This window comes from Streptomyces sp. NPDC015144, from assembly GCF_043079735.1.
GTDB lineage: Bacteria > Actinomycetota > Actinomycetes > Streptomycetales > Streptomycetaceae > Streptomyces.
The window spans coordinates 183181-240851 of record NZ_JBIBUU010000013.1 but is presented as its reverse complement, the minus strand read 5'-3'; the positions used below and the strand labels follow the sequence as shown (position 1 = coordinate 240851).

The 57671-nt window shown below is 72.8% G+C and carries 46 protein-coding genes (1 of these 46 running past the window's edge); 17 read left to right on the top strand and 29 right to left on the bottom strand.

Annotated elements, in window-relative coordinates; genetic code table 11:
• Nucleotides 1-100: 100 nt before the first annotated feature.
• Both ACF08W_RS22925 and ACF08W_RS22920 read left to right on the top strand, forming a co-directional pair.
• The gene (locus ACF08W_RS22925) at nucleotides 101-340 is read left to right on the top strand and encodes a hypothetical protein (protein ID WP_392280359.1); all 240 of its coding nucleotides are present in this window, start codon (nucleotides 101-103) and stop codon (nucleotides 338-340) included.
• Between the two features lie 93 nt (nucleotides 341-433).
• A complete protein-coding gene (locus ACF08W_RS22920) occupies nucleotides 434-985 on the top strand; it encodes a hypothetical protein (RefSeq protein WP_352276455.1) in 552 nt (183 codons plus the stop codon).
• 39 nt (nucleotides 986-1024) lie between these two features.
• On the opposite strand, the gene ACF08W_RS22915 is transcribed toward ACF08W_RS22920, so the two are convergent.
• From ACF08W_RS22915 to eccD, 6 genes are all read right to left on the bottom strand, one after another.
• Nucleotides 1025-1486, bottom strand: coding sequence for a hypothetical protein (locus ACF08W_RS22915; RefSeq protein WP_392280358.1), 462 nt, complete (start codon nucleotides 1484-1486; stop codon nucleotides 1025-1027).
• Between the two features lie 12 nt (nucleotides 1487-1498).
• Nucleotides 1499-2251 carry a 4-hydroxy-tetrahydrodipicolinate reductase gene (gene dapB / locus ACF08W_RS22910; protein WP_385212131.1) on the bottom strand — a complete coding sequence of 251 codons (753 nt, stop codon included), beginning with the start codon at nucleotides 2249-2251 and terminating at the stop codon, nucleotides 1499-1501.
• Between the two features lie 54 nt (nucleotides 2252-2305).
• Nucleotides 2306-3685 carry a pitrilysin family protein gene (locus tag ACF08W_RS22905; protein WP_352276452.1) on the bottom strand — a complete coding sequence of 460 codons (1380 nt, stop codon included), beginning with the start codon at nucleotides 3683-3685 and terminating at the stop codon, nucleotides 2306-2308.
• On the bottom strand, nucleotides 3682-5895 hold the full coding sequence (locus ACF08W_RS22900) for a polyribonucleotide nucleotidyltransferase (RefSeq protein WP_352276450.1): 2214 nt from the start codon (nucleotides 5893-5895) through the stop codon (nucleotides 3682-3684). The genes ACF08W_RS22905 and ACF08W_RS22900 overlap by 4 nt, the downstream gene beginning before the upstream one ends.
• Before the next feature lie 332 nt (nucleotides 5896-6227).
• Nucleotides 6228-6515 (bottom strand): 30S ribosomal protein S15, encoded by a 288-nt coding sequence (gene rpsO, locus ACF08W_RS22895; protein WP_352276449.1) that lies wholly within the window; start codon nucleotides 6513-6515, stop codon nucleotides 6228-6230.
• 203 nt (nucleotides 6516-6718) lie between these two features.
• Nucleotides 6719-8227, bottom strand: coding sequence for a type VII secretion integral membrane protein EccD (gene eccD / locus ACF08W_RS22890; RefSeq protein WP_392280357.1), 1509 nt, complete (start codon nucleotides 8225-8227; stop codon nucleotides 6719-6721).
• 284 nt (nucleotides 8228-8511) lie between these two features.
• Here eccD and eccCa point away from each other — a divergent pair, with 284 nt between their 5' ends.
• Nucleotides 8512-12489 carry a type VII secretion protein EccCa gene (gene eccCa / locus ACF08W_RS22885; protein ID WP_392280356.1) on the top strand — a complete coding sequence of 1326 codons (3978 nt, stop codon included), beginning with the start codon at nucleotides 8512-8514 and terminating at the stop codon, nucleotides 12487-12489.
• A gap of 63 nt (nucleotides 12490-12552) precedes the next feature.
• On the opposite strand, the gene ACF08W_RS22880 is transcribed toward eccCa, so the two are convergent.
• The 5 genes from ACF08W_RS22880 to eccB all read right to left on the bottom strand — a co-directional run bounded on the left by ACF08W_RS22880 (nucleotide 12553) and on the right by eccB (nucleotide 16775).
• Nucleotides 12553-12852, bottom strand: a complete 300-nt coding sequence (locus ACF08W_RS22880; RefSeq protein WP_352276445.1) for a WXG100 family type VII secretion target — start codon at nucleotides 12850-12852, stop codon at nucleotides 12553-12555.
• Nucleotides 12853-12916: 64 nt separating this feature from the next.
• Nucleotides 12917-13276, bottom strand: coding sequence for a WXG100 family type VII secretion target (locus ACF08W_RS22875; RefSeq protein ID WP_385212124.1), 360 nt, complete (start codon nucleotides 13274-13276; stop codon nucleotides 12917-12919).
• An 80-nt stretch (nucleotides 13277-13356) separates the two neighbouring features.
• Nucleotides 13357-13830, bottom strand: a complete 474-nt coding sequence (locus tag ACF08W_RS22870) for a hypothetical protein (protein ID WP_392280355.1) — start codon at nucleotides 13828-13830, stop codon at nucleotides 13357-13359.
• A 130-nt stretch (nucleotides 13831-13960) separates the two neighbouring features.
• Nucleotides 13961-15229 carry a type VII secretion-associated serine protease mycosin gene (mycP, locus tag ACF08W_RS22865; RefSeq protein ID WP_392280354.1) on the bottom strand — a complete coding sequence of 423 codons (1269 nt, stop codon included), beginning with the start codon at nucleotides 15227-15229 and terminating at the stop codon, nucleotides 13961-13963.
• 13 nt (nucleotides 15230-15242) lie between these two features.
• Nucleotides 15243-16775: a type VII secretion protein EccB gene (gene eccB / locus ACF08W_RS22860; RefSeq protein ID WP_392280353.1), complete on the bottom strand. Its 1533-nt coding sequence runs from the start codon at nucleotides 16773-16775 to the stop codon at nucleotides 15243-15245.
• Nucleotides 16776-16958: 183 nt separating this feature from the next.
• On the opposite strand from eccB, the gene eccE reads away from it, so the two are divergent.
• The 9 genes from eccE to ACF08W_RS22815 all read left to right on the top strand — a co-directional run bounded on the left by eccE (nucleotide 16959) and on the right by ACF08W_RS22815 (nucleotide 28351).
• Nucleotides 16959-18296, top strand: a complete 1338-nt coding sequence (eccE, locus tag ACF08W_RS22855; protein ID WP_392280352.1) for a type VII secretion protein EccE — start codon at nucleotides 16959-16961, stop codon at nucleotides 18294-18296.
• The gene (locus tag ACF08W_RS22850; RefSeq protein ID WP_392280351.1) at nucleotides 18293-19000 is read left to right on the top strand and encodes a hypothetical protein; all 708 of its coding nucleotides are present in this window, start codon (nucleotides 18293-18295) and stop codon (nucleotides 18998-19000) included. The genes eccE and ACF08W_RS22850 overlap by 4 nt, the downstream gene beginning before the upstream one ends.
• A gap of 85 nt (nucleotides 19001-19085) precedes the next feature.
• Complete coding sequence (locus ACF08W_RS22845; RefSeq protein ID WP_352276432.1) at nucleotides 19086-19319, top strand: DUF397 domain-containing protein; 234 nt, start codon at nucleotides 19086-19088, stop codon at nucleotides 19317-19319.
• Between the two features lie 362 nt (nucleotides 19320-19681).
• A complete protein-coding gene (locus tag ACF08W_RS22840; protein ID WP_392280350.1) occupies nucleotides 19682-22141 on the top strand; it encodes an SCO5717 family growth-regulating ATPase in 2460 nt (819 codons plus the stop codon).
• A 198-nt stretch (nucleotides 22142-22339) separates the two neighbouring features.
• A complete protein-coding gene (locus tag ACF08W_RS22835) occupies nucleotides 22340-24211 on the top strand; it encodes an ABC transporter substrate-binding protein (RefSeq protein ID WP_392280349.1) in 1872 nt (623 codons plus the stop codon).
• A gap of 90 nt (nucleotides 24212-24301) precedes the next feature.
• Nucleotides 24302-25387, top strand: coding sequence for an ABC transporter permease (locus ACF08W_RS22830; RefSeq protein WP_385212110.1), 1086 nt, complete (start codon nucleotides 24302-24304; stop codon nucleotides 25385-25387).
• On the top strand, nucleotides 25384-26337 hold the full coding sequence (locus tag ACF08W_RS22825; protein WP_392280348.1) for an ABC transporter permease: 954 nt from the start codon (nucleotides 25384-25386) through the stop codon (nucleotides 26335-26337). Before ACF08W_RS22830 ends, ACF08W_RS22825 begins: the two co-directional genes overlap by 4 nt.
• The gene (locus tag ACF08W_RS22820; RefSeq protein ID WP_392280347.1) at nucleotides 26334-27362 is read left to right on the top strand and encodes an ABC transporter ATP-binding protein; all 1029 of its coding nucleotides are present in this window, start codon (nucleotides 26334-26336) and stop codon (nucleotides 27360-27362) included. The genes ACF08W_RS22825 and ACF08W_RS22820 overlap by 4 nt, the downstream gene beginning before the upstream one ends.
• Entirely contained in the window at nucleotides 27359-28351 is a 993-nt protein-coding gene (locus ACF08W_RS22815; RefSeq protein ID WP_392280346.1) for an oligopeptide/dipeptide ABC transporter ATP-binding protein, read from the top strand. The genes ACF08W_RS22820 and ACF08W_RS22815 overlap by 4 nt, the downstream gene beginning before the upstream one ends.
• Nucleotides 28352-28400: 49 nt before the next feature.
• Here the strand turns inward: ACF08W_RS22815 and ACF08W_RS22810 are convergent, their stop codons facing one another.
• The 9 genes from ACF08W_RS22810 to rimP form a co-directional block, all read right to left on the bottom strand.
• Nucleotides 28401-29354 carry a bifunctional riboflavin kinase/FAD synthetase gene (locus ACF08W_RS22810; RefSeq protein ID WP_385212102.1) on the bottom strand — a complete coding sequence of 318 codons (954 nt, stop codon included), beginning with the start codon at nucleotides 29352-29354 and terminating at the stop codon, nucleotides 28401-28403.
• A 41-nt stretch (nucleotides 29355-29395) separates the two neighbouring features.
• Entirely contained in the window at nucleotides 29396-33040 is a 3645-nt protein-coding gene (locus tag ACF08W_RS22805) for a trypsin-like peptidase domain-containing protein (RefSeq protein WP_392280345.1), read from the bottom strand.
• A 198-nt stretch (nucleotides 33041-33238) separates the two neighbouring features.
• Complete coding sequence (gene truB / locus ACF08W_RS22800) at nucleotides 33239-34135, bottom strand: tRNA pseudouridine(55) synthase TruB (protein WP_352276420.1); 897 nt, start codon at nucleotides 34133-34135, stop codon at nucleotides 33239-33241.
• Nucleotides 34132-34584: a 30S ribosome-binding factor RbfA gene (rbfA, locus tag ACF08W_RS22795; RefSeq protein WP_352276418.1), complete on the bottom strand. Its 453-nt coding sequence runs from the start codon at nucleotides 34582-34584 to the stop codon at nucleotides 34132-34134. The genes truB and rbfA overlap by 4 nt, the downstream gene beginning before the upstream one ends.
• A 25-nt stretch (nucleotides 34585-34609) precedes the next feature.
• On the bottom strand, nucleotides 34610-34906 hold the full coding sequence (locus ACF08W_RS22790) for a DUF503 domain-containing protein (RefSeq protein WP_352276416.1): 297 nt from the start codon (nucleotides 34904-34906) through the stop codon (nucleotides 34610-34612).
• A 168-nt stretch (nucleotides 34907-35074) separates the two neighbouring features.
• Nucleotides 35075-38119, bottom strand: coding sequence for a translation initiation factor IF-2 (gene infB / locus ACF08W_RS22785; RefSeq protein ID WP_385212095.1), 3045 nt, complete (start codon nucleotides 38117-38119; stop codon nucleotides 35075-35077).
• Between the two features lie 148 nt (nucleotides 38120-38267).
• Entirely contained in the window at nucleotides 38268-38546 is a 279-nt protein-coding gene (locus tag ACF08W_RS22780) for a YlxR family protein (protein WP_352276412.1), read from the bottom strand.
• 114 nt (nucleotides 38547-38660) lie between these two features.
• Nucleotides 38661-39701: a transcription termination factor NusA gene (gene nusA / locus ACF08W_RS22775; protein ID WP_352276410.1), complete on the bottom strand. Its 1041-nt coding sequence runs from the start codon at nucleotides 39699-39701 to the stop codon at nucleotides 38661-38663.
• Between the two features lie 2 nt (nucleotides 39702-39703).
• On the bottom strand, nucleotides 39704-40201 hold the full coding sequence (gene rimP / locus ACF08W_RS22770) for a ribosome maturation factor RimP (RefSeq protein ID WP_392280344.1): 498 nt from the start codon (nucleotides 40199-40201) through the stop codon (nucleotides 39704-39706).
• Between the two features lie 176 nt (nucleotides 40202-40377).
• On the opposite strand from rimP, the gene ACF08W_RS22765 reads away from it, so the two are divergent.
• From ACF08W_RS22765 to ACF08W_RS22755, 3 genes are read left to right on the top strand one after another with little or no spacing between them, the layout of a single operon-like run.
• Entirely contained in the window at nucleotides 40378-40908 is a 531-nt protein-coding gene (locus tag ACF08W_RS22765; protein ID WP_392280343.1) for a hypothetical protein, read from the top strand.
• Entirely contained in the window at nucleotides 40905-41420 is a 516-nt protein-coding gene (locus ACF08W_RS22760; RefSeq protein ID WP_392280342.1) for a ferritin-like domain-containing protein, read from the top strand. Before ACF08W_RS22765 ends, ACF08W_RS22760 begins: the two co-directional genes overlap by 4 nt.
• Nucleotides 41421-41448: 28 nt before the next feature.
• Nucleotides 41449-42354 carry an aminoglycoside phosphotransferase family protein gene (locus ACF08W_RS22755; protein WP_392280341.1) on the top strand — a complete coding sequence of 302 codons (906 nt, stop codon included), beginning with the start codon at nucleotides 41449-41451 and terminating at the stop codon, nucleotides 42352-42354.
• Between the two features lie 60 nt (nucleotides 42355-42414).
• Here ACF08W_RS22755 and ACF08W_RS22750 read toward each other — a convergent pair whose 3' ends face one another.
• The 9 genes from ACF08W_RS22750 to ACF08W_RS22710 form a co-directional block, all read right to left on the bottom strand.
• Complete coding sequence (locus ACF08W_RS22750; protein ID WP_392280340.1) at nucleotides 42415-44109, bottom strand: proline--tRNA ligase; 1695 nt, start codon at nucleotides 44107-44109, stop codon at nucleotides 42415-42417.
• Nucleotides 44110-44189: 80 nt separating this feature from the next.
• Nucleotides 44190-44759: a GNAT family N-acetyltransferase gene (locus ACF08W_RS22745; RefSeq protein ID WP_392280339.1), complete on the bottom strand. Its 570-nt coding sequence runs from the start codon at nucleotides 44757-44759 to the stop codon at nucleotides 44190-44192.
• A gap of 63 nt (nucleotides 44760-44822) precedes the next feature.
• The gene (locus ACF08W_RS22740; RefSeq protein WP_385212081.1) at nucleotides 44823-45668 is read right to left on the bottom strand and encodes a GNAT family N-acetyltransferase; all 846 of its coding nucleotides are present in this window, start codon (nucleotides 45666-45668) and stop codon (nucleotides 44823-44825) included.
• A 155-nt stretch (nucleotides 45669-45823) separates the two neighbouring features.
• The gene (ispG, locus tag ACF08W_RS22735; protein WP_352276401.1) at nucleotides 45824-46978 is read right to left on the bottom strand and encodes a flavodoxin-dependent (E)-4-hydroxy-3-methylbut-2-enyl-diphosphate synthase; all 1155 of its coding nucleotides are present in this window, start codon (nucleotides 46976-46978) and stop codon (nucleotides 45824-45826) included.
• 181 nt (nucleotides 46979-47159) lie between these two features.
• A complete protein-coding gene (locus ACF08W_RS22730) occupies nucleotides 47160-48470 on the bottom strand; it encodes a site-2 protease family protein (RefSeq protein ID WP_352276400.1) in 1311 nt (436 codons plus the stop codon).
• Entirely contained in the window at nucleotides 48467-49729 is a 1263-nt protein-coding gene (gene dxr / locus ACF08W_RS22725; RefSeq protein ID WP_352276399.1) for a 1-deoxy-D-xylulose-5-phosphate reductoisomerase, read from the bottom strand. Before dxr ends, ACF08W_RS22730 begins: the two co-directional genes overlap by 4 nt.
• A 237-nt stretch (nucleotides 49730-49966) precedes the next feature.
• Nucleotides 49967-51412, bottom strand: a complete 1446-nt coding sequence (locus ACF08W_RS22720; protein ID WP_392280338.1) for an aldehyde dehydrogenase family protein — start codon at nucleotides 51410-51412, stop codon at nucleotides 49967-49969.
• A gap of 141 nt (nucleotides 51413-51553) precedes the next feature.
• Entirely contained in the window at nucleotides 51554-53122 is a 1569-nt protein-coding gene (locus ACF08W_RS22715) for a PucR family transcriptional regulator (RefSeq protein ID WP_392280337.1), read from the bottom strand.
• A gap of 108 nt (nucleotides 53123-53230) precedes the next feature.
• Complete coding sequence (locus ACF08W_RS22710) at nucleotides 53231-55576, bottom strand: ATP/GTP-binding protein (RefSeq protein ID WP_392280336.1); 2346 nt, start codon at nucleotides 55574-55576, stop codon at nucleotides 53231-53233.
• A 262-nt stretch (nucleotides 55577-55838) separates the two neighbouring features.
• Here ACF08W_RS22710 and gabT point away from each other — a divergent pair, with 262 nt between their 5' ends.
• Together gabT and ACF08W_RS22700 are read left to right on the top strand one after the other, a co-directional pair.
• Nucleotides 55839-57179, top strand: a complete 1341-nt coding sequence (gene gabT / locus ACF08W_RS22705) for a 4-aminobutyrate--2-oxoglutarate transaminase (RefSeq protein ID WP_366295955.1) — start codon at nucleotides 55839-55841, stop codon at nucleotides 57177-57179.
• Nucleotides 57180-57316: 137 nt separating this feature from the next.
• Nucleotides 57317-57671, top strand: the 5' portion of a protein-coding gene (locus ACF08W_RS22700) for a phosphatase PAP2 family protein (RefSeq protein ID WP_392280335.1). The gene runs 452 nt beyond the window's last position; only the first 355 of its 807 coding nucleotides appear in the window; its start codon is at nucleotides 57317-57319; its stop codon lies off the right edge, out of view.

The following is a 57671-nucleotide window of genomic DNA, read 5'->3' as shown; positions in this document are numbered from 1 at the left end:
GATTTCTTCCACGAAATCGGCGATTCGGGGCACCGATCGGCCCGTTCGCTCGTCTGACCCAATAGCAGCATCCACCGCACAGTTCAAGGAGATCCTCCTCATGTTCCGCCGGCGTGAATCCGTTCCGTTCTCGTTCGTGGCCGAGAGCGACCGATTCCGCAGTAATGTGTCCCCGCCGCCGCGCGAGCGGCCCAGTGTCTCCCAGCTCACCGCCCGTTCCCTCGTGGGGTTGACGGTGATAGCCGGTCTGGTCGGGGCGGTGGTCCTCGGTCTGCCCGCACTCAGCCCCGCCCAAGGGCCGACGCACACGGAACAGACCGAGGCCGCCCAGGGGCGGTGACGCGTACGGGCCCCCTGGGGTGGTCCGGCCGTGATCGTCTCGGTAGCCTCACCGGGCACAGCAATCGAGTGTGCTTGTGAGTGAGGATCAGACGTGCCCCTGCCCTTCCTGACGGCCGACCGCGCGTTTGACGCGCAGGCCGAGGACATCGCGCTGCCGTTCGACGACCACGACAGCTGGCGGCGTCCCTACCGTCCCGGTCCCTGGCGGGTCGCGGCCGCGGCCGGTGCGCTGCTGCTGGCGTCCTTCGTACTGCTGGCAGGCATGATCATCGCCTTCGCCGCGGAGCTTCCGGGCGCGGCGGTGTGCCTGGTGCTGGCTCTGGTGATCATCGCCTGTGCGCTGCGGCTGCTGCGGATGGGTGCCTGGGTCAGCCGCCACGGCGTGCGCCGGGTCGGCTTCCTCAGCACGGTGACCGTGCCGTGGAACCGGGTCACCGCCGTCCGCACGGTGCAGCAGCCGGTCAAGTGGCTCGGCTTCCCGCGGACGGTCCAGGGGCAGGCGCTGGTCCTCGTGCGCCAGGGGGGCGAGCCGGTGCCGCCGCTGCTCACCGACAGCAACGCCGACTTCCTGACCCGGTCCGAGGCCTTCGACCGGGCGGCGGACACGGTCGAGGCCTGGGCGGACGAGTACCGGCCGGCCTGAGGCCCGTACGACCGGAAGGCCCGGCCCCGCGCCGCCCGATCAGGGCGTGCCGGGCCGGGCCTTCTCCGTGCCGTGCAGAGCGATGGCCCGCTGCATGGCCTTGCGGGCCCTCGGGGTGTCCCTGGCGTCCTGGTAGGCGACGGCCAGGCGGAACCAGCAGCGCCAGTCGTCCGGGGAGTCCTCGGTCTCCTCGCGGCGACGGGCGAAGACCGCGTCGGCCGAATCGCGGTCGATCCGGCCGGACGCGGTGCGGACCAGTTCGTCGACGGGCAGGCCGCCCTCCGCGTCGAGCTGCACGGCCAGCGCGTTGGCCCGGGAGACGAACTGGGTGTTCTTCCAGAGGAACCAGACCCCGATCACCGGCAGGATCAGCACCGCGACCCCGAAGGTGACCGTCAGCGGGGTGCCGTGCTCGATGAGCAGGAACCCGCGACTGCCGACCAGGACGAAGTAGAAGACCAGGACGGCGGCGGTGACGAAGTAGGTGATCTTTGCGCGCATGGCAGGGCTCAGTCAGTTCAGGTCGAGGAAGTGTTCCAGGCCGAACGTGAGGCCGGGAGTGGTCACCACGCGGCGGGTACCGAGCAGGATGCCCGGCATGAAGCTGCTGTGGTGCAGGGAGTCGTGGCGGATGGTGAGGGTCTCGCCCTCCCCGCCGAGCAGCACCTCCTGGTGGGCGAGCAGGCCCCGGAGCCGGACCGCGTGGACCGGTACGCCGTCGACGTCGGCGCCGCGGGCACCGTCCAGGGCGGTGGCGGTGGCGTCCGGCTGGTCGCCGAGGCCGGCCGCGCGGCGGGCCCCGGCGATCAGCTGGGCGGTGCGGGTGGCGGTGCCCGAGGGGGCGTCGACCTTGTTGGGGTGGTGCAGCTCGATGACCTCGACGGACTCGAAGTAGCGGGCGGCCTGCTCCGCGAACTTCATGGTGAGGACGGCGCCGATGGAGAAGTTCGGCGCGATGAGCACACCGGTCGCCGGGGAGGCGGCGAGCCATCCGTTCAGCCGCGCGAGCCGTTCGTCGGTCCAGCCCGTGGTGCCGACGACGGCGTGGATGCCGTGCCGGACACAGAATTCGAGGTTGTCCATCACCGACGCGGGGGTGGTGAGCTCGACGACGGCCTGGGCCCCGGATTCCGTGAGGGTCTCCAGCGAGTCGCCCCGGCCGAGGGCGGCCACCAGCTCCATGTCGTCGGCGGCCTCGACGGCTCGTACCGCCTCGGAGCCGATCCGGCCCCTGGCGCCGAGAACGGCCACGCGCAGCTTGCTCATGTGCTCTGCTTCCTTAACGGGAGTCGACGGGTGGTGGGCGGTCCGCCCCGGCGGTCAGGAGACCGCTTCTTCGAGGCGGGCGACCTGCTTGTCCTTGAGCGGGCCGATGACGGAGAGGGAGGGGCGGCGCCCCAGCACCTCCGCCGCGACGGCGCGGACGTCGTCGGGGGTGACCCGTGCTATCCGGGCCAGCATGTCGTCGACCGACATCTGGTCCCCCCAGCACAGCTCGCTCTTGCCGATGCGGTTCATCAGCGCGCCGGTGTCCTCCAGGCCGAGCACCGTGGAGCCGGAGAGCTGGCCGACCGCGCGGCCGATCTCCTCGTCGCTGAGCCCCTCGGAGACCACCCGGTCGAGCTCGTCCCGGCAGATGCGCAGGACGTCGTGGACCTGGCTGGGGCGGCAGCCCGCGTACACGCCGAAGAGGCCGCAGTCGGCGAAGCCCGAGGTGTACGAGTACACGCTGTAGGCGAGGCCGCGCTTCTCCCGTACCTCCTGGAACAGGCGGGAGCTCATGCCGCCGCCGAGGGCCGTGTTGAGCACGCCGAGGGCCCAGCGGCGGTCGTCGGTCCGGGCCAGGCCGGGGACACCGAGGACGACGTGGGCCTGTTCCGTCTTGCGGTTCAGCACCTCCATCCGGCCCGCGGTGCGCAGGGTGCGGGAGCCCTGGCGCGGAGCGACCGGGACGGCGTCGGTGCGGGAGAGCGCGCCCGCCCGTTCGAAGGCCCGGCGGACCTGGCGTACGACCGTGGCGTGGTCGATGTTGCCGGCGGCGGCGACGACCAGGTGCGTGGGGTCGTAGTGCTTCCGGTAGAAGCGGGCGATGCGGTCGCGGTCGAGCGCGTTGACGGTGTCGACGGTGCCGAGGACCGGGCGGCCGAGGGGGGTGTCGCCGAGCATGGTGTGCGCGAACAGGTCGTGCACGCAGTCGCCCGGGTCGTCCTCGGTCATCGCGATCTCCTCGAGGATGACGCCGCGCTCCGCGTCGACGTCCTCGGCGGTGATCAGCGAGCCGGTCAGCATGTCGCAGACGACGTCGATGGCCAGCGGCAGGTCGGTGTCGAGGACCCGCGCGTAGTAGCAGGTGTACTCCTTCGCCGTGAAGGCGTTCATCTCGCCGCCGACCGCGTCGATCGCGGCGGAGATGTCGAGGGCGCTGCGCTTGGCGGTGCCCTTGAAGAGGAGGTGTTCGAGGTAGTGCGTCGCGCCGTTCAGCGAGGGGGTCTCGTCGCGGGAACCGACGTTGGCCCAGATGCCGAAGGTGGCGGAGCGTACGGAGGGCAGGGTCTCGGTGACGACCCGGAGGCCGCCGGGGAGCACGGTACGGCGGACCGTTCCGGCGCCGTTGCTGCCCTTGAGAAGCGTTTGGGTACGGGCGACGGCCCGCGCCCCAGAGGAGGCGCGGGCCGTCGTCACGGAACTACGGGACGTCACTTGGCGGCGTCGTCCTTCTTCTCGTCGTCCTCGCCCTCGATGACCGGGACGAGGGAGAGCTTGCCGCGCGAGTCGATCTCGGCGATCTCGACCTGGACCTTGGTCCCGACACCGAGCACGTCCTCGACGTTCTCCACGCGCTTGCCACCGGCGAGCTTGCGGATCTGCGAGATGTGCAGCAGGCCGTCCTTGCCCGGCATGAGGGAGACGAAGGCACCGAAGGTGGTGGTCTTGACGACCGTACCCAGGTAGCGCTCGCCGACCTCCGGCATGGTCGGGTTGGCGATCGAGTTGATCGTGGCGCGGGCGGCCTCGGCGGCCGGGCCGTCGGAGGCACCGATGTAGATGGTGCCGTCGTCCTCGATCGTGATGTCGGCGCCGGTGTCCTCCTGGATCTGGTTGATCATCTTGCCCTTGGGGCCGATGACCTCACCGATCTTGTCCACCGGGATCTTGACGGTGATGATCCGCGGGGCGTTCGGGGACATCTCGTCCGGAACGTCGATCGCCTCGTTCATCACGTCGAGGATGTGCAGACGCGCGTCGCGGGCCTGCTTCAGCGCGGCGGCCAGGACCGAGGCGGGGATGCCGTCGAGCTTGGTGTCGAGCTGGAGCGCGGTCACGAACTGCTTGGTGCCGGCGACCTTGAAGTCCATGTCGCCGAAGGCGTCCTCCGCACCGAGGATGTCGGTGAGGGCGACGTAGTGGGTCTTGCCGTCGATCTCCTGGGAGATCAGGCCCATGGCGATACCGGCGACGGCGGCCTTGAGCGGCACACCGGCGTTCAGCAGCGACATGGTGGAGGCGCAGACCGAGCCCATGGACGTCGAGCCGTTGGAGCCCAGCGCCTCGGAGACCTGGCGGATCGCGTAGGGGAACTCCTCGCGCGACGGCAGCACCGGCACGATGGCGCGCTCGGCGAGCGCGCCGTGGCCGATCTCGCGGCGCTTGGGCGAGCCCACGCGGCCGGTCTCACCGACGGAGTACGGCGGGAAGTTGTAGTTGTGCATGTAGCGCTTGCGGGTCACCGGGGAGAGGGTGTCCAGCTGCTGCTCCATGCGGAGCATGTTGAGGGTGGTGACGCCCAGGATCTGGGTCTCGCCACGCTCGAACAGCGCGGAACCGTGCACCCGCGGGATGGCCTCGACCTCGGCGGCGAGCGTACGGATGTCCGTGACGCCACGGCCGTCGATGCGGACCTTGTCCTTGATGACGCGCTCGCGGACCAGCTTCTTGGTCAGCGCGCGATAGGCGGCGGAGATCTCCTTCTCGCGGCCCTCGAAGGCCGGGAGGAGCTTCTCGGCGGCGATCTCCTTGACGCGGTCCAGCTCGGCCTCGCGGTCCTGCTTGCCCGCGATGGTGAGCGCCTGGGCCAGCTCGGACGTCACGGCGGCGGCGAGCGCCTCGAAGACGTCGTCCTGGTAGTCCAGGAAGACCGGGAAGTCGCCGGTGGGCTTGGCGGCCTTGGCGGCGAGGTCCGACTGGGCCTTGCAGAGGACCTTGATGAAGGGCTTCGCGGCTTCCAGACCGGCGGCGACGACCTCCTCGGTCGGGGCCTCGGCGCCGTCCTTGACGAGCTGGATGGTCTTCTCGGTGGCCTCGGCCTCGACCATCATGATCGCGACGTCGCCGTCCTCCAGGACGCGACCGGCGACGACCATGTCGAAGACGGCGTCCTCGAGCTCGGTGTGCGTCGGGAAGGCGACCCACTGGCCCTTGATCAGGGCGACACGGGTGCCGCCGACCGGGCCGGAGAAGGGCAGGCCGGCCAGCTGAGTGGAGCAGGAGGCGGCGTTGATCGCGACCACGTCGTACAGGTGGTCGGGGTTGAGCGCCATGATCGTCTCGACGATCTGGATCTCGTTGCGCAGGCCCTTCTTGAAGGACGGGCGCAGCGGGCGGTCGATCAGGCGGCAGGTGAGGATCGCGTCCTCGGAGGGGCGGCCCTCCCGGCGGAAGAAGGAGCCGGGGATCTTGCCGGCGGCGTACTGCCGCTCCTCGACGTCCACCGTGAGGGGGAAGAAGTCGAGCTGGTCCTTGGGCCGCTTCGAAGCGGTCGTGGCCGACAGCACCATCGTGTCGTCGTCCAGGTACGCGACGGCGGAGCCGGCGGCCTGCTTGGCCAGGCGGCCCGTCTCGAAGCGGATGGTGCGGGTGCCGAAGGTGCCGTTGTCGATGACGGCCTCGGCGTAGTGGGTCTCGTTCTCCACTAGCGTTTTCTCCGTTACATATCGTCTTCGCGTCCCCGAGCCCGTGTGGCGGGGGGACGGTTGCGGAGAAGCCCTCCATCGGCGGGCCGGTCTTCGATCGAAGCACCCGGGTCGATTCAGTCCGGGGGCCACTACCGAGGACCGGCGGCGGGGAGGTCTGCTTCTCGCTCGTCTGTCGGTCGTTCTCCGACCAGATTACTGAGAATCGGTTCCGCTTGGCATCACGGCCGGGCGGACACGTCCGTCACGTGCCGTGCGGTGCACGCACAAGCGTGCGTACGGCAAAGGGAGCGGCCCCCCTCAGTGGTGGGAACCGCTCCCTTCACGGCGACTTACTTGGCGCCGGCCGCACCGCGGCGGATGCCGAGGCGCTCGACCAGGGCGCGGAAGCGCTGGATGTCCTTCTTGGCCAGGTACTGCAGGAGGCGGCGGCGCTGGCCGACCAGGATCAGCAGACCACGGCGGGAGTGGTGGTCGTGCTTGTGGACCTTCAGGTGCTCCGTCAGGTCCGAGATGCGACGGGAGAGCATCGCGACCTGGACCTCGGGGGAACCGGTGTCACCCTCCTTGGTGGCGAACTCGGCCATGATCTGCTTCTTCGTAGCGGCGTCGAGCGACACGCGGTACTCCTCTTTTGGTGTTCGATGCGCCCGCGAGTGCCCCTGGTCCGTTCTCAGGGGGGCTTCCATGACTCGGGAGCGAAGGTCCGATGAGCGCAGCTCCCAGGAAGATCCGGGAGGGCGTACACAAACGGCCGTCACACAGCGTACCAGTCCGGCGGAGCCGGTACGGCCGGTGCAGGTGCGGCGGGTGGTGGGGCCGGTCAGCCGGTGAGGGCCCGGACGGCGTGGTAGAGGTCGAGGACGGCGAGGCAGAGCGGGATCAGGGTCAGGAGCACCGCCGCCTCCGCGATCTCCAGGAAGCGGCCCCAGAACGGGGTGACCCCCTTGCGCGGGACGATCAGTCCGATGGCGGTGACCAGCGCGGCGGCGCCCGCGACGGCGGCGGCGAGCCAGACCGTCCGGATGTCGAGCGCGGAGCCGTCCCCCGCGGCGGCGTCCCGCACGATTCCGACCGGCGGGTGGAGGGACAGGCCGAGGCCCAGGAGTACGAGCGCGCCGAGCCCCGCCGCCAGCACGCAGCCGACCTGGACCGTGTAGCGGAACAGGTGGGAGCGCATCAGCATGGCGATCCCGGTGGCGAGCGCCAGGAGCTGCCCCCGAACGTCGTCCGAGAACCCGAGGACGGCCGCGGCGCCCACGGCCACCAGCGCGCAGCCGCCGACCAGGCCGACGAGCAGTTCGTGGCCGCGCCGCGCCCGGGCGGCGACGCGGTCGGCGTCGACGGGGCCCTGCGGGGCCGGCTCGGACGTCCCGTAGTCGCCGACGGTGGTGCGGGGCGGCTCGAAGCCGATGGGGAGGCGGGCGAAGCGGGTCGAGAGACCGGGCAGGAAGGCGAGGGCTCCCACGGAGAACGGGGCGCACACCGCCGCGGTCTCGACGGGCTCCAGGCCGGCGACGATCGCGGCGAAGGTCGCCAGCACGCCGACGGCGGCGGCGAACACGAAGGCGACGAAGAGGCCGTCCCCGCCCGGGGCGGCGATCATGAGGACCACCGCGGCCACCAGTACGGCGGCGCAGGCGAGGAGGAACTGGAGCCTGCCGACGCCCTGCCCCTCGCCGGGCGGCAGCAGCCCGGCCCCGGAGACCGCGACGTTCGCGAGGGCGCCGAGGCCCAGCGCCGTGCACGAGCCCCGGTCGTCGTAGACCCGGGCGCGTACGCAGGCGAGCGCGAGGGCGAGTACGGCGACGACCCCGGCGAGGGCGCCCGGCAGCCCGTGCATGTCGTGCCCGAGGCCGGAGTTCCACAGGACGAAGGCGAGCAGGACCAGCAGGAGCGAGCCCGCGAGGAGTCCGGCACCGCGCATGGGGCCGTCGCCCCAGAGGGTGCGGTCACGGGCGACGGCGGTGGCGACCGCGTCGGAGACGTCGTCGAAGACGGCGGGGGGCAGTGACTCGGCGAAGGGGCGCAGGGAGAGCAGTTCGCCGTCGAGGACGCGCTGGCCGGCCAGGGTGCGCCCGCCGTCGAGGACGGTGCCGTCGCGGCGCACCAGGTGGTAGCCGACCGGGGCGCCCCGGTCGGGGCTCTGCCCGGACAGCCGGAGGATCTCCGGGTACAGGTCGGCCACGGCGATGTCCTCGGGCAGCGCCACGTCGACGCGGCCGTCGGGTGCGACGACCGTGACCCGGCAGAAGCCGGTTCCGTCGCCTCCCGGAGTTCCGGGCGCGGGCCTCGTCCGCCCGGTGGCCGCCGTCCGGGCCGTCGCAGTCACCTGATGTTCCCCCTCGTCGCTTCCGCGACCGGCCGGGGTCGCGGGCCTCGCCGGGTCGTCCCCGTCCGCGCCGCACGGCGGCCCACCGGGACCCGGGGCACCCTCGCGCCTCGAACGGCCGATTCCTTGCGGTCGTTGCGGAAATTAGCGAATGCTTACACGCGTTGCGACACCCTATCGCTCCCGGCGCCCCGCCGTGCGCCGCGGACTCCTTCTCCGGACGGAGCCCTTCGCCGCGGGAGCTCGACATGAACAGCTCTGTCCGGTCAGGGAATTGGTGGTCCGTGAGCCAGATCGTCGTCAAGCGCCCGCCCCGGGCCCTGCCCTCCCGGGTTCCGGACGGGCAGGTGCAGTTGCAATCACCTCCGGAGCTGCCGCGCGGGCAGCAGGAGGGGGTGATGATGCAGTTGCTGCCGATGCTCGGCATGGGCGGTTCCGTGGTCTTCTTCTTCATGACCCCGAACCCGATCATGCGGATCATGGGCGTGATCATGGTTGCCTCGACCGTCGCCATGGCGGTCGCGATGATGGTCCGCTTCCGGCGGGGGACCCAGGGGCACCTCGCCGACCTGCGGCGCGACTATCTGAAGTACCTGGCGCAGACCAGACGCACCGTGCTGAGCACGGCCCGGACCCAGCGCGACGCGCAGTTCTACCTCCACCCGTCGCCGGACCAGCTGTGGGCGCTCGTCGCCGAGGGCAGCCGGGTCTGGGAGCGGCGCCCGGGCGACCCCGACTTCGCCCAGGTACGGATCGGGCTGGGCAGTCAGGAGCTCGCCACCCCGCTCGTCGCACCCGACACCGCGCCGGTCGACGAGCTGGAGCCGCTCACCGCGGGGGCGATGCAGCAGTTCCTGACGGTCCACAGCACCCTGGACGGACTGCCCATGGCGGTCTCGCTGCGCGCCTTCTACCACCTGACGATCAGCGGTGAGGCGGAGTCCGTCCGTTCGACCGCCCGCGCGATGGTCGGTTCGCTCGCCTCGCTGCACTCCCCCGAGGACCTGGTCGTCGCCGTCGCGGCGGGCCCGGACGCCGCCCCGCGCTGGGAGTGGGTGAAGTGGCTTCCGCACGCGCAGGCCCCGGGCTTCGTCGACGGTGCCGGCGTCCGCCGTCTGATCACCACGAGCGTCGGGGAGCTGGAGGAGTTGCTCGCTCCCCGGCTCGACGGGCGGCCCCGCTTCCAGCCCGACGGCCGGCCTCTCATGGACCGGCCGCATGTCGTCGTCGTGCTCGACGGCCGGTCCGTGTCGCCGGTGTCCGCGCTGGCCGCGGCCGAGGGGCTCCAGGGCGTGACGGTCGTCGAGCTCGTGCCGGGTGAGCCCGACGGGGCGCGTGGCGGCCTGTCCGTCGTGGTCCGCCCCGATCTGCTCCGGCTGGAGTCCGGGCACGGGCTGGTCTACGACGGCGTCCCCGACCTGCTCGGCCAGGAGGCCGCCGAGGCGCTGGCCCGGCAGCTGGCACCGCTCCACATGGCCTCCGGTGGGGACGACGGCGAACCACTTCTCGCCAATCTCGAGTTCACCGATCTGCTGAACCTCGGCGACGCGGCCTCGATCGACGCCGGCAGGACCTGGCGCGCCCGTTCCCAGGCCGAGCGGCTGCGTGTCCCGATCGGGGTCGGCGAGGATGGCGGCCCCGTGATGCTGGACCTGAAGGAGGCGGCGCAGGAGGGCATGGGGCCGCACGGCCTGTGCGTCGGCGCCACCGGCTCCGGCAAGTCCGAACTGCTGCGCACGCTCGTGCTCGGCCTCGCCGTCACCCACACCTCGGAGACGCTCAACTTCGTCCTCGCGGACTTCAAGGGCGGCGCGACCTTCGCCGGTATGGCCCGGATGCCCCACGTCGCGGCCGTGATCACCAACCTCGCGGACGATCTGACGCTGGTCGACCGCATGGGCGACTCCATCAGCGGTGAGCTCAACCGCCGGCAGGAGATGCTGCGCGACGCGGGCAACCACGCCAACGTCCACGACTACGAGAAGGCGCGCGCGGCGGGCGCCCCGCTGGAGCCCATCCCCTCCCTCGTCCTGGTCATCGACGAGTTCAGCGAACTGCTCACCGCCAAGCCCGACTTCATCGAGATGTTCGTGCAGATCGGCCGCATCGGCCGTTCGCTGGGCGTCCATCTGCTGCTGGCCTCGCAGCGCCTGGAGGAGGGGCGGCTGCGCGGTCTGGAGACCTATCTGTCGTACCGGATCGGTCTGCGTACGTTCTCGGCGGGCGAGTCGCGGGCGGCGCTGGGGGTGCCGGACGCCTACCACCTGCCCAACGTGCCCGGGTCCGGGTACCTGAAGTACGGCACGGACGAGATGGTGCGCTTCAAGGCCGCGTACGTCTCCGGGGTGTACCGCTCGGGCGGGCGGCCCGCCGTGTCCTCCGGTCCGCTGCCGGTGGACCGCAGGCCGGTGGTGTTCACGGCGGCGCCGGTGCCGGTGCGGTACGTGCGGCCGGACCCGCTGCCGGGCGCCTCCGTGCCCGACCCGCGCACGTCGGAGGACGACGCCCTGGCGGACACGGTGCTCGATGTGATCGTGCGCAGGCTGGAGGGGCGCGGGGCCCCGGCCCACCAGGTGTGGCTGCCCCCGCTGGACAACCCGCCGTCGCTGGACGACCTGCTTCCGGGCCTCGCCCCGGTGGAGGGGCGCGGGCTGACCCGGCCCGGGTTCGAGGGTTCGGGGCGTCTCGTCGTACCGCTCGGCGTGGTCGACAAGCCGTACGAGCAGCTACGTGACACCCTCTACCGGGACTTCTCCGGTGCGGCGGGGCACATGCAGATCATCGGTGGCCCGCAGTCCGGGAAGTCCACGCTGCTGCGGACACTCGTCGCGGGCTTCGCGCTCACCCACACGCCCCAGGAGGTCCAGTTCTACGGGCTCGACTTCGGTGGCGGTTCCATGGCCTCGGTCTCCGGTCTGCCGCACGTCGGCGGAGTCGCCTCCCGGCTCGACCCCGAGCGGGTGCGGCGCACGGTCGCCGAGGTGTACGGGATCATGGCGCGGCGCGAGGAGTACTTCCGCAGCGCCGGGGTCGACTCGATCGCCACCTTCCGCAGGCTGCGGGCGCGCGGTGGCATCTCGGCCGCGGACCAGCCGTGGGGCGACGTGTTCCTGCTCGTCGACGGCTGGGGCAGCTTCCGCACCGACTACGAGGGCCTGGAGCCGGCGGTGCTGGACATCGCGGCGCGCGGCCTCGGGTACGGCATCCACCTGGTCGTCACGGCGTCGCGTTCCATGGAGGTCCGGGCCGGCCTCAAGGACCATCTGATGAACCGGCTCGAACTGCGGCTCGGGGACGTCATGGACTCCGAACTGGACCGGAAGGCCGCGGTCAATGTGCCCGCCGGTGTGCCCGGCCGCGGCCTCACCCCGGAGAAGCTGCACTTCATGGCCGCGGTGCCGCGGATCGACTCCATCAACTCCGACAGCGAACTCGCCGAGGCGACGGCGGCCATGAACCGGGAGGTGGCCCGGCACTGGACCGCGGCGCCCGCCCCGGCGGTCCGGCTGCTGCCCCGCGAACTCCCGGCGGGCTCCCTGCCGGCGGGCCACGCCCGTCCGGAGCGGGGCGTCGCGTTCGGCATCGACGAGAACAGCCTGGAGCCGGTCTTCCTCGACTTCGACCGCGATCCGTTCTTCCTGGTGTTCGGCGAGAGCGAGTCCGGCAAGTCCAATCTGCTGCGGCTCCTCATCAAGCAGCTGTCCGAGAGGTACGACGGGAGCAGCTGCAAGTTCTTCGTCATCGACAACCGGCGAGCGCTCCTGGACGCCACCCCCGCGACGCATCTGGCGGAGTACGTGCCCATGTCCAACAACATGGAGCACCATGTGGACGCGCTGTACCACCTGATGCGGCGCCGTACGCCGTCGCCCGACGTCACGGCGGAGGAACTGCGCGCGCGCAGCTGGTGGAGCGGTCCGACGGTGTACGTGGTCGTCGACGACTACGACCTGGTCTCCACGTCCAGCGGCAACCCGCTGGCCAAGCTCACGGAGATGCTGCCGTTCGCGCGGGACGTCGGTGTCCGGTTCATCATCGCCCGCTCCACGGCGGGGGCGGGACGCGCCCTGTACGAGTCGTTCCTGCAGCGCGTCATGGAGCTGGGCACACAGGGCCTGATGCTCTCCGGCGACCCCGCCGAGGGGGATGTCCTCGGCAGCGTACGGCCGCGTCCGATGCCCCCGGGGCGCGGCGTCCTCGTCACCCGTCGACGCGGGAATCCGCTGGTGCAGACGGGGCTCGTGGACGGCGGGCAGCGGTAGGAACGCGAACCGGGGTGGGCACCTCCCGTGCGTGCCCGCCCCGGTCTCATGCTCTGCCGCGCCCTACTCGAAGTTGGCCCTCGCCCGCTTGTCGCCGGCGTGGTAGGAGGCGCCGGCTTCGCGCACCTTGCGCGAGATCTCGCTCAGGGCGTTGTGGATGGCCGTGGCGTCGTTGTCCCAGCCCCGCTGAGCGGCGTCGTAGGCGCTCTTGGCCTCGCCCACCCAGAGTTCGGACACATGGGCGATCATCCGCTTGATCGACGCGAGGTCCTCCTCCAGCTGCTTGCTCTGCCGGTCGATGGCGCCTGCGGCGAGGTCCAGGCTCGCGTAAGTGACAACCATCGTGCCGTCGTTGTTCGACATGCGGTCCTCCCGTTTCATCAAGGATCGGTGTGAAGGCGCCCTGTCGGGCGCGGAGTGGGCCGGGTCAGAAGTTGTTGAGGTTCGAGGTCCTGGCCTCCGCGACCGCGTCGCCCGAGTAGCCGCCGACGACGTCGACGCCCTGCAGCGCCTGCTTGACCTCTTCCTCGGTGTTGCCGGAGATGGTGCGCGCCGCCTCGATGGCTTCCTGGAAGTTCAGGAGGCGACGGGCGATGCTGGCCATGCGCCGGTTGATCTCCTCCTGCTTCGCGTTGAAGGCACCGGCCCCGATGCCCTTCCAGTGGCCTTCCAGTCCGTCGATCGTTCCCTGCAACGTCTTCAACTGGCCCTTCACCGAGTCGAATCGCGTGGTGAGCTCGCCCTCCAGCTTGCGGAGTGCGGCATCCGAGAGTTTCTGGTCGGCCATGGTTCGGCTTCCTTCCTGGTGCTCTGTTTCGGCCCGCCGGCTCTGCTCGCCGGTGGGTACGGGTGGAGACGTACGGCCGGTCAGGAGGTGCGGCGCCTGCGGGCGAGCGCGAAGGCGCCGCCACCGACCACGGCCACCGCCGCCCCGCCGAGAACCAGACCGAGCGAGCCGCCGCCGCTCGTCTCCTCGCCTGCTCCCGCCGCGACGGGGCCGTCGGCCCTCCCCTTCTCCCCGGGCTGCGCCGGAGCCGGCGCGGAGGCGGGGGAACTGGACGTCTTCTCGTGCACGCCCAGGCTCAGGTACTCGATCTGGTCGCCGAGCGTTCTGGAGAGCGCGACGAGCTCCTCGTGGACGCGGTCGTACTGGGTGTGCAGACCGTCCGCCTCCGCGAAGCAGGCGTTCCGGCCGCTCAGGGCGGAGCGTGACACCTTCTGCGCCGCGATCCTCGACCGGCCGGCCGCCGAACCCTCCAGCTCGGCGAGCAGTGTGTCGACACGTCTTCTGAACTTCTCCAGCGCGCCCGCACCACGCCGGAGGTCGCCTGAACCGGCCACGGCCCCGTCCCCCGTTTTCCCCGTTCGGCCCGGACCGCCACTCGTTGCTTTCGCACTCGAGTGAACAGTGACCGGCCCCGTTTCCGTGCACCTTAGCCACTGGCTACGACAGGGCTGCCCTTCTTGGTCGTCACGTGTCGTCCATGGAACTGTTTCCAGCCGAAAATCGAGCGGCCCGTCGACGGGCGTCGCGCACGGCCACGGCGACGCCCGCTGCCGCGGCGACCAGAACGGCGGCGCCCACCACCACGTAGGTCGCCAGGCGGGCATTGCGCTCGTCCGCCGTTTCACCCAGTGGGAGTGCGGCCGGTGCCGGCGCTTCGCCCCTGCTCACTCCCTCGTGCGCCATCGGACGCTCGATGGGCTTCTCGTCCTCCGTCAGGGCGCGCACCGGGTCGACGACGCCCCAGCCCACCAGGTGGTCGTGGCCCGCCACCGAGCGTTCCGCCGTCTGCTGGATCTGGGCGACGATCTGTCTCCGCGTCCAGTCCCGGTGCCTGGCCCTGATGAGGGCGGCGACCCCGGCGACGTACGGGGCCGAGAAACTGGTGCCGTTGTCGGCGCAGTGTCCGCCGCCGGGGACCGTCGAGACGATGTCCACACCGGGGGCGGCCACACCCACGAAGTCGCCGGACTGGGAGAAGGGCGCCCGCTCGTTGTTGCGGTCCGACGCGGCCACGGCCAGGACGCCCTCGTACGAGGCCGGGTACGTCTCCTTGACGTTGCCGCCGAGTCCGTCGTTGCCCGCCGAGGCGACGACCACGACCTCCTTGGCCAGGGCGGCGTCCACCGCCTGTTCCAGTACGCTCGCGGGCTCCACGGCGTTGGCCGTGTCCTGGGAGATGTTGATGACGTCCGCGTGGGCGACGTCGGTGGCGTAGCGGATGGCGTCGGCCAGTGTCTCGGCCGTTCCGTTGCCCTCGGCGTCGTTCTGCTGGATCGGGACGATCGTCGCGTCCGGGGCCAGGCCGGTGAAGCCGGTGCCCTTCGCCTCGCGTGCCGCGATGATCCCGGCGACCTTGGTGCCGTGCCCGACCCGGTCGGTGGTGCCGTCCTCCCTGCCCCGCTCGGCCTTGCCGCCGTTCTCGTCCTTGAGGTTCCGCGGCAGGAAATTGTGGCCGCTCCGTGCGTCCACCGCCTCCGTGAGCTGGGGGTTCGTGATGTCCACGCCGGTGTCGATGACGGCCACCCGGACCCCCTTGCCGGTGGACTGCTTCCACAACTCGTCCAGCAGGACGCGTTGCAGCGCCCAGGGGCGGCCCGCGTACTTCTTCGCGGGGAAGGTGCACCGGGTGGAGTCGTCCGCCGCCGCGGTCGACGCCGGCAGTACGAGGAGGAGGACAGCGATGGCGGCCGCCGCCGTCAGGGGGCGCCGGTACGCCGAGGGGCGCTGCGTCATGGGCGCCCGCCCCTCAGGAACCCTGCGGCTGGCGGGCCGCACCGGTCGACAGCCGCGGTCCGGTGGGCAGGAACGAGGACCAGGCCGCCGGGACGGGTGCGGGCACGACGTCCTTGTACCCGAGCCGGTTCTGCGCCTGCTGCGCCTCCTGCCGCCGCCGCGCCCGCTCCTCCTGCGTGCCCGGTTCACCGATGCCGGAGTCGTCCTCCACCCCGTCCCCGTTGGACTGCATGGCGTACCGCAGGCCGGTGTCGGTGACCAGGAAGAGAGGTCCGGAGCCGGCACCGGAGCCCTTGAACTGCCGGAAGAGCTGGCCGGATCCGGGGGTCACGTAGGCGCTGCTGGAACCGGTGGGGAGTGTCGCGGGAAAGCGCGGGCCCGCCCAGGTGCCGAGGGTGGTGGCGCCGTTCTTCCCGTCGACCCCGCGCAGCACGTTGCAGACGGTGTTGCGGCTGCCGGCCGCGGCACTCGCGGAGTTGACCGGCTTCGGCTTCCTCGTGGGCCAGTCCAGGTTCCCGGCGAACGGCTCGCCCGGTTCGAACGCTCCCGCGCTGACCGGCCGTTCCCTGCCGTTCTGGCCGAGGTCGACCAGAGGCCGGCTGCTGAGCAGGAGCTTCGCGACGAAGTCCGAGACGGGGGCGACCCGGCCGGGCAGGACCACGTACTGCTGGGTCCTCGTGCCGGACGTCGCCGCGAGGACCATGCCCACCTTGTTCGCCCCGGAGGGCAGCTCCCCCCGCACTCCCGCGTCGGATCCGGGGTTCCCGGGAAGGACCGGGAAGTCGATCGCGTCGCCGGTGTGCAGGGTGGCCAGCCAGGCGGCGGAGACCCGTTGGGGGGTGCGGCGGTCGCCCACGAGGGTGCGCAGCAGCAGTTCGTCCTTCCTCACCTCGTAGGCCCTGCCGGTGGCGTCCACGAGGTAGCGGGTCCGGTCCGGCCCCGGTCCCTCGACGTACATCAGCTCGCCGCCGCGGAGCCGGCCCTTGCCCTCGACCCTGCCCCGGTCGCGCTCGGCGAGGACGAACGCCGCCTTCTGGATGGCCCGATCGCCCCCGCCGGGCCGCTCGCAGACGGCCCACCGCTTCTTCGCGCCGGCTTCCTCCCCGTCCGGCAGCCGGTCGGGGCCGTACGGGATGCCGAGCGTGGCGCCGTGCGGGATCCTCCCGCTGTCGAGAACCGACTCGTCGACCTTGATGACGTCGCCCTTGCCCGGTTCGAGCAGCAGTCTGGCGGAGGACATGTTCAGCACCGGGTGGAGCTGCGCCCTTCCGCCGGTCCTGAGGACCACGTAGCGGGTGGTGGACCTGCTGGCGATGATGACGTTCTCGTAGGGGGTGTCCCAGTTCTGGGGCGCCACCGGTCTGAACATGCCCCAGGCCCCGAACGCCGCGATGACGACCACGCCGACGACCGCACCGGGCAGCACCGCGCGCAGCGGGCGCGGGGCGCCCTCCTCCGAGCCGCTCGGTCCGGGCTGCAGGAACTGTGCGATCAGCCGCCGCTTCGCGAATGTGTAGGCGTTGAGTTCGTCCCGCCGCGATGCCATCCGCCTGCCGCCCCCTCTTCCCCGGTGAAGGACAAGGCTCCCACACGCACCATGGCCCAGGAGCGCCGACCAGGGCCCGGATCAAGCCAGTTGACACTCGGCCGTCGCAGCTCCGGTAGGGTGATCGCCCGATCAGGACCCGTGAGAAAACTGCGCATTTGACCACAAGGGGGCAACGCGGCGATGGGTGCGGCGACGCGTGGAAGCACGGGGCGGGAGGCCCGCCGGGCGCCCGATTGTTCCCGACAGCAACGGGGCAACGCTTCGACCGGCTCGCCGTCCGGCCGGTCGGCGAGCACGCCCGCGACGACGGCCCTGCGGTCGGTCGCGCGGACCGGTCTCCCCGCCGCCGTACTGCGACGGATGGTGCTCGTCGAGGCCGCCGCGGCCCTCGTCGTGGCGGGTCTCGCGCTCGGTGGCCCCTGGCTGGTGGCCACGGTCCCGGCCGCCTGTCTGCTGGTGGTGGTCGCGGTGGTACGCCGCCGGGGCCGGGCCGTCCGGGACTGGCTGTCCACGGCGCTCGCCCTTCGCGGTCGCAGGCGGACGGCGGCGCCCGCCCCGGGCGCGGAACCGCAGCTGGCCCCGGTGGCGGAGAGCGTTCCGGGCCTCGCCCCGTACGCCTACGTCGACCGGAACCGGCGCACGGTGGGCATGGTCGGGGACGGCACGTTCCTGACCGCCGTCGTACGGGTCGAGGCCGACGGCGAGTCGCTGCACCGGGCGCGCGGGGCGCGGGCGCTCCCGCTCTCCCTCCTGGGCGACGCCCTGACGGTGGACGACATCGTGCTGGAGTCCGCGCAGCTCGTGCAGCAGGTGCGCCCCGCTCCGGCACGGCATCTGCCGCAGCGGTCGGCGGCGCGGCTCTCCTACGCCCCGCTCCAGGAACGGATCGGGGCGCCCGCGCTGCGGATGACCTGGGTGGCCGTGAAGCTGGATCCGGAACTGTGCCGGGAGGCGGTCGAGGCGCGCGGGGGCGGTGTCGGTGGGGCCCAGCGCTGCCTGGTGCGGGTCGCCGACCATGTGGCGAGCCGGATCACCGGCGCCGGGTTCCGGGCCGTGGTGCTGGATCAGGAGGAGCTGCACTCCGCCGTGGCCACGTCCGCGTGCGCCAGCCCCATGCTGTCGGCCCGCGCCGGGCGGCCGGACGCCGCACCGCAACGGCGGACGTCGGAGACGGCGAGGGTCTGGCGGTGCGACGACCGCCGGCACACCGCCTACGTGGTGGGCCGCTGGCCCGAGTTGGGCCGGGGGGCGACCCCGCTCCCCCTCCTCGTCTCGCTGCTGACCTCGGTCCCGGCGTACGCGACGGCCTTCGGTCTGACGGTGCGGCGCGGTGCGCACCGGGGCGAGGTGTCGGTCGTCGGCCATGTGCGGGTCACGGGCGGATCGGACACCGAACTGGTGGAGGTACGCAGGACGTTGGAGCAGGCCGCGCGGCACGCCGAGGTCGGCCTGGTGCGCCTGGACCGGGAACAGCTGCCGGGCGTGCTGGCGACGCTTCCGCTGGGAGGTGCGCGATGACGGTCCGGATCCCCTCGGGACGGGGGCTGCGCGGTCCGCGCCACGCGGGGCACACCCTGGCAGCGGAGCACCTGGGCGCCCTGTCGCTGCCGGTCGGGGACGACGGCGTGATCATCGGCACCGATACCGAGGGGCACGCGCGGATGATCGGGTTCCACCGGCCGGCGCCGTACGACGTCCTGCTGGTCGGCGGGTTGTGGACGGCCCAGGTCCTGGCGCTGCGCGCCGCGGCGACCGGGGCGCGGGTGGCGGTCGAGACCGGGCGCTCCCGGGCGTGGACGGGCCTGGCACAGGCCGCGGGCGCCGGCCTCGCATGCGTCTCCCTCCACGAGGTGGGCCGGGTTCCGCCGACCGGGGCGACCGTGAGCAGCCCGGTGGTGGTGCGGGACTGCGGGATGCGGCCGCCCCGCGGCCGGGTGGTGTCCTCGCCCTGGCAGTCGGTGCTGACACTGCTGCCCTATCCGAGTCCGGTGGCGCCGCGCCTGATGCGGGCCTCGGCGCTCGTGGGCGTCCAGCGGGTCTCGCCGGAGGAGGCCGGCCGGATCGGCGGGATCCTGGGGCTCTCCCGTATCGAGAGCGAGGCACTGCCGACCCTGTCGGACGGCGTCACGCTCTGGGTGGCGGGTGGTGAACGGCACTGGGTGCGGACGGACGCGACGGAGGTCGAGACGCAACTGCTGGGCGATGCTCGCCGGATGGACTGAATACTGTCCATTCACCGCCCCGGAACCACGGGCTCCGGGGAAGATGGCCAGAGAACGACAAGGTTCGATCGAAAGGGACGCCGACATGGGCACCCAGCAGGAGAAGGACGAGCTCTACGCCCTCGACATCTCGGATGTGGAGTGGCTGTGCGCACCGGGGACCGAGGAGGTCGAGGAGCGGGTCGAGATCGCCCATCTCCCCGGCGGTGCGGTCGCCATGCGCTCCTCGCTGGATCCGGACACCGTGCTGCGGTACACGGAGGCCGAGTGGCGTGCCTTCGTGCTTGGTGCGCGGGACGGCGAGTTCGACCTCACGTAGGTGGCGGCCGGTTCGAGAAGGGGCATCCGTCCGACAGGGCGAATGCCCCTTTTCCTGTGCCCAGTGACGAGTTGACGGGTAGATCCGCTCTCGCCATGCAATAGCACGCTTCGTTCCGAAGGCTCCGTCGCGCCCCGGAGAGTTGTGGCCATGACGTGACCTACTGGACAGTTCCTGTCCTGTGGAACGGCCTGCCGGAGCGAGCCCCCTGGCGATTAGGCTGGGGCAGGGCGCGGCACGAACCTGCGGGCAGGCAATGCGGGCCCGGGGGAGAGCCGGGCGGTCAGGCAGACGGAAGCAGACGGAAACGGTCGCCCCCACCCACCACGGCACAAGGGTGCTCGACCACACCAGGAGGCAAAGTGAGCGGCGATCGGGACGAGATCCGCGGGGGCTGGAACAAGCCCGTCGACGAGTCGTCCGACGCGGAGCCCGTCGAGGTGACGGGTGAGTTCACCATCGACTACACCCCGCCCGCCTGGTACACGCAGAACGCGCCGGGGGACTCGTCGGGGGGCGTCGGGACGCACCTCGCGCCGCCCACCCCGCCGGGCGGTTCGCCGGTCCCGCCGCCCGCGCGGGTGCCCGCTCCGCCGGTCCCGGCGGCCCCGGCCCCGGCGGGCGGCGACGCCACGCCTCCGCCGCCCGCGCCCGTCGTGCCCGCGCCCGCCGTTCCGGCGGACTCCGGCAGGGCGGATTCCGGTGCGGTGTCGGACCCGTTCGGGAGCGGTGACGTCGAGAGCGGTTCGACGATGCGCTTCTCGCCCGCCGCGCTGAAGCGCCAGATCGCCCAGATCGGTGGTGGTGCCGAGGACGGCGCGGCCTCCGCGGGCGACGACGGGAACGGCCCCGGGGCGGGGTCGGCCCCGGCGGGCGACGCCGAGGAGGCCCCCGGCGGGTCCGCCGGTGGCGCCGGGGAGCCGTCCGCGCCCGAGGACCGTACGGACCCGGCGGGCGATCCGGCCGAGGAGCCGCGGGACGCCGTCCCCGCCGACGCCGCCCCGGGTGCGGCGCCCCAGGACACTCCGCCTTCGGGCGCGCTGCCGGGCGCCCCGGCGCCCGCCGCGCCCAGCCCCTGGGCGCCGCCTCCGCCGCAGGGCGGGGCGCTGCCGCCGCTGCCGCCGGCCTTCCAGCCGGCCGCACCGCACCCCGCCGCGCCCCCGTCCGCCCCGCAGTGGCCCGCTTCGGCCCCGGCCGGGCAGGTGCCCGGCGGCTACGGCTTCCCCCAGCAGCAGCCCCAGCAGCCCGCTCCCCCGGTGGCCCCGCAGGCACCGGCCCCGCAGGCACCGGCGCAGCAGCACCCCGCTCAGGGCGGTTACGGCTTCCCCCAGCAGCAGCCTCCCCAGCCGCAGGCGCAGGCCCAGCCCCAGTGGCCCGCCCAGCCCGGCGCGCCGCTGCCGCCCCAGGTGCCCCACACCCCGCAGCCCGCCCAGGCCGCCCAACAGCCCCAGCCCCAGCCCCAGTCGGCTCAGCCGACCCCCCAGCCTCAGCCGGCCCAGCCGCCGCACCAGCAGCCGCAGCCACCTCAGCAGCAGCCGGGTGCCCCCGTCGACCCGCGTACCGGTGCCGCCTGGCCCAGCCCGGTCACCCACGACCAGCGCGAGCGCTCCGTCCCCGGCGCCCCGCTCGGGTACACGGCGGCCGTGGAGCTCTCCTCCGACCGGCTGGTGCGCGGCAAGCAGAAGGCGAAGAGCAGCCGCAACCCCTCCGCCGCGTCCCGCTTCAAGCTGGGCGGCAAGAAGGAGGAGGCCGAGCGGCTGCGCAAGCTCGAACTGATCCGTACGCCGGTGCTGTCCTGCTACCGGATCGCGGTGATCAGCCTCAAGGGCGGCGTCGGCAAGACGACGACCACCACCGCCCTCGGCGCGACGCTGGCCACCGAGCGGCAGGACAAGATCCTCGCCATCGACGCCAACCCGGACGCGGGCACGCTCGGCCGCCGGGTGCGCCGCGAGACCGGGGCGACCATCCGCGACCTGGTCCAGGCGATCCCGTACCTCAACTCGTACATGGACATCCGCAGGTTCACCTCGCAGGCGCCCTCCGGTCTGGAGATCATCGCCAACGACGTGGACCCGGCGGTCTCCACGACCTTCAACGACGAGGACTACCGGCGCGCGATCGACGTGCTGGGCAAGCAGTACCCGATCATCCTCACCGACTCGGGCACCGGCCTGCTCTACAGCGCGATGCGCGGAGTGCTGGACCTCGCCGACCAGTTGATCATCATCTCGACCCCCTCGGTCGACGGCGCGTCCAGCGCCTCCACCACGCTGGACTGGCTCTCCGCGCACGGATACGCGGAGCTGGTGCAGCGTTCCCTCACCGTCATCTCGGGGGTCCGCGAGACCGGCAAGATGATCAAGGTCGACGACATCGTGCAGCACTTCGAGACGCGCTGCCGCGGCGTGGTCGTCGTCCCGTTCGACGAGCACCTGGCGGCGGGCGCCGAGGTCGACCTCGACATGATGCGCCCCAAGACCCGCGAGGCGTACTTCCACCTCTCCGCCCTGGTCGCCGAGGACTTCGCGCGGGCCCAGCAGCAGCAGGGGCTGTGGACGGCCAACGGCTCCACCCCGCCGCCGCAGTTCGCCCCGCCGATGCCCGGTCAGCAGCAGTACCCCCCGCAGCAGGGGCAGCAGCCCCAGCCGTACCCGCAGCAGCAGCCGTACGGCGGTCAGCCGCCCGCGCAGCCGTACCCGCCGCAGCCCGCCCCGGGAGCGGGACAGAACGGCTGGCAGCACCAGCCGCCGCAGGCCCCGGGCGCCCCGCAGTCGCCCGCGGGATGGCAGCAGCAGCCGCCGCCAGCGCCTCAGCAGTAAGGCAGCAGAGGTCTCAACCAATGAGGGCCCGCACCGTCCGCACGGTGCGGGCCCTTTGGGGTATTCCCGCAGACCACACGCGGTTTGGACGACCGTTGACGTGGCTCGACCACCGCTGATAAACCTTCGCTTCACCAGCTGGCGAACCACAGATCAACCCGCCTTCTCCGTGCGAGTCATGACGCGAGGTCCCTGACCATGGTCGTAAGAGTTCCACCACGCTCCATCCAGCCACGTTCCCGCCTGCGTGTTCTCCTGGCCTCCGGCGCCGCCGCTCTGGCGCTGGCCGCCGGCTCCGTCGTCCCGGGTGTGCCGTTCGGTGGCGAGCCGCAGCAGGCGCAGGCCGCCGACAGCGGGAAGTCGACCCTGACCGTCGCCGTCGCGCAGAGCGTCGACTCGATGAGCCCGTTCCTGGCGCAGAAGCTGCTCAGCACCAGCATCAGCCGGCTCATGTACGACTTCCTCACCAACTACGACGCCAAGGACAACCACGCGATCCCCGGCCTCGCCACCAAGTGGGAGCCGTCCGCAGACAAGTTGACCTGGACGTACACCATCCGCTCCGACTCCAAGTGGTCGGACGGGCAGCAGGCCACCGCCGAGGACGCGGCCTGGACGTTCAACAAGATGATGACCGACCCGGCCGCCGCCCAGGCCAACGGCAACTTCGTCGCCAACTTCAAGAAGGTCACCGCTCCGAGCCCCACGCAGCTCGTCGTCGAGCTCAAGGAGCCGCAGGCCACGATGGCCGCGCTCGACGTGCCGATCGTGCCGAAGCACGTCTGGGAGAAGGTCGGTGACTTCTCCAAGTTCAACAACGACACGTCGTTCCCGGTGGTCGGCAACGGGCCCTTCATCCTGACCGACTTCAAGGTCGACCAGTACGTGAAGCTCAAGGCCAACAAGGACTTCTGGCGCGGCAAGCCGAAGTTCGACGAGCTGGTCTTCAAGACGTACAAGGACCAGGACGCCGCCGTCGCCGCGCTCCGCAAGGGCGAGGTCTCCTTCGTCGCCGGGTCCCCCGCGCTGACGCCCGCCCAGGCCGCCTCGCTCAAGGGCGAGAAGAACATCAAGGTCAACGAGGGTCCGGGCCGCCGCTTCTACTCGCTGGCCGTCAACCCGGGCGCGCAGACCAAGGACGGCAAGAAGTTCGGCGACGGCAACCCGGCGCTGCACGACCAGAAGGTGCGCCAGGCGCTCTTCCTCGCCGTCGACCGCCAGACCATCATCGACAAGGTCTTCCAGGGCCACGCCGTCGAGGGCCAGGGCTACATCCCGCCGCGCTTCACCGCGTACGCGTGGAAGCCGACCGCCGAGCAGAGCCTCGCCTACGACCCGGCGAAGGCGGCCAAGCTGCTCGACGAGGCCGGCTACGAGCTCAAGGGCGGCAAGCGGGTCGGCAAGGACGGCAAGCCGCTCGACCTGCGCATCCTCTGCCACGCCACGGACCCGAACGACGGTGCGGTCAGCAAGTACCTCAAGGAGTGGTGGGGCAAGCTCGGCATCGGCCTGAAGGTCGACTGCCTGGACGACGTCTCCGTTCCCTGGTACGCCGGTGAGTACGACCTCGCCTTCGACGGCTGGTCGGTCAACCCCGACCCCGACTTCGTCCTCGGCATCCACACCTGCGCCGCCCTGCCCGTCAAGGCGAAGGACAGCGCCACCACCGACAACTTCATCTGCGACAAGACCTACGACGATCTCTACAAGAAGCAGCTCGCCGAGTACGACCCGGCGAAGCGCGCCGACCTCGTCAACCAGATGCAGTCGTGGCTGTACGACTCCGGGTACATGAGCGTCATGGCGTACCCGAACGCGGTCGAGGCGTACCGCACCGACCAGATCAAGTCGATCACGACCATGCCCGAGGCGGCCGGGAACATCTACGGCCAGGACGGCTACTGGAGCTGGTGGTCCGCGGTTCCCGCGTCCGGCGACAGTTCGGACGGCTCCGGCGGGTCGGGCTCGACCGGTGTCGTCATCGGCATCATCGTGGTGGTCGTGGTGCTCGCCGGTGGCGGGCTGTTCCTCGCCCGGCGCCGCAGCACCACCGCGGACGATCGCGAGTAATCACCTGATCGGGTGAAGAGGGGCCGGCCGGGGAATATGCACCTCACCGGCCGGCCCCTGCACGTGCGGCACGAGTAACGAGAGTTCCCCATGACAGCTGACAGCACTCCGGCGCTCGTGCGGGACGCGGATGCGGAGACCGAGGGCCCGGCGCAGTCCGGTCCGTCGCCCGCACGCGGCCCACGGGCGCGCAACACCAAGGCATACCTCCGATACGTCGTGACCAAGATCGCCGGGGCGGCGGTCTCGCTCTTCGCGGTCCTGGTCACCAGCTTCTTCCTCTTCCGGCTCATCCCGAGCGACCCGGTGAAGCAGATGACCGGCGGACGTCCCACCTCCGCCGAACAACTCCAGGCCATGCGGCACGAGTTGGGCCTGGACCTGCCGATGTGGCGGCAGTTCGTCTCGTACGTCGGCGACGCGCTCACCGGCGACTTCGGGACGTCGTTCCAGTACCACACGCCGGTCATCGACAAGATCACCGCGGCGCTCCCGGCCACCCTGCTCCTCACCGGTACCTCGTACCTCCTGTACACCGCGCTCGGCATCTGGCTCGGCACCCGTACCGCCTGGCGCAACGGCTCCCGGAGCGACCGCTTCCACACCGCGTTCGCGCTGACGCTCTACTCGGTGCCGTCGTTCTGGCTGGGCCTGCTGCTGATCATCGTCTTCTCGGTGGGCATCGGCCCGATCCCCGGTCTCTTCCCGACCGGCGGCCTGGCCTCCACCGACGGCGCGACCGGCCTCGCCCACATCCTGGACGTGGCGCACCACCTGGTGCTGCCGGTGATCACGCTGGTGGCGGTCGGCTACGCGCAGACGCTGCTGGTGATGCGCTCGTCGCTGCTCGACGAGATGGGCAGCGACTATCTGACGACGGCCCGCGCGAAGGGGCTGCGGGACGACTCCGTACGGCGCAAGCACGCCGTGCCGAACGCGATGCTGCCGACCTTCACGCTGATGTTCGTGAACCTCGGGCATGTGGTGGCCGGGCAGATCCTGGTGGAGACGGTGTTCTCCTGGCCGGGGCTCGGCGGGCTGTTCTACGACTCGCTCAGGGTGCCCGACCTCCCGCTCGTCCAGGCGCTGTTCTTCGTCTTCGCCACCGCGGTGATCCTGGCGAACACCCTGGCCGACCTGCTCTATCCGCTGCTCGATCCCCGGGTGGGCCGATGACGACCGAATCCATGCCCACGTCCACCGGGACGCCCACGGAGCCGGCGCCCGCGCCCGCGCAGAGTGAGCGCGCCCTGGCCCGGGCCCGCAAGCGCCGGTCCGCCGCCCGCTTCTGGCGGGAGTACCGCAAGCACCGGAGCGGGCTGTGGGGGCTGGGCGCGCTCGTCCTGATCGCGCTGATCGCCCTGTTCGCGCCGCAACTGGTGGGCGCCGACGCGCAGAACGTGACCAACGCCCCCGGGGGTGCGCTGGAGTCGCCCAGCGGCGCGTTCCCGCTGGGCACCGACCAGTACGGCCGGAGCGTGCTGGCGCTGCTGGTGTGGGGGGCCAGGATCTCGCTCACCGTGGGGCTGCTCGCGGCGTTCCTCTGCGTCGCCATCGGCACGGTCGTCGGGATCGTCGCGGGGCACTTCCACGGCTGGTACTCCACGGTCCTCATGCGGATCACCGACTGGTTCCTGGTGATGCCGACCCTGGTCCTGGCCATCGCGCTCGCCACCGTGATGGACCGTTCGATGTGGACGGTCATCATCGCGATCGGCGTCACCACCTGGCCGACCACCGCCCGGCTGGTGCGGGCCCAGACCCTCTCCGTGGAGTCCCGCCCGTACATCGAGCGGGCCCGCGCGCTGGGCGGCGGCCACGGCCATGTCATGGTCCGGCACGTGCTGCCGAACGTGATGCCGCTGGTGCTCGCCCAGACCACCCTGGTGATCTCCAGCGCGATCCTCACCGAGGCGACCCTCGCCTTCCTCGGCCTCAGCGACCCGACCTCCACCTCCTGGGGCGGCATGCTCCAGGACGCCCGCTCCGCGGGTGCGGTGAGCGCGGGCGACTGGTGGTACCTGGCCCCGCCCGGCATCGCCATCGCGCTGGTGGCCCTGGCGTTCACGCTGTGCGGGCGCGCCGTCGAGTCCGTCCTCAATCCCAAGCTGGGGGTGGCCCGTTGAGCACGACGAGCATCCAGAAGACACCGCTCCTCGACGTACGGGACCTGACGGTGACGTACCCGGGAGGGGCGCGGGCCGTCCGCGGGGTGGACCTCTCGGTCGACGCGGGGCAGAAGCTCGGCATCGCCGGTGAGTCCGGGTGCGGGAAGTCGACGCTGGCGCTGGCGCTGCTGCGGCTGCTGCCCGCCGGCACGAAGGTCACCGGCGAGATCCGGCTGAACGGCGAGGACGTCCTCGCCATGAAGTGGGGCCAGGTCCGGGCGGTCCGCTGGGCAGGCGCCTCGATCGTCTTCCAGGGCGCGATGCACTCGCTCAACGCCGTGCACCGCATCGGCGACCAGATCGCCGAACCGATCCTGCTGCACAAGCTGGCGACACCGGAAGGGGCGGTGAAGCGGGTCGGCGAACTGCTGGAGCACGTGGGGCTGCCCGCCTCCCGGGCCTCCGCCTATCCGCACGAGCTCTCCGGCGGTCAGCGGCAGCGCGTGATGATCGCGATGGCGCTCGCCTGCGATCCGGGCCTGATCATCGCGGACGAGCCGACCACGGCCCTCGACGTGATGATCCAGGCGCAGATCCTCCGGCTGATCGAGCGGCTGGTGGCCGAGCAGGACCTCGGTCTGATCATGATCAGCCATGACCTCGCGGTGCTCTCGGACACCTGCGACCGGCTCGCGGTGATGTACGCGGGCCGGGTCGTCGAGGAGGGCCCGGCCGCCGAGGTCTACGAGCGCGCGCACCATCCGTACGCCAAGGCCCTGTCCGGCGCGTTCCCGCGCATCGGCGACCCGGCCTCCCGGTTCGCCCCCCGCGGGCTGCCCGGCGATCCGCCGGACCCCGCGGCGCTGCCCGGCGGCTGCACCTTCCACCCGCGCTGCCCGGCGGCCGTGGAGTCCTGCGCGAGCGAGGACCAGGAGCTGCGCACCGTGGGCGCGGGGCGGCGGGTCGCCTGCGCGCTGGTGGAGCCCGGGGCGGCCGTGACCGCGGCCCTGCCGGGTGCCGAGGAAGCAAGGAGCACAACATGACCACGACCCCTCCCCTGCTCAGCGCCCAGGAGCTGAAGGTCGCCTTCCCCGGCCGGCGCGGGGCCGCCCCGGCGCGGGCCGTGGACGGTGTCGACCTGGACATCCGGCCGGGCGAGATCGTCGCCCTGGTCGGTGAGTCCGGCTGCGGCAAGACCACACTGGCGCGCTCGCTGCTGGGCCTGGTCCCCCCGACGTCCGGCCGGGTCACCTTCGACGGCGAGCCGCTCGACTACGGCAGCCGGGCGCTGAAGAAGTACCGCAAGCGGGTCCAGCTGGTGCTCCAGGACCCCAGCGGCTCCCTCAACCCCCGGCACACGGTGTACGACGCCGTCGCCGAGGGGCTGCGCATCCACGGATACGCGGGCGACGAGCGGGCGGCGGTCGCCGACGCGCTGTCGCGGTCGGGGCTCCGGCCGCCGGAACGGTTCTTCCTGCGGTACCCGCACGAACTGTCCGGCGGGCAGCGCCAGCGGGTGGTCATCGCGGGCGCGCTGGTGCTGGAGCCCGAGCTGATCGTGGCCGACGAGCCGGTGGCCTCGCTGGACGCCTCGGTGCGCGGCGAGATCCTGGCCCTGATGCTGCGGCTCCGGGACGAGCTGGGGCTCTCCGCGCTGGTCGTCACGCACGATCTCGGACTGGCGTGGAACATCGCGGACCGGGTCGCCGTGATGTACCTCGGGCGGATCGTGGAGACCGGCAAGGTCGAGGAGATACTGACCGCGCCCAGGCACCCGTACACCCGGGCGCTGCTGTCGGTGCTGCCGGAGTCCGGCGACGAACCGGTGATCCTGACCGGTGAGCCGCCGGACCCGTCCAAGGTCCCGTCCGGCTGCCGCTTCCACGCCCGGTGCCAGGTGCTGGCCTCGGGCGAGGCCGAGCGGGCGGGCGTCGCGGCGGACTGCCGCACGAAGGACCTGCCGGTGCTCACCGGCGACGGGCAGACCCAGGTGGCCTGCCACTGGGCCGCCGCCACGGGGACCGGGGCGTAGCACGCGCGGGGGCCGGGACCGTTCCGTACGGTCCCGGCCCCCGGCGCTCTCAGCCCCGTTCGTACGCGGCGACCAGCTCGCTGCACCGCTTCACATCGGCGGCCATCGCCACCAGCAGCTCGTCGACCGAGCCGAACTTCAGCATCCCGCGCACATACGCGAGGAAGTCCACCGAGACGTGCAGCCCGTACAGGTCGAGGCCGACGCGGTCGATCGCGTACGCCTCCACCGTCCGCTCCGTGGCGTCGAACTGCAGGTTGGTACCGACCGAGATGGCGGCGGGCATCGCCTCGCCGTCCACGTTCAGCCAGCCCGCGTAGACGCCGTCGGCGGGGATCGCGGTGTGCGGCAGGGTCTCCACGTTGGCGGTCGGGAAGCCCAGCTCACGGCCGCGCTGCGCCCCGCGCACCACGACGCCCTCCACCCGGTGCGGGCGGCCCAGGATCTCGGCGGCGCCCGCGACGTCGCCCTCGGCGACCAGGCGCCGGGTCAGGGTGGAGGAGAACGGCTCGCCGCCGCCCGCCTCGCCGCTGACGTACAGGTCGACGACCTCGACGCGGTAGTCGTACGTCGCGCCGAACTCGGTGAGCAGCTCCACATTGCCCGCGGCACGGTGGCCGAACCGGAAGTTCGGTCCCTCGATGACCAGCCGGGCGTGCAACTTGTCGACGAGCACCTTCACGATGAAGTCGGCCGGCGCCAGCTGGGAGAACGCGGTGGTGAACGGCAGGACGAGCATCGCGTCCACGCCCAGCTCCGCCATCAGCTCGGCGCGCCGGTGGTGCGGGGCGAGCAGCGGCGGATGGCTGCCGGGCCGTACGACCTCGCTGGGGTGCGGGTCGAAGGTGACCACGACCGCGGGCACGCCCAGCTCGCGGGCGCGCTCCACGGCCCGCCCGATGATCAGCTGGTGTCCGCGGTGCACCCCGTCGTAGGAGCCGATGGTGACGACGCTGCGTCCCCAGTCCTCGGGGATGTCCTCCAAGCCACGCCAGCGCTGCACTCTGACCGCTCCTCGCCCTCACCTGTGTACGTGGGTGTCCCTTACGCAGGTCTAAGACTGCCATGCTCACGCCGCGCGGCCTGCATCGGCATCGCCTTCGGCTCGCCCGCCCCCGCCACCGCCCGCCGTGCGTCCGGCCCGATCAGGGACTCCCACTGCCCCGGCGCGTCGGCCAGCCAGCCGGTCACCAGCCCGGCGAATCCGGGCACGGCACGGGCCAGCTCCACCAGCCGGGCCTCGAAGCGGGCCGCGCCCTCGGGGGTACGGGACAGCAGGGTGCCGGTGCGGTGGACCAGGGCGCGGGTCCGGACCGGGGCGCGGGTGCCCGAGCCGGTCGCGGCGGCACAGAGCAGCGCGTCGAGCACGACCGGGTCGCGGTGGTCCTCCTGCTCGAAGTCGAGGAGGACCTCCAGCAGCTCCTCCCGCAACGGCCCGGAGGCGGCGCTGCCGGGCGAGGCGAGCGCTCCGGCGAGCGACGCCCGCACCTGCGGCGGCACCGGTCGGCCCCGCAGCAGCCCGGTCACCAGCGGCAGCAGCAGGGCGCGGGCGGCGGGGCCGCGCTCCAGCCTGCGGTCCACGTACCCGGCGGCGTGCACGGCGTCCCGCGGGTGGCTGTCGACATAGGCGCGGACGAGCCCCGCGGTGTGCAGGGCGAGTGCGGGGGCGTCGATCCCGGCGAGGGCCCACAGCACCTCGCCCGCCCCCTCGTCCGGCCGGGTCAGCCGCTCCCGGAAGGCCGCGAGGACCTGTTCCGGATGGGAAGGCAGCGCGGTGGCGAGCGCCTCGGCGCCGGGCCCGGCCTCCCCCGCGACGAAGGCCCGCAGCGCCTGCGGGAGGTACCGGTCGCGGGTGTCGGGGTCCTGGACGAGCAGGGTGAGCGCGGCCCCGTGCTGGGCGGCGTCGGCGGGACGGGCCAGCAGGGCGAGGGCCGTGCCGCGCAGCAGTTCCCGGTCGGTGCCCGGGGTGGCGTGCGCCTGGGCGAGCAGGGCGTAGGAGGCGGCGGCGGTGCGGCGGGCGCTGCGCTCCTCGTCGTGGGCCCAGCGGTGGACGGCCCGGCACAGCGCGGCGGGCTCGTCCTCGGCGAGGGCGGCGAGCAGCTCCGCGGCCCTGGGGTGGGAGGTCGCGACGAGCGCGTCGGCCAGATCGTCGACGGCCAGGTCCCGGCGGGTGTGCAGGAGTGCCTGGGCGGCGGCGGCCACGGTCGGGCGCGGGGCGTCCCCGGCCCCGGCGGCCAGCGGGCGCTCGTCGGTGAACCAGCCGCAGAGCAGCGGCTGCACCTCCCGGGGGCGTTCGGCGAGCCGCCGCGCGACGGCGTCCAGGAACCGCTCGCCGCCCCCGTCCGGAGTGTCGGCGGGCAGCAGGAGGCGGAACAGGTCGAGCCGGTCCTTCTCCGCGAGCCTGAGCCCCCGCCAGAACCAGGGCCCGAACACGGCGTACGTCCCCGGCCCGCCCGGCCCTCCGGTGGCCGCCCGGCGCACCACCCGGCCGGCCAGCAGCCGCAGCACGCCGAGGTACGGCCGCGCGTCGGGCACCCGGAGCAGGGTCTGCTGGATCAGCCGGACCGCCCACCAGCGGGCGTCGCGTTCCGGGGAGCCGGCATCCGGCTCCGGCTCCGGAACGCCCCGGGCCGGGAGGCGGTCCAGCGCGCCGATCAGATCGGCGAGCTGGTGGGAGAGCGCGGCGGGCCCCTGGCGGCGGCCCATGAGCAGGAGGGCCTGGACCACCGGACCGATGCGGTGGCGCGGCACGGGCAGGGTGCGCGGCCCGTCCGGCTCCGCCTCCGGGGCCCGTTCCGGCGGGGGTGGAGCGGCCGAGCGCCTCGGCCTCGGCACCCGGACGCGGGCGGCCACGGTGGCGTCGGGGTCCGGTTCCCCGGCCGGGCCGGCCGGTGCATGCCATCGGTGGACCAGGGCGCGCAGCGCCGCGTCCACGTCCAGGTGGGTGCCCTGCACCCAGTCGCCCAGCTCCTCGTGGGCGAAGCGGTAGCCGGTGCCCGCCGGGACGATGAGGCCCTCGGTGAGGACGGCCGAGGCCCAGCCCGTGCGCCAGGGGAAGACCGCCTCGAACACCTCCCGGCCGAGCTCCCCCTGCCCGGGGCCCAGACAGCGCCGCGCCGCCTCGTGGACCTGCCCCGCCACCCGGGCCGCCAGCCTGCGGACCGCCGTCCCGCCCGGCGCCGGACCGGCCGCCGCCGCGATGCGGACGGCGATCCGCAGGCACATCAGGTCCAGGTGGGCGGCGAAGACCTCCTCGGTGTCGGGCTGTCCGGCCACGTCCCCGGGGAGCGCGGCACGCACCTCGGCGAGCAGCCGCAGGGTGAGCGGGTGCCGGTCGTGGCCGGGGGCGAGGGCGTCGGGCGGGATGCCGTACCGCTCCTTGGCCCGCTCCGCCTGGACGGCGGTGAGGTCGCCCAGCGGGACCGCGTCCGGCAGCCGCTCCGCCGGGCGGGCGGGGCGGTGCAGCGAGCCGGGCGGGCAGAGCGCCCCGGCCGTCTCCCAGTGCTCGGGCCCGCAGCCGATCACCAGCCGCGCGCCGTGCTCCCGCAGCCAGGCGACCGTGGCGGTGGTCCAGCGGGCCGGTTCGAGGGCCAGGGCGGGCGGCATCTCCTCGGGCCCGTCCAGAACGAGGAGGAGCGGGCTGCCGGACTCCTCGGCCAGCCGGGCCACCCGCTCGGGGGTGGCGCTCGTCATGTCGCCCGGGGCCCCGGCGGCGGAGACGATCCGCCCGGCCCTGCGCAGCGCGCGGGCGACGGCGTCGGCGACCGAGGTGTCGTCGGCCAGCAGATCGGCGCCGCGCAGCCAGAGCGTGGGGGCGGGCACCGGGCCGCGTGCCCGCCGCGCGGTGAGCGCGGCCAGCTCCGTGGTGCGGCCGGTGCCGGGCGCCCCGACCAGGCCGAGGACCACCGCCGACACCGTCCGGTCCTCCGGGGCGGCGAAGGCGTTGAACTCGGTGATGGCGTCGGGACGCTCGACCGGATCGGGGCCGCCGCCCGGCCCGTCCGCCGAACCGAGCGAGGTCGCGGTGAGATGCAGGGCGCCCGCCAGGTTCAGGTCCCGGCCGTATCCGGGGACGGTGCACGCGTTGCGCCGCAGCAGCTCGTCGAACGGGCCGTGGCCGCCCGCCGCCGTCCACAGCGGCACGGCGAAGGCCGCGCCCGGGTGCTCGGCGCGCAGCGTGGTGCCCAGGACGGCGATGACCGCACCGCTCTCCGGGTCGAAGACGGGCCCGCCGACGGCCGCGCCCCCCGTCCGCACGGCGTCCCGGCCGTCCGTCCCGAGCGCCAGCTCCAGCGCCGCGCCGATCCGGTGGGGGCGGCCGTCGGCGGTGTACGTCACGGGGGCGGTGCCGAGCACCCGTGCCTCGCGTCGGCCGTGCGCGGCGATCGTCACGTACGTACCGGGCTCGATGCCGTCCCGCCGGGCGATCGGGACCGGCTCCGCGCCCAGCGCGCCGGGGCCCGGGGTGCGCAGCAGCGCGAGGCCCAGGGCGGGCAGCGGGGTGATGTCGCCGGGCCCCGCGGTGTGGCCGCGGCCGTCCGGCCCGTGGAGCACCGGCCGGGCCAGGCCGGTCACGGCTTCGTGGCTCGTCACCACCGTGCCCCGGTCGTCGGCGACGAATCCGGTGCCTCTCGGCCGGCCGCCCGGATCGCAGATACGCACCAGCGCTGCCCGGTCCCCGCTTCGCATGGTCCGACGTTAGGCCCGGATGATCGGCGGCTACGCCACTCGGAGGAGAAACGCCCCCGTATGCACCCTGGATTCACTCCGAGCGCTGCCCCGGGCGGGTGAATGACCGGCGTGGAGTGGACGGACGCGGGGCGGGTGCGGATCGTTCCGCACCCGCCCCGCGGCAGGAATGTGGCGCCCAGGAGGGCCGCACCGTCCTCAGGCGAAGACGGCGAGGCTCTTGGCCTTGCCCTTCTGCTCCTCCACCAGGGCGAGGAAGCGCCCGTCGGGCCCGAAGACGCCGACCGGTCCCGGCGGGAAGGCCGGCATGTCCAGCCGTACGCCGTTCAGCAGCAGCCGGGCGCGCTTCTCGTCCACGTCCCAGCGCGGGAAGGCCGAGGCGGCGGCCTCGGCCACCGGCATCACGGTCAGCTCCTCCTGGTGCTGGTCGAGCGTCCGCGCCGCGTCGAGACCGTACGGCCCGACGCGGGTGCGCCGCAGCGCGGTCAGATGCCCGCCGACGCCGAGCCCGGCACCGAGGTCCCGGGCGATGGCACGGATGTACGTGCCCGAGGAGCAGACGACCGAGACGATCAGGTCGACGACGGGGGTGCCGTCCTCGGCGGTCTCGGGGCGGACGTCGTAGACCCGGAAGGACGAGATCGTCACCGGGCGGGCCGGGATCTCGAACTCCTCGCCGCCGCGCACCCGCGCGTAGGACCGCTTGCCGTCGATCTTGATGGCACTGACCTTGGACGGCACCTGCATGATCGGGCCGGTCAGGGCGGCGACCCCGGCGTCGATCGCCTCGCGGGTCACCCCGGAGGCGTCGGTCGACGAGGTGATCTCGCCCTCGGCGTCGTCCGTCACGGTGTTCTGGCCGAGCCGGATCGTACCGAGGTACTCCTTCTCGGTCAGGGCGAGGTGGCCCAGCAGCTTGGTGGCCCGCTCGACGCCGAGCACCAGGACGCCCGTCGCCATCGGGTCCAGGGTGCCGGCGTGGCCGACCCGCCGGGTCCGGGCGATGCCGCGCATCTTGGCGACGACGTCGTGCGAAGTGAAGCCGGACGGCTTGTCGACGATGACAAGGCCGTCCGGCGTGTTCTGCGATGTCATTCGGAGGCGGCGTCCTCGTCGTTCTCGTGGTCCGCCTTGCGGTACGGGTCGGCCCCGCCCGCGTAGCTGGCGCCCGAGGACGCCTCACGCACCCGGGCGTCCGAGGCGCGCGCCCGGTCGAGGAGGTCCTCGATCGCCTTGGCGTTGTCCGGCAGGGCGTCCGCGACGAAGGCGAGCGTGGGGGTGAACTTCGTCCCCGCCGCGGCGCCGACCGCCGACCGGAGGATGCCCTTGGCGCTCTCCAGACCGGCCGCGGCGCTCGCCCGCTCCTCCTCGTCACCGTAGACCGTGTAGAAGACCGTGGCCTCCCGCAGGTCACCGGTGACCCGGGTGTCCGTGATGGTCACGTGCGTACCCAGCCGCGGGTCCTTGATGCCGCGCTGCAGTTTCTGGGCGACCACCTCCTGGATGAGGTCCGCCAGCTTCTTAGCCCGCGCGTTGTCGGCCACTGGTCCGTCTCCTTCTTCGCCTTGCTCAATCGTCTTCGTCGCTGTGTACCCGCCGTCGTACGGACAGCAGCTCCACTTCGGGGCGAGCGGCCACCAGCCGCTCGCACCGGTCCAGCACATCTGTGAGGTGTCCGGTGTTCCCGGAGACCACGGCAAGGCCGATCTGGGCCCTGCGATGGAGATCCTGACCGCCCACCTCCGCCGCGCTCACCGCGAATTTCCGCTGGAGCTCGGCGACGATCGGACGGACGACGGAGCGCTTCTCCTTCAACGACCGTACGTCGCCGAGAAGCAGATCGAAGGACAGTGTCCCCACATACATGAATGTCCGGATGTCCCGCCGGTTCGGGTTCGTGCCCCGCCCGTGCTGGGCGGGGACACCAGAACCGTACACGGAACGGCCGGGGCCGATCGACGGAAATACGACCCGTCGACCGGCCCCGACTGTTGCGGAAGGACCCGGGGGCGAACCTCCGGGTTTCCCCGTGGATCAGCCTCGCGGCTTCTCGCGCATCTCGTAGGTCGCGATGACGTCGTCGACCTTGATGTCGTTGAAGTTTCCGAGGTTGATACCACCCTCGAAGCCCTCGCGGATCTCGGTGACGTCGTCCTTGAAGCGACGCAGACCGGAGATGGTGAGGTTCTCCGCGATGACCTTGCCATCGCGCAGCAGGCGCGCCTTGGTGTTGCGCTTGACCTCGCCGGAGCGGACCAGTACACCGGCGATGTTGCCCAGCTTGGACGAGCGGAAGATCTCGCGGATCTCCGCCGTACCGAGCTCGACCTCTTCGTACTCCGGCTTGAGCATGCCCTTGAGGGCCGCCTCGATCTCCTCGATGGCCTGGTAGATCACCGAGTAGTAGCGGACGTCGACGCCCTCGCGCTCCGCCATCTGCTGGGCACGCCCGGCAGCGCGGACGTTGAAGCCGATGACGATGGCGTCGGAGCCGGTCGCCAGGTCGATGTCCGACTCGGTGACCGCACCCACACCGCGGTGCAGGACCCGGATGTCCACCTCTTCGCCGACGTCGAGCTGGAGCAGCGAGGACTCGAGAGCCTCCACCGAACCGGACGCGTCGCCCTTGATGATGAGGTTGAGCTCCTGGACCAGACCGGCCTTGAGCGCCTCGTCCAGGTTCTCCAGGGAGAACCGGACACCCTTGCGGGCGAAGTTGGCGTTGCGCTCGCGGGCGGCACGCTTCTCGGCGATCTGACGGGCCGTACGGTCCTCGTCGACCACCAGGAAGTTGTCACCGGCACCCGGGACGTTGGTGAGACCGAGCACGAGGACGGGGGTCGACGGACCCGCTTCCTCGACGTTCTGACCGTTGTCGTCGAGCATCGCCCGGACACGGCCGTACGCGTCGCCGACCACCATGGTGTCACCGATGCGCAGCGTGCCTCGCTGGACCAGGACGGTCGAGACCGCACCGCGGCCGCGGTCGAGGTGGGACTCGATCGCGATGCCCTGCGCGTCCTGCTCCGGGTTGGCCCGCAGGTCGAGCGAGGCGTCCGCGGTCAGGACCACGGCCTCCAGCAGCTGGTCGATGTTCAGGCTCTGCTTGGCGGAGATGTCGACGAACATCGTGTCGCCGCCGTACTCCTCGGCCACCAGACCGAACTCGGTGAGCTGACCGCGCACCTTGGTCGGGTCGGCACCCTCGACGTCGATCTTGTTGACCGCGACCACGATCGGCACGTCGGCCGCCTTGGCGTGGTTCAGCGCCTCGATCGTCTGGGGCATCACACCGTCGTTCGCCGCCACCACGAGGATCGCGATGTCGGTGGACTTCGCACCACGGGCACGCATGGCGGTGAACGCCTCGTGACCCGGGGTGTCGATGAAGGTGATCTTCCGGTCCTCGCCGTTGACCTCGGCGGAGACCTGGTAGGCACCGATGTGCTGGGTGATGCCGCCGGCTTCGCCCGCGACGACGTTCGTCTTGCGGATCGCGTCCAGCAGTCGGGTCTTGCCGTGGTCGACATGACCCATGACGGTGACGACCGGCGGACGCGGGATGAGGGCCTCTTCGCCGCCCTCGTCCTCGCCGAACTCGATGTCGAAGGACTCGAGCAGCTCGCGGTCCTCCTCCTCCGGGCTGACGATCTCCAGGACGTAGTTCATCTCGTCCGCGAGCAGCCGGAGCGTGTCGTCGGAGACGGACTGCGTGGCGGTGACCATCTCGCCGAGGTTCATCATCACGGCGACGAGCGACGCCGGGTTGGCGTTGATCTTCTCCGCGAAGTCGGTGAGGGAGGCACCGCGCGACAGACGGACGGACTGCCCGTTGCCGCGGGGCAGCATGACGCCGCCCACCGACGGGGCCTGCATGGCCTCGTACTCCTGGCGCCTCTGCCGCTTCGACTTGCGACCACGACGCGCCGGACCGCCGGGACGGCCGAACGCACCCTGCGTGCCACCACGGCCACCGGGACCGCCGGGACGGCCACCGAAGCCGGGACGACCGCCGAAGCCGCCGCCACCACCGGGACGACCCGCGCCGCCACCGCCACCGCCGCCACCGGGACGGCCGGCGAAGCCGCCGCCACCGCCGCCGGGACCGGCCGGACGACCGGCGAAGCCGGGACGACCGCCACCGCCGCCACCCGGACGACCGCCGCCACCGGGACCACGGCCACCGGGGCCGCCGCCGGGACGCGGACCGGCCGCGGGACGCTGCGGCATCATGCCCGGGTTCGGGCGGTTACCGCTGGGGGCACCCGGACGGGGCGCCTGCGGACGCGGCATGCCGCCCGGGGTCGGACGGGCGCCGCCCTGACCCTGGGGACGCGGGGCGCCACCGGGGCCGCCCTGCGGACGCGGGGCGGGACGGTCCTGGCCACCGCCGGGACGCGGGGCGCCACCGGGACGGGGGGCCTGCGGACGGGCCATGCCCGTCGAGCCGCCGGACGTGAAGGGGTTGTTGCCCGGACGGGGACCCGCCGGACGGGCGCCGGGGCGCGGAGCACCCTGGCCACCGGGGCGCGCCGGACGGTCGCCGCCGCGCTGGCCGCCGTCACGCTGACCGCCGTCACGCTGACCGCCGGCCGGGGCCGGACGGGCGGGACGCGGGCCAGGAGTGGCGCCCGAGGGACGCGGAGCCTGCTGCGGGGCCGGGGCCGGCGCCGAGAACTCGGCGGCCGGGACCGGGGTCACCGGGGCGGGCTTGGGCGCGGGACGCGGACCCGGACGGGGGCCCGCGGACGGCGCGGGGGTGCTGCTCGCCGGGGCGGCGGCGGCCGGCTTGGGGGCCGGTGCGCCGGGCTTCGGGGCAGCGGGACGTGCCGCGGCGGCCGGGGAGGGCGCCGCGGGCTTGGCCGGCGTCGCCTTGCGGGGCGCGCCGGGCTTCGCAGCGGACTTGCCGGCGTTGCCGCCGGGCCCCTGCAGTGCGTCAGTCAACTTGCGTACAACCGGCGCCTCGATCGTCGAGGACGCCGAACGGACGAATTCACCGAGTTCCTGGAGCTTGGCCATGACGACCTTGCTCTCCACACCGAACTCCTTGGCGAGTTCGTATACCCGGACCTTAGCCACTTCGCTCCTTTTAGGTCCGGGTTACCGCCGGACCGTCGCTACTTCATGGGCGTACTCATCGCGTACTCATCGAGTGCTCATCGCAATCTCGACCTACTTCCAACTCGCGAGGTACCTGACCGCACGGGGTTCCGTGCCGTTCGTTCTTCTACGGTGTCCCCCGTTCGACGAACCGCCGTACCTCGGCGGGGTCGAACGGTCCCTTGGCCTTGAAGGCCCGGGGGAAGGACCGGCGGCGAACCGCCAGGTCCAGACAGACGGAGGCGGGGTGTACGTACGCACCCCGGCCGGGCAGCGTACCGCGAGGATCGGGAACACAGGTGTCCCCGTCCGCGACGATGCGCAGCAGCTCGCTCTTGGCCGCCCGCTCCCGGCATCCCACACAGGTTCGCTCAGGGCAAGCGCGGGCGCGCGTTCGGCCAGACACGGCTAAGTCTACCTCCCCGCATCGACCTCACCCCTTTGGGGCAAGAATCGAACGGATGTTGTCGTGATCTCAGCGACTCGGTGCCGAGATGTATTCCCTGCCGGACGGGCCGGGTCAGCGGCGCTCGGACCGCTCGCGGGCCCGCTCGGCACGCTCCCGGTCGGCCGCGTCGCGCTCGTCGTCGGTCTCGGTGTCCGGACGGATGTCGATCCGCCAGCCGGTGAGCCGGGCGGCGAGGCGGGCGTTCTGGCCCTCCTTGCCGATCGCCAGCGACAGCTGGTAGTCGGGCACGGTGACCCGGGCGGAGCGGGCACCGAGGTCGACGACCTCGACCTCGCTCACCCGCGCGGGTGACAGCGCGTTGGCGACCATCTCGGCCGGGTCGTCCGACCAGTCCACGATGTCGATCTTCTCGCCGTGCAGCTCGGCCATCACATTGCGCACCCGGCCGCCCATCGGGCCGATGCAGGCGCCCTTGGCGTTCAGCCCGGAGCGGGTCGACCGGACCGCGATCTTGGTGCGGTGGCCGGCCTCGCGGGCGATCGCGCAGATCTCGACGGAACCGTCGGCGATCTCCGGGACCTCCAGCGCGAAGAGCTTCTTCACCAGGCTGGGGTGGGTCCGCGACAGCGTCACGGACGGGCCGCGCACGCCCTTGGCGACCCGCACGACATAGGTGCGCAGCCGCAGGCCGTGGGTGTACTCCTCGCCCGGGACCTGCTCCTGCACCGGCAGGATGGCCTCCAGCTTGCCGATGTCGACGAGGACGTTCTTCGGGTCCTTGCCCTGCTGGACGACACCGGTGACGACATCGCCCTCGTGGCCCGCGTACTCGCCGAAGGTCTTGTCGTCCTCCGCGTCGCGCAGCCGCTGGAGGATGACCTGCTTGGCGGTGGTCGCGGCGATCCGCCCGAACCCGGACGGGGTGTCGTCGAACTCCTTGGGCTCCTGGCCCTCTTCCAGGTCGGCCGGGTCCTCCTTCGCCCACACCGTCACATGGCCGCGCTCGTCGATCTCGACCCGCGCACGGCGGTGGCTCCCGTCGGTCCGGTGGTAGGCGATGAGGAGGGCCGACTCGATCGCCTCGACGAGCACGTCGAAGGGGATCTCCTTGTCCTGCGCCAAGCCCTTCAAGAGCTTCACATCGATGTCCACGGCTACGCCTCCTCTTCCTTCTTGTCCTTGCGGTTGAATTCGATCTCCACGCGCGCCTTGGCGATCTCGTCGAAGGCGACCCGGCGGGAGGTGGGCCTGCGCCCCTTGACGCCCGGCACCTCCAGGTCGAGGCCCTCCTCGTCCACGGCGAGGATCCGGGCGACCAGGTCGCCGCCCTCGCGCAGCTGGAGCTTGGCCAGGCGGCCCGTGGCACGTACGTAGTGGCGGTGCTCCGTCAGCGGACGGTCGGCACCGGGGGAACTGACTTCGAGGACGTACTCGTCCTCGCCCATCGCGTCGGTATCGTCGAGCCTCTCGGAGATCGCGCGGCTCAGCTCGGCACAGACGTCCAGCTCGACGCCCTGCTCGGAGTCCACGACGATACGCAGTACGCGGCGGCGGCCGGCCCGGGACAGATCGATCTCCTCGAGATCGAGTCCTTCGGCGCTGACGAGCGGTTCGAGCAGCCCTCGCAGCCTCTCGCTCTGGGTGGTGCTCATCCGGGTGACTCCTCGGCCGCGTGTGCTGTTGTGGGGATCGTCGTGTGTCAGGTCAAAGGGTATCCGGTCCCGAGGGGTGTTGCCGTCCGCCCACTCCCCCGCCGCGGGTACGCTCGCCTGCGGTGATCACTTCAGGACAGAACCAGTCAAGACACGTACAGGCCCGGAGGAGAACAGTGCGGCGCACGGGGACGACGCGCAGGGGGGCGCTCACCGCGACGGGAGCGGCCGCCCTCGGGGCGGTGCTGGCCGGCTGCGGTGGCGGGCGCGAGGAGGACTCCGGCCGGTCCGGGCCCGCGACCGCGGCCGAGCAGGCCGCCGCGGTACGGGCGGAGCGGCGGATCCGGACCGCCGAGGCCCGGACCAGTCTGGAGCTGCTCGGCCGGTACGAGCGGGTGGCGGCGGCCCATCCGTCGGCCGCCGCCGCCCTCGCGCCGTTGCGGGACGCGGTACGGGCCCATGCCGAGGCGCTGGCCCCGGCCGAGGCGGGCAGGGGAACGGCCGCGCCGTCCCCGTCGGCTGCCCCGGACAGCGCCCGGTCCGCCCTGAAGGAGCTCGCCGCGGCGGAGCGCCGGGCGTCGGACGCCCGGCTGACGGCCCTGGCGGCCGCCCCGCCGGAACTGGCCCGGCTGCTGGCGTCGGTCGCCGCGGCCGACGCGGCCCACGCCTTTCTGCTGACCGGGATCGCCAAGGAGGTCGCGGCATGAGCACCGGGACGCTGGGGGCCGCCCAGGCGGCCCTGGCCGCCGAGCACGCGGCGGTGTACGGCTACGGGGTGGTCGGCGGCCGGGTCGCCGGGGGCCGCCGGGCCGAGGCCACGGCCGCCTACCACGCGCACCGGGCTCGCCGCGACGCGCTGGTGCGCACCGTGCGCGGGCTGGGCGGCGAGCCGGAGGCGGCCCGCGCCGCCTACGCCCTGCCGTTCGCCGTGCCGGACCCGGCCGCGGCGGTCCGGCTGGCGGCCGTGCTGGAGGACCGCGTCGCCGGGGTGTACTCCGACCTCGTCCGGGCCGCCGAGGGGCCGTTGCGGCGGGAGGCGGCCGACGCGCTGCGCGAGGCCGCGGTGCGCGCGGTCCGCTGGCGGGGCGGCGGCGTACCCTTTCCCGGGCTCGTCGAGCGGGACACCGCCGGCGCGCGGGCCGGGGCCACCGCCCAGACCGGGGCCCGTACGGCCCCGCACGGGGCCGATGTGACGAACGGGCCGGGTGCTCCGCACTGAGCAGGCTCTGAAGGGGAACACAGCACGTATGGGTTTTGAACCGCCGCAGCGTCTGGTCCGGGCGCTGGGCGAGTCGCACGAGGACACGTCCGCCGCCGACTGGCTGGGCCGGCTACCCGCGCTGACCGAGGAGGCGCTGGCCGCCACCGGGCGCGCACCGGCCGTCGAACGGGTCGCCGCACCGGGCGGCCGCAGCAGCCTGGTCCTGCTGGTGACCTGCGCCGACGGCACTCCGGCCGCGCTGAAGCTCGCGCCGCCCGCGGCCGCCCCGGAGCGGGAACGGGCCGCGCTGGTCCACTGGAACGGCTGGGGCGCCGTGCTGCTCCTGGCCGACGCCCCGGGCGCGCTGCTGCTGGAGCGGCTGCACCCCGAGGTGTCGCTGCGCTCCCTGCCGGAGGCGAAGGCGCTGCTGGAGGCGGCCGGGACGGTGCGACGGCTGTGGGTCGAGCCGCCGGCCGGGCACACCTTCGAGACGGTCGCCGGGCGTACCGGGGAGCAGGTCGGGGCGATGCGGGCGCTGGCCGACGCCCAGCCCGAGCTGGCGCCGCTGGTCTCGGCCGCCCTCGCGGTCCGCGAGGAGCTGGTCGCCGACGCCCCGGAGCTGCTGCTCCTGCACGGCAACTTCCGGCAGAGCAAGGTGCTCGCCGGTGAGCGGGTGCCGTGGCTGACGGTCGGCCCCGAACCGCTGGTCGGTGAGCGCGCCTACGACCTGGCCCGGCTGGTGCGCGACCGCGTGGAGGACCTGATCGCCTCGTCGAACGGGGCGGTGACGGCCCGGCGGCGGATCGGGAAGCTCGCCGACTCGCTGGAGGTGGACCGGGAGCGGCTGCGCGGCTGGGCGCTGTTCCGCGCGGTGGAGTCGGGCGCCCGGGCGCTGGCGGCGGGCCGCCGCCAGGAGGGCGAGCTGACGCTGGAGTTCGCGAGCTGGCTCTGAGGGCGCGTACGCGGCAGGCCCCCGCGCGAGGTGCGCGGGGGCCTGCCGGGTGTCCGGGGCTCAGGCGGAGAGACGGGCGATCGCCTCGTCGACCGTGAGCTCCTCGCGCTCGCCGGTGCGGCGGTCCTTCAGCTCCACAACGCCCTCGGCCGAGCGGCGGCCGGCGACCAGGATCTTCGGGACGCCGATGAGCTCCGCGTCGGTGAACTTCACGCCGGGCGAGACGCCCGCGCGGTCGTCGACCAGGACCCGCAGCCCCGCCGCGCTCAGCTTCTCCGAGACGTCGAGCGCCAGCTCGGTCTGGAGCGCCTTGCCCGCCGCGACGACATGCACATCGGCCGGGGCGACCTCGCGGGGCCAGCACAGGCCCTTGTCGTCGGCGGTCTGCTCGGCGAGGGCGGCCACCGCGCGGGAGACGCCGATGCCGTACGAGCCCATCGTGACCCGGACCGGCTTGCCCTGCTGGCCGAGGACGTCGAGCTGGAAGATGTCGGCGTACTTGCGGCCGAGCTGGAAGATGTGGCCGATCTCGATGGCGCGGTCGACCTGGAGGCCGGTGCCGCACTTGGGGCAGGGGTCGCCCGCCTCGACGACGACCACGTCGAGGTAGTCGGACACCTCGAAGTCCCGGCCCGCGACGACGTTCTTCGCGTGCTTGCCCTCCTGGTTGGCGCCGGTGATCCAGGCGGTGCCGGGGGCGATACGCGGGTCGGCGATGTAGCGGACCTTCTCCAGGCCCTGCGGGCCGACGTAGCCGCGCACCAGGTCGGGACGGCCCACGAAGTCCTCGGCGGTGACCAGCTCGACGACGGCGGGCGCCAGGTGCTCGCCGAGCTTGCCGAGGTCGACCTCGCGGTCGCCGGGCACGCCCACGGCCACGATCTCGCCGTCCACCTTGACCAGCAGGTTCTTCAGGGTGGCGGAGGCGGGGACGCCGAGGTGCTCGGCGAGCGTCTCGATGGTCGGGGTGTCGGGGGTGTCCAGCTCCTCGACGGGGCCGTGCGCCGAGCCGTCCACCGCGGTGGCGTTGAAGGTCACGGCCTCGGTGTTGGCGGCGTAGTCGCAGGCGGGGCAGTCGACGAAGGTGTCCTCACCGGCCGGGGCGGGGGCGAGGAACTCCTCGGAGGCCGAACCGCCCATGGCGCCGGAGACGGCGGAGACGATGCGGTGGTCGAGGCCGAGCCGCTCGAAGATCCGGATGTAGGCGCCGCGGTGCAGCCGGTACGCCTCGGCCAGGCCCTCGTCGGTGGTGTCGAAGGAGTACGAGTCCTTCATCTGGAACTCGCGGCCGCGCAGCACACCGGCGCGGGGGCGGGCCTCGTCGCGGTACTTGGTCTGGATCTGGTAGAGGATCACGGGCAGGTCCTTGTAGGACGAGCACATGTCCTTGACGACCTGGGTGAAGATCTCCTCGTGGGTGGGGCCCAGGAGGTAGTCGGAGCCCTTGCGGTCCTTGAGCCGGAAGAGCAGGTCGCCGTACTCCTCGTAGCGGCCGCTCGCCTCGTACGGCTCCTTGGGCAGCAGGGCGGGGAGCAGCACCTCCTGGCCGCCGATGGCGTCCATCTCCTCGCGGACGACGCGGGTGATGTTCTCCAGGACCTTCTTGCCGAGCGGCAGCCAGGTCCAGATTCCGGCCGCGGTGCGACGTACGTATCCGGCCCGGACGAGCAGCTTGTGGTTGAGCGTCTCGGCGTCGGCCGGGTCGTCGCGCAGTGTCTTGATCATCAACCGGGACATGCGCTGGACCTGGGCCATGGTGAACTCCTGCTTGGAAGGGTGATGTGCAGGAGGTTAGCCGGGCGGTGCGGGTGGGCGGAAATCCATAACCCCCGTGATCACCCGTCCCGGGGGCGGCGGCGCAGCGGGAGCGGGGCGCCCATGACCGCGTAGGGCTGGGCGGCGCTGGGGAAGAGCACCTGCCGCGCCAGGTCCTGGTAGCCGAGGCTGCGGTACAGGCCGCGGGCGGGGCTGTCGGTGTCGATGGCGGAGAGGATGGACCGGGGGTGGCCGACGGCGTCGGTGAGGGTGGTGATCAGCGCGCGGCCGATGCCGAGGTTCTGGAAGCCGGGCAGGACGTGGAGTTCGGTGACGACGAAGGCGTCGTCGAGCCAGTGGGCGCGGCCGGTGTCGCGGAGGTAGGGCTCGACGACGGTGGACCACCACTGGCCGCGCTCGTTGGGCATGCCGTAGGTGAAGCCGACGAGCCGTCCGGCCGCGGTGGTGGCGCCGAGGGCGTGGGCCTCGGGGTGGTCGAGGTGTCTCAGGACGATGTGGCGGCGCACCTCGACCTCCTCCGGCCCGAGCCCGAAGGCGACGGCCTGCACGGCGAGTGCCTCGTCCACGCGGGCGGCGAGGTCCACGGGCCCGATCCGGACGCCGGGGCCGCCTTCGGAGTGTGCTGCCATGTGCCGACCCTACTGGCCGGGGCGGGGTGCGGGGTACGGGACCGGGGTGCGGCCCGCCCGGGCTCAGAAGAGGACGCTCATGAACGCGCCGGTCTCCCGGAAGCCGACCCGGGCGTAGGCCCGGCGCGCGGGGGTGTTGTAGTCGTTGACGTAGAGGCTGACGACGGGGGCGACATCGGCCAGGGCGTAGCGCAGGACCGCCGCCATGCCGGTCTCGGAGAGTCCGCGGCCGCGGTGCTCGGGGGCGACCCAGACGCCCTGGATCTGGCAGGCCTGCGGGGTGGCGGCGCCGATCTCCGCCTTGAAGACGACCTCGCCGTCCTCGATCCGGGCGAAGGAGCGGCCGGCGCCGATGAGTTCGGCGACGCGGGCCTGGTAGAGGAGTCCGCCGTCGCCCGCCAGCGGGGAGACGCCGACCTCCTCGGTGAACATCGCCACGCAGGCCGGCATCAGCAGTTCCATCTCGTCCTTGCGGATGCGGCGGACGTGCGGGTCGGGGGTGATGTCGGCGGAGAGGCTCTCGGTGACCATCAGCGGCTGGTGGGCGCGGACCTCGCGGGCGGGGCCCCAGCCGGGTTCGAGCAGCCGCCAGAGCTGGGCGGTGGGCTCGGCGGGGCCGACGATGGAGGAGCAGCGGCGGCCGGTCCGGCGGGCCCGGTCGGCGAAGGCGCGGACGGCCTCGGGGGTGGCGCAGATCGGGACGAGGTTGGCGCCGGAGTAGCAGAGGGAGCGGAGCCGCCCGTCGGCGTACCAGCCCCACATCTCACCGCCCAGGCGCCAGGGGTCGAGACCGGCGATCCGGACCCGGGACGTGACGAAGGCGTTGGCGACGGGCTCGCTCTCCAGGACGGCGAGAGCGGCACCGAGGTCGCCGGGTTCGAGGACCCGGGTGGTGGTCTGCGTCAACACGAGGGGGCCTCACCATATGGTCTGCTGATTTCCGCACTTTAACCGAAGTGGCCCAGTGATGCCGCCGGTGGGCGGTGGCCGCGACGGGTTCACTCATGACGGCGCCCCGCCGGTCGGTGTCCGTCCGGCGGGGCGCGGCTGCCATGGGCGGCGGGTCAGCTCACCGAGACCTCCGGCTCGCCCGAGGCGATGCCGTCCTTCTCCATCTGCTCGGCGATCTTCATGGCCTCTTCGATCAGCGTCTCGACGATCTTCGACTCGGGCACGGTCTTGATGACCTCGCCCTTCACGAAGATCTGGCCCTTGCCGTTGCCGGAGGCGACGCCCAGGTCGGCCTCGCGGGCCTCGCCGGGGCCGTTGACGACGCAGCCCATCACGGCGACCCGGAGCGGGACCTCCATGCCCTCCAGGCCCGCCGTCACCTCGTCGGCCAGCTTGTAGACGTCGACCTGGGCCCGGCCGCAGGACGGGCAGGAGACGATCTCCAGGCGGCGCTGGCGCAGGTTGAGCGACTCCAGGATCTGGATGCCGACCTTGACCTCCTCGGCGGGCGGCGCCGAGAGCGAGACCCGGATCGTGTCGCCGATGCCCTCGGACAGCAGCGCGCCGAACGCCACCGCGGACTTGATCGTCCCCTGGAAGGCCGGACCGGCCTCGGTCACACCGAGGTGCAGCGGGTAGTCGCAGCGCTCGGCCAGCTGACGGTACGCGTTGACCATCACGACCGGGTCGTTGTGCTTCACGGAGATCTTGATGTCGCGGAAGCCGTGCTCCTCGAAGAGGGACGCCTCCCAGAGCGCCGACTCGACCAGGGCCTCGGGGGTCGCCTTGCCGTACTTGGCGAGCAGCCGCGCGTCCAGCGAGCCCGCGTTCACGCCGATGCGGATCGGGGTGCCCGCGTCGTTGGCGGCCCGGGCGATCTCCTTGACCTTGTCGTCGAACTGCTTGATGTTGCCGGGGTTCACGCGCACCGCCGCGCAGCCCGCGTCGATCGCGGCGAAGACGTACTTCGGCTGGAAGTGGATGTCGGCGATCACCGGGATCTGCGACTTCTTGGCGATGGTCGCCAGCGCGTCCGCGTCGTCCTGCGTCGGACACGCCACGCGGACGATCTGGCAGCCCGAGGCCGTCAGCTCGGCGATCTGCTGGAGCGTCGCGCCGATGTCCGAGGTGCGCGTGGTGGTCATCGACTGGACCGAGACCGGCGCGTCCCCGCCCACGGCCACCGACCCGACCTGGATCTTGCGGCTGACCCGCCGGTCGGCGAGCTTGGTCGGAACGGACGGAATTCCGAGAGAAATCGCAGTCATGCGCTGAGCATCCCCAAGGTGTGGATCAAGGTCCCGAGACGGCGGGCTTTGAGCTTCGAGGTTACGGCACCGGCGGAGGGCGGAAGCACACCCGTACGGGAGTGCCGCGAAGCCGTGACGGCCCCGGCACACACCGTGTGCCGGGGAAACCGTCGTCCGTGACGCGTGGAGGGGGCCGGGATCAGGAGATCTTGACCGGGTTCACGATGTCGGCGACCAGCACCAGCAGCGTGAAGCAGATGAAGACACCGGCGACGACATAGGCGACCGGCATCAGCTTGGCCACGTCGAACGGGCCGGGGTCGGGGCGCCTGAAGACCCGGGCGACATTGCGCCGCAGGGCCTCCCAGAGCGCTCCGGCGATGTGCCCGCCGTCCAGGGGCAGCAGCGGCAGCATGTTGAAGAGGAAGAGCGAGAGGTTGAACCCGGCGAGCAGGAACAGCATCATCGCGACCTGGTTCTCCGCCGGTACGTCCAGCGTCATCACCTCGCCGCCGATCCTGGCCGCGCCGACGACGCCCACCGGGGAGTCCGCGGCGCGCTCGCCGTCGCCGAAGGCCGCGTTCCACAGGTCCGGGATCTTGGACGGGAGGGCGATGATCGACTCGACGCCGTTCTCGACCATGTCTCCCATGCGGACGACCGAGTCGCCGAAGGAGAGCGGGACGATCTCCGTCTGGGCGGCGAAGCCGAGGTAGCCGGCCTTCACGAACTCACCGGGGACCACCTCGCCCCTGGAGTCCTTCTTGGCCACCGAGTTCTTCGCCAGCACGGCGTGGAGGGTCTTCTCCTGGCCGTCGCGCAGGACGGTGAGGGTGGCGGGGCCGATGGTGTCGCGGATCTTGGCGGAGAGGGCGTCCCAGTCGTCGACCTTCTGCCCGTCGAAGGCGACGATCCGGTCGCCCTTCAGGAGCCCGGCCGCCTGGGCGGGCGAGACCGGGTCGGACTTCTTGCACGTGTCGCGGTTCTCGCTCTGGTCGATCACGCACTTCTGGACACCGGCCACCTCGGTGGTCTGGGTCTGGAAGCCGAAGGTCATCGCGACGCCGAGGAAGATCACGACGGCGAGGACCAGGTTCATGAACGGTCCGGCGAACATCACGATGACGCGCTTCCACGGCTTGCGCGTGTAGAAGAGGCGCTTCTCGTCGCCCGGTTCCAGCTCCTCGAACGCGGCGGACCTGGCGTCCTCGATCATGCCGCGCCAGGGCGAGGTGGACCGCGCCTCCAGTCGGCCGTCCGCCCCGGGCGGGAACATGCCGATCATGCGGATGTAGCCGCCGGCCGGGATGGCCTTGATGCCGTACTCGGTGTCGCCCTTCTTGCGCGACCAGATGGTGGGGCCGAAGCCGACCATGTACTGGGGGACGCGGATGCCGAAGAGCTTCGCGGTCGACAGGTGGCCGAGCTCGTGCCAGGCGATCGAGAAGAGCAGGCCGAGGACGAACACGGCGATGCCGAGAATCGTCAGCAGGACCGTCGTCAGACTCATGCGCGCGCCTCCGCTGTCGCTTTCGCCGAGAGTTCACGGGCCCGGGCGCGTGCCCAGGTCTCCGCTTCGAGGACGTCCGCGACCGTGAGCGAAGTTCCCGTGGCGGGGGTGCCGTGTTCGGTCACCACCTCGGTGACCGTATCCATGATTCCGTTGAACGGCAGCTGTCCGGCGAGGAAGGCGTCGACGCATTCCTCGTTGGCGGCGTTGAAGACGGCCGGTGCGGTCGCCCCGAGCGTGCCGACGTGCCGGGCCAGGCCGACCGATGGGAAGGCCTCGCCGTCCAGCGGGAAGAACTCCCAGGTGGACGCCGTGGACCAGTCGAAGGCGGGGGCGGCGTCGGGGACCCGGCCGGGCCAGCCGATGCCGATGGCGATCGGGCCCCGCATGTCCGGCGGGGTGGCCTGGGCGAGGGTGGAGCCGTCGGTGAACTCGACCATGGAGTGGACGTAGGACTGGGGGTGGACCACGACCTCGATCCGGTCGAAGGGGATGTCGTAGAGGAGGTGCGCCTCGATGACCTCCAGGCCCTTGTTGACCAGGGTCGCGGAGTTGATGGTGATGACCGGTCCCATGGCCCAGGTCGGGTGGGCGAGGGCCTGTTCGCGGGTGACGTCGGCCAGCTCGCTCCTGGTGCGGCCGCGGAAGGGGCCGCCGGAGGCGGTGACCACGAGCTTGCGCACGTCGGCGCGGGTGCCGGCGCCGAGGGCCTGGAAGAGGGCGGCGTGCTCGGAGTCGACCGGGATGATCTGGCCGGGCTTCGCCAGGGCCTTGACCAGCGGGCCGCCGACGATCAGCGACTCCTTGTTGGCCAGGGCGAGCGTGCGGCCCGCTTCGAGCGCGGCGAGGGTCGGGGCGAGGCCGATGGAGCCGGTGATGCCGTTGAGCACGGTGTGGCAGTCGCTCGCGGCCAGTTCGGCGGCGGCGTCGGGTCCGGCCAGGATCTCCGGGAGCGGCTCGCCCGTCCCGTACTGCTCGCTCAGCGCCTCGCGCAGGGCCGGTACGGCGGCGGGGTCGGCGACGGCCACGGTGCGCACCCGCAGCCGCCGCGCCTGCTCGGCGAGGAGGGCGACCCGTCCGCCCGCGGCGGAGAGCGCGGTGACGCGGAAACGGTCGGGGTTGCGCAGCACCAGGTCGATGGCCTGGGTGCCGATGGAACCGGTGGAGCCGAGGATGACGAGATCCCGTCGGCCTTCCGTCGCGTCGAAGACGAGATGCGGATCGGCGAGGGGGGCAGGGCTGTCGCTCATGCCCCCCATTGTTGCCGCAACACCTGTGCGCGCGGACAGTGCGTCCCGGGAGACGGCCCGAAAGGCCCTTGCGCGAAGGGGCGTCGGGGCACGGAAGGGCGCCGGACGGACCCGTTCCGGGGAAACGCGGAACGGCCCGAACCCCCGCACAGTGGGTTCGGGCCGTCTCGTGTCACCTGCTCTCGTGCTGTCCAGGCGGAAACACAGGCGACATGGGCGGGCCGGTCGGGCCGGTCCGGTTCGTGGCTACAGGGCGAGGCCGGTGAGGACCAGCACGCGCTCGTAGGTGTAGTCGTCCATCGCGTAGCGGACGCCCTCGCGGCCGACGCCGGACTGCTTGGCGCCGCCGTACGCCATCTGGTCGGCGCGGTAGGACGGGACGTCACCGATGATCACGCCGCCGACCTCCAGGGCCCGGTGGGCACGGAAGGCGGTCTGCAGGTCGTGGGTGAACACACCGGCCTGGAGGCCGTACTTGGAGGAGTTGACGGCCTCGAACGCCTCGGCCTCGCCGTCCACCTTCTGGACGGACAGGACCGGTCCGAAGACCTCCTCGGCGGCGAGGGTGACGCCGTCCGGGAGCTCGGTGAGCACGGTCGGCGCGTAGGTGGCACCGTCGCGCTTGCCGCCGACGAGCAGCTTGGCGCCGGCCTGCACGGCCTCGTCCACCCAGGACTCGACGCGCTTGGCGGCGTCCTCGCTGACCAGCGGGCCGACCTCGGTGGCCGGGTCCGACGGGTCGCCGGTGACCTGAGCCTCGACGGCGGCGACGATCTTCGGGAGCAGCCGGTCGTAGACCGCGGCGTCCGCGATGACCCGCTGTACGGAGATGCAGGACTGGCCGCCCTGGTAGTTGGAGAAGGTCGCGATCCGGGTCGCGGCCCAGTCCAGGTCCTCCTCGGAGGCGTAGTCGCCGAGGACGACCGCGGCGGCGTTGCCGCCCAGCTCCAGGGTGCAGTGCTTGCGCGGCACCGACTCCATGATCGAGTAGCCGACCGGGCCGGAGCCGGTGAAGGAGATCACGGGCAGCCGCTCGTCCTGGACCAGGGCGGGCATCCGGTCGTTGGGGACCGTGAGCACGGACCAGGAGCCGGCCGGCAGGTCGGTCTCGGCCAGGATCTCGCCCAGGACCAGCGAGGAGATCGGGGTGGCCGGGGCCGGCTTCAGGATGATCGGGGCTCCGACGGCGATGGCCGGGGCGACCTTGTGGGCGCTCAGGTTCAGCGGGAAGTTGAACGGCGCGATGCCGAGGACCGTGCCCCGCGGGAAGCGCCGGGTCAGGCCGAGGCGGCCGGTGCCGCCGGCGTCGGTGTCCAGGCGCTGGGCGTCGCCCCCGTTGAAGCGGCGGGCCTCCTCGGCGGCGAACCGGAAGACGGATACGGCGCGGCCGACCTCGCCCCGGGCCCACTTGATGGGCTTGCCGTTCTCGGCGGAGATCAGCTGGGCGATCTCCTCGGTGCGCTCCACCAGACGCCGCACGACGTGGTCGAGTGCGGCGGCCCGGACGTGCGCCGGGGTCGCGGCGAACTCCTCGCGCACGGCGTGCGCGGCCGCGACGGCCTCCTCGATCTGGGCGTCGGTCGGCACGCTGACGGTGCCGACGAGACGGCCGTCCCAGGAGTTGGTGACGTCGAAGCTGTCCTCGCCGGTGGCCTGGCGGCCGGCCAGCCAGAAGGCGTGGGTGGAAGTCATGGAGGTTCCGGCCCTTCGGAGCGGTGGGGGTGTCTTGCCCCCACCGTAGGGCCGCGCGGCCGTTTCGGCGTTTGTCCGGGGTGGAGCAGTACGCTCCGGGGACGCTACGGATTGTCGGACGCGGCGGGGTACGGGCGCGGGCTAGGGGGCGGGGGTGCTGGTCGCCTTCAGGGCCAGCCAGAGCTCCATCCGGACGTCCGCGTCGTCCAGCGAGCGGCCCAGGATCTCCTCCACCCGGCGCATCCGGTAGCGCAGGGTGTGGCGGTGCACGCCCAGGTCGGCGGCGGCGGCGTCCCACTGGCCGTGGTGGGCGAGCCAGGCGCGCAGCGAGGCCACGAGGTCGCCGCGTCCCTTGGCGTCGTGCTCGCGCAGGGAGCGGAGCATTCCGTCGGCGAAGGCCCGCACCGCGTCGTCCGCGAGCAGCGGCAGCACCGAGCCGGCCGCCAACTCCTCGTGCTCGACCAGGGCCCTGCCCCGGCGGCGGGCCACCGAGAGGGCCTGCTCGGCCTGTTTGTACGCGGCGGAGACGGCGATCGGGCCCGCCGGGGCGGAGAGGCCCACGACGACGGCGCCCTCCTCCGGTTTGACGCCCTCGCCGGAGGTCCGGGCCTCCTGGGCGCCGGTGTACGCGGCGCAGGCGGTGACCGCCGCGCCGCCGTCGGCGGCGAGGACGACGAGCCGGTTGCCCTCGGGTACGGAGAGCAGGGTCTCGCCGGTGCGCAGGGCCGCCGTCTCCATCGCCTCGGCGAGCGCCCCGGGCCCGGACGGCTCGGCGCCCTCCGCGATGAGCAGCCGGAACGGGGCGTCGAGCAGCCCGCCGTACAGGTCCCCGGCGACGGCGCGGGCGTGGTCGGACTCGCCGGCCAGCAGCATCCGCAGCACCGCCGCGCCGAGGCGCTGTTCGGCGCCCTGGAGGGACCGGGAGCGGGCGGTGGTCAGGGTGAGCAGGGCGACGGCGGAGTGGACGGCGTACCGCCCGGCGGTGCCGAGCGCCGCGCCGGTGCCGACGGCCAGCGCGCCGCGGACCTGGCGGCCGGTGCCCAGGGACTGGAGCTCGACCCGGTCCTCGGCGCTGCCGACGACCATGCTGGCGGGGGCGGCGCGGTCCCGCAGCCGTTCCACGTCGGGGGTGAGGCGGGCGGCGCGGCGGGCGGCCCACTCGGGGGCGGAGGCGACGACCTGGCCCGCCGCGTCGTACAGCGCGGCCCAGCCGTCGAGGTGGGCGGCGAGCCGGGTCAGCAGCTCGCCGGGGCCGTCGCCGGAGAGCGCCGCCCGGGTCAGCTCGCGCTGGACCTCGAAGCCCGCCGTCACGGCCCGGTACTGGTCCTCCGCGATGGCCGAGGAGACCGCCTTGGCGATCGCGATGAAGGGGGTGCGGCGCGGCACTTCGAGGAGCGGAAGCCCGGCCTCCTCGGCCGCGTCGATCAGTGCCCGCGGCACCTCGTCGTAGTTGACGCCGACGGCGAAGCCCAGCCCGGTGACGCCGGCGGCGGCCAGCCGCCGCACGTACCGCCGCATCGCCTCGGGGTTCTCGGCGTCCAGGTTGGTGGCGGTGACGAGCAGGAACTCGCCGCCCTCCATGTACGGCACCGGGTCGGTCAGCTCGCTGGCGTGCGCCCAGCGCACGGGCGCGTCGAGCCGGTCCGCCCCGGCGCGCACGATCAGTTTGAGCGCGGGGCGCTGGACGAGCGAGGCGAGAGTGAGGGGCATGGCGACCGCGGGACCTCGTGGTGTCGGTTTTCGCCGTCCCGTATGAACGACTACCCCCAATTCTGCCAGACTGGCCTGGTTCTCCACGACCACGCACGGGGCGCCCGGTCAGCCGTTCAGATCCACCAGCAGCGGCGGCGCGTGCTCCCCGTCCACGGTCGTCAGGGAGAGCACGGCGTGGCCTGCCGGGACCTGGCGGGCCAGCTCGGAGGCCGACCAGCGCTCCCGCTCGACCTTGCGCACGGTCACCGCGTCGGTGGTGACCGCCTTGCCGGTGACGAGCTTGCGCAGGGCGTGCACGGCCCGGGTGAGCGGCTGGTCGGCGAAGACCGTGTGCTTGGCGACCTCCGTGGTCTCCACCCACTCGGTGCCCCAGGCCTGCGCGAAGAGCCGCCCGTCCCAGGTGGTGACGCCGGAGAAGGCCATGTGGCAGCCGACCGAGCCGAGCAGTGCCGTGTGCAGGGCCTCGGGGACGTCGTCCAGTCCGCGCAGGGTGAGCAGCACTCCGGCGTTGCGGCTCCGCAGCCGCTGCACGGCCCGTACGGACTCGGTCGTGACGGTGTGGGTGGCGTCGTCCAGGGCGAGGAAGGCGAACAGGGAACGGTCCGTGCGGGCCGCCGCCCCGGCGGTGAACTGGGCGAGCACCAGACGGGTGAGCAGCCGGGCGGCCTCGGGGTGGGCGCGTTCGGGGAGGTCGACGCGGACCCGCAGCGGGTGTTCGAGGGTGCGCGCCGAGAAGGGGCGGGCGGCGGCCTCGGGGTCGAAGAACCCGGCGAAGGCCGGCCGGTCCAGGACCGCGAGCCGGTCGGCGAGCCGGACGCCCGGGTCGCCGGGGGTGCCCGCCTGCCGGGCCCGGGCGTCGAGTTCGCGGAGGTAGGAGCGGTCCGCGTCGGTGTCGAGCCGGGCCCGGAGCCCGGCGAGGGCGTCGGGCGCGTTGTCGAGGAGCTCGCGCAGCGCCTGGACGGAGGGGAAGTGGCCGTGGGCCGCCCGGTACGGGCCGAGGAGCTGGGCGAGCGCGGTGGCGGCCCGCCGGGCGTCGACGTCGGGCAGGTCCCCGGCGAGCGCCTCGGCGAGCAGGGCGGCGGCCTCGTCGGCGTCGTCGGTCCCGCTGTAGAGGTCCAGGTCGCGGGTGCGGGACGGGTCGCCCGGGGCGATGACCACGTCGTAGCTCTCGTCGGCCCCGAGCGGGGTGCCGGCCGCGCAGACGGCGATGACGACGGCCTTCCCGGCGAGGGCCTGGAGGGCGAGCGACTCCACGACGGGCCGCACCACGTGCCGGGTCTTGCCCGCGCCGAAGGGGCCGACGGCCAGCAGGGAGGCGCCCAGCACCGCCGGATCGACGGCGGCGCCCGCGCCCCGCCGGGCGGCCGGGTTGCGGTCGTGGTCCGGGCAGCGGCCGAGCCGGACCTGGGAGGTGAGCAGGTCGTGGGTGGCGGAGCGGGCCGGCAGGTCCCGGGCGCCCGAGGGGTGCGGGCAGGCCCCCGCGCCCCGGGTGAGCACGGAGTCGACGAACGGGCCGAGCCGGGCGGGGTCGGCCTCCACGGTGCTCCAGGCGCGCCGGATGCGCACCCAGTCGACGTCGTTCATGTGTCCGGTGCGCTGTTCGGCGACCAGCCGGTCGGCGGCGCCCTGCTGGCCCGCGGCGCGCAGCCGCGGCCAGTCGGCCGGGTCCGCGGCGGGGGCCTTCTGCTGCTCCGGGGCGCTCCCCCGGCCGCCGCGCAGTTCGCGGAAGGCGCCGAGCCAGTTCCCGGCCCGTCCGATCACCAGCAGGATCACGGCGGCGCCCGTCAGGTGGTAGACGGTCGTGAAGGTCTCGACCCGGTCCGCGATCTCCTGGGCGGTGCCGTGGTACAGCCAGGAGTAGGGGGTGAGCCCCAGGACGAGGTCGTCGAAGGGCAGCAGCCCGTCGGCGTTCACGAAGCAGAGGATCAGGACGGCCGCGGCCAGCCCGGTCCGCACCGCCCGGCCCGGCATGGGGTGGTCGGCGGCGTAGCGGCGGAAGACCCCGGTCCAGTTGCCGATCCGGCCGAAGCCCCAGATCACCAGGACCGCGAACAGGCTGTTGTAGGCGGACAGGGCGGTGACGGCCGCCATCGGGCGTTCGAGCCCCCACCAGTCGGACGGGGTGACCAGTTCCAGCAGGATGCGGCTGTGGGGCACATAGCCGTTGCGCCACAGCGACCAGACCAGCAGGGCGGCCAGCAGGGCCACCACCGCCCCGCCGATCAGGGCCCGGTCGGGCACCCGGTCCGGGTCGGCCTCGGGCCTGGGTGCGTGGCCGAGCCGCCACAGGCCGGGCTCGGCCGCCGCGCGCCGGGTCCGCAGCCAGGTGTCGACCGGGGGGCCGGCGGTGGGGGCGTGCCCGGGCCTGGGCGGCGCTCCCGGCGGGGCCGGGCGCGGCACCGGATGACCCGAGCGGGTGGAACGTGCGTCGTGCGTGCCCTCGGTGTCCATGTGCTGTCCCTCGTCCCCTGACCAGCGCCGACCGTATGACCGGGCACGGATGCCCGAAGCCCTCAATCTAGTGCGAGAACAGGGCGGGTTCAGCAGGCTCCCCGGTCCGGACACACCGGCGTCCCGGTCCCGCGCACCGCCCCGCCATGTCCACCACGGACAACCCCGCCCGACCACCACTCCCGAACGGAACATGCCGCACCCCCGGCCCCGCCCCTAGCCTGCAGGGGAAGCGTCCGAAACATCCCCCCAGGAGCCCCACATGACCGAAATCCCGCAGGAGCGACGCGTCGTCACGGCCATCCCCGGCCCGAAGTCGGTGGAGCTTCAGGCCCGCCGGCTGAACACGGTGGCCGCCGGCGTGGGCTCCACCCTGCCGGTGTTCACCGCCCGTGCCGGTGGCGGGATCATCGAGGACGTGGACGGCAACCGCCTGATCGACCTCGGCTCCGGCATCGCCGTGACCTCGGTCGGCGCCTCCGCCGAGGCCGTGGTGCGCCGCGCCTCCGCGCAGCTCGCCGACTTCACCCACACCTGCTTCATGGTCACGCCGTACGAGGGCTACGTCGAGGTCTGCGAGCAGCTCGCCGAGCTGACCCCGGGCGACCACCCGAAGAAGTCCGCGCTGTTCAACTCGGGCGCCGAGGCCGTCGAGAACGCGGTGAAGATCGCCCGCATCCACACCAAGCGCACCGCGGTCGTCGTCTTCGACCACGGCTACCACGGCCGCACCAACCTCACCATGGCGCTGACGGCCAAGAACATGCCGTACAAGCAGGGCTTCGGTCCGTTCGCGCCCGAGGTCTACCGGGTGCCGGTGGCGTACGGCTACCGCTGGCCGACCGGTGCCGAGAACGCCGGTGCCGAGGCGTCCGCCCAGGCCATCGAGCAGATCAACAAGCAGATCGGCGCCGAGAACGTCGCCGCGATCATCATCGAGCCGGTGCTCGGCGAGGGCGGCTTCATCGAGCCGGCCAAGGGCTTCCTCCCGGCCATCGCGCAGTTCGCCAAGGACAACGGCATCGTCTTCGTCGCGGACGAGATCCAGTCCGGTTTCTGCCGCACCGGCCAGTGGTTCGCCTGTGAGGACGAGGGCATCGTCCCGGACCTGATCACCACCGCCAAGGGCATCGCGGGCGGCCTCCCGCTCTCCGCCGTGACCGGCCGCGCCGAGATCATGGACTCCGCCCACTCCGGCGGCCTCGGCGGCACCTACGGCGGCAACCCGGTCGCCTGCGCCGGTGCCCTCGGCGCCATCGAGACGATGCGCGAGCTTGACCTGAACGGCAAGGCCAAGCGCATCGAGGAGGTCATGAAGGGCCGCCTCGCCGAGATGCAGGCGAAGCTGCCCAACGGCGACGTGATCGGCGACATCCGCGGCCGCGGCGCGATGATCGCGATCGAGCTGGTGAAGTCCGGCTCGAAGGACCCGAACCCGGAGGCCGCCGCCAAGCTCGCCAAGGCGTGCCACGCGGAGGGCGTCCTGGTCCTGACCTGCGGCACGTACGGCAACGTCCTGCGCTTCCTGCCGCCGCTGGTGATCGGTGAGGACCTGCTGAACGAGGCGCTCGACGTCATCGAGCAGGCGTTCGCCACGATCTGACCTGTGCGAGCTCCGGCACCCCCGGAGCACACGCTCGCGGGGCCCGCGTGAGGGCCTGTGAAGAAGGTGTGCGGGGCCGATGGCGGGATACGTTTCCCGCTGTCGGTCCCTCTGCCGCTGCCGTACGGTTTCCGCAGATGAGAGAGACACCCCGCCCGCAGGGGACTTCGGGCGACGCCGGTTCGGGCCGTTCCCGGCACCGTTCCGGCCGTGCCTTCGCGCACGCCGGTGGAGCCTCCGGCTCCGGAACTCCTCACCGATCGGATGGCCGCTCGCCCCAGACCCCCCGGGGCGTGCGGCAAACCGGTCCGACCGGCCGCCCCGGAACCACCCCCCCGGTTCCCGGGCGGCCGGCTTTTTCGCGTTCCCCGGTGCTGTGGGCGCTGCTCCCGCTCGCCCTCTTCGGACTGGTCACCTGGCAGGTCGCGGCCGACGGCCCGTTGCGCCGGCTCGACGAGCGGGCCGGCCGGGCCGTCGTCGGGCACGGCCCGG

Excerpts from the sequence above, each read along its gene's own strand:
- ACF08W_RS22925 (WP_392280359.1), top strand. The coding sequence starts at position 101 with ATGTTCCGCCGGCGTGAATCCGTTCCGTTCTCGTTCGTGGCCGAGAGC.
- ACF08W_RS22915 (WP_392280358.1), bottom strand. The coding sequence starts at position 1,486 with ATGCGCGCAAAGATCACCTACTTCGTCACCGCCGCCGTCCTGGTCTTC.
- dapB (WP_385212131.1), bottom strand. The coding sequence starts at position 2,251 with ATGAGCAAGCTGCGCGTGGCCGTTCTCGGCGCCAGGGGCCGGATCGGC.
- ACF08W_RS22880 (WP_352276445.1), bottom strand. The coding sequence starts at position 12,852 with ATGTCGAACAACGACGGCACGATGGTTGTCACTTACGCGAGCCTGGAC.
- ACF08W_RS22875 (WP_385212124.1), bottom strand. The coding sequence starts at position 13,276 with ATGGCCGACCAGAAACTCTCGGATGCCGCACTCCGCAAGCTGGAGGGC.
- mycP (WP_392280354.1), bottom strand. The coding sequence starts at position 15,229 with ATGACGCAGCGCCCCTCGGCGTACCGGCGCCCCCTGACGGCGGCGGCC.
- eccB (WP_392280353.1), bottom strand. The coding sequence starts at position 16,775 with ATGGCATCGCGGCGGGACGAACTCAACGCCTACACATTCGCGAAGCGG.
- eccE (WP_392280352.1), top strand. The coding sequence starts at position 16,959 with ATGGGTGCGGCGACGCGTGGAAGCACGGGGCGGGAGGCCCGCCGGGCG.
- ACF08W_RS22850 (WP_392280351.1), top strand. The coding sequence starts at position 18,293 with ATGACGGTCCGGATCCCCTCGGGACGGGGGCTGCGCGGTCCGCGCCAC.
- ACF08W_RS22845 (WP_352276432.1), top strand. The coding sequence starts at position 19,086 with ATGGGCACCCAGCAGGAGAAGGACGAGCTCTACGCCCTCGACATCTCG.
- ACF08W_RS22835 (WP_392280349.1), top strand. The coding sequence starts at position 22,340 with ATGGTCGTAAGAGTTCCACCACGCTCCATCCAGCCACGTTCCCGCCTG.
- ACF08W_RS22830 (WP_385212110.1), top strand. The coding sequence starts at position 24,302 with ATGACAGCTGACAGCACTCCGGCGCTCGTGCGGGACGCGGATGCGGAG.
- ACF08W_RS22825 (WP_392280348.1), top strand. The coding sequence starts at position 25,384 with ATGACGACCGAATCCATGCCCACGTCCACCGGGACGCCCACGGAGCCG.
- ACF08W_RS22815 (WP_392280346.1), top strand. The coding sequence starts at position 27,359 with ATGACCACGACCCCTCCCCTGCTCAGCGCCCAGGAGCTGAAGGTCGCC.
- ACF08W_RS22805 (WP_392280345.1), bottom strand. The coding sequence starts at position 33,040 with ATGCGAAGCGGGGACCGGGCAGCGCTGGTGCGTATCTGCGATCCGGGC.
- truB (WP_352276420.1), bottom strand. The coding sequence starts at position 34,135 with ATGACATCGCAGAACACGCCGGACGGCCTTGTCATCGTCGACAAGCCG.
- ACF08W_RS22790 (WP_352276416.1), bottom strand. The coding sequence starts at position 34,906 with ATGTATGTGGGGACACTGTCCTTCGATCTGCTTCTCGGCGACGTACGG.
- rimP (WP_392280344.1), bottom strand. The coding sequence starts at position 40,201 with ATGAGCACCACCCAGAGCGAGAGGCTGCGAGGGCTGCTCGAACCGCTC.
- ACF08W_RS22760 (WP_392280342.1), top strand. The coding sequence starts at position 40,905 with ATGAGCACCGGGACGCTGGGGGCCGCCCAGGCGGCCCTGGCCGCCGAG.
- ACF08W_RS22755 (WP_392280341.1), top strand. The coding sequence starts at position 41,449 with ATGGGTTTTGAACCGCCGCAGCGTCTGGTCCGGGCGCTGGGCGAGTCG.
- ACF08W_RS22750 (WP_392280340.1), bottom strand. The coding sequence starts at position 44,109 with ATGGCCCAGGTCCAGCGCATGTCCCGGTTGATGATCAAGACACTGCGC.
- ACF08W_RS22745 (WP_392280339.1), bottom strand. The coding sequence starts at position 44,759 with ATGGCAGCACACTCCGAAGGCGGCCCCGGCGTCCGGATCGGGCCCGTG.
- ispG (WP_352276401.1), bottom strand. The coding sequence starts at position 46,978 with ATGACTGCGATTTCTCTCGGAATTCCGTCCGTTCCGACCAAGCTCGCC.
- ACF08W_RS22730 (WP_352276400.1), bottom strand. The coding sequence starts at position 48,470 with ATGAGTCTGACGACGGTCCTGCTGACGATTCTCGGCATCGCCGTGTTC.
- dxr (WP_352276399.1), bottom strand. The coding sequence starts at position 49,729 with ATGGGGGGCATGAGCGACAGCCCTGCCCCCCTCGCCGATCCGCATCTC.
- ACF08W_RS22720 (WP_392280338.1), bottom strand. The coding sequence starts at position 51,412 with ATGACTTCCACCCACGCCTTCTGGCTGGCCGGCCGCCAGGCCACCGGC.
- ACF08W_RS22715 (WP_392280337.1), bottom strand. The coding sequence starts at position 53,122 with ATGCCCCTCACTCTCGCCTCGCTCGTCCAGCGCCCCGCGCTCAAACTG.
- ACF08W_RS22710 (WP_392280336.1), bottom strand. The coding sequence starts at position 55,576 with ATGGACACCGAGGGCACGCACGACGCACGTTCCACCCGCTCGGGTCAT.
- gabT (WP_366295955.1), top strand. The coding sequence starts at position 55,839 with ATGACCGAAATCCCGCAGGAGCGACGCGTCGTCACGGCCATCCCCGGC.